Source organism: Enterobacter cloacae complex sp. OE43NF, from assembly GCF_023544405.1.
Lineage (GTDB): Bacteria > Pseudomonadota > Gammaproteobacteria > Enterobacterales > Enterobacteriaceae > Enterobacter > Enterobacter cloacae.
This window is the reverse complement of the sequence record NZ_JAMJFW010000036.1, coordinates 1-51,686: the sequence shown is the minus strand read 5'-3', so window position 1 is coordinate 51,686 and position 51,686 is coordinate 1. Positions and strand designations below refer to the sequence as shown.

The 51,686-nt window shown below is 55.3% G+C and carries 44 protein-coding genes, 2 pseudogenes and 1 riboswitch; of the genes and pseudogenes, 21 read left to right on the top strand and 25 right to left on the bottom strand.

What is annotated here, in order from left to right; translation table 11 throughout:
- Window positions 1-5: 5 nt before the first annotated feature.
- Window positions 6-1,117: pseudogene (locus tag M8370_RS16625) on the bottom strand (IS3 family transposase).
- A gap of 275 nt (window positions 1,118-1,392) precedes the next feature.
- Between M8370_RS16625 and ssp4 the strand changes: the two are divergent.
- The 3 genes from ssp4 (at window position 1,393) to yegS (ending at window position 4,032) form a co-directional block, all read left to right on the top strand.
- Window positions 1,393-2,358 (top strand): Ssp4 family T6SS effector, encoded by a 966-nt coding sequence (gene ssp4 / locus M8370_RS16620; protein ID WP_164987582.1) that lies wholly within the window; start codon window positions 1,393-1,395, stop codon window positions 2,356-2,358.
- A gap of 7 nt (window positions 2,359-2,365) precedes the next feature.
- The gene (locus M8370_RS16615; protein WP_250021415.1) at window positions 2,366-2,968 is read left to right on the top strand and encodes a hypothetical protein; all 603 of its coding nucleotides are present in this window, start codon (window positions 2,366-2,368) and stop codon (window positions 2,966-2,968) included.
- Window positions 2,969-3,132: 164 nt separating this feature from the next.
- Complete coding sequence (yegS, locus tag M8370_RS16610; protein ID WP_250021414.1) at window positions 3,133-4,032, top strand: lipid kinase YegS; 900 nt, start codon at window positions 3,133-3,135, stop codon at window positions 4,030-4,032.
- Window positions 4,033-4,493: 461 nt separating this feature from the next.
- Here yegS and fbaB read toward each other — a convergent pair whose 3' ends face one another.
- Window positions 4,494-5,546: a class I fructose-bisphosphate aldolase gene (fbaB, locus tag M8370_RS16605; protein ID WP_008500869.1), complete on the bottom strand. Its 1,053-nt coding sequence runs from the start codon at window positions 5,544-5,546 to the stop codon at window positions 4,494-4,496.
- A 252-nt stretch (window positions 5,547-5,798) separates the two neighbouring features.
- Here fbaB and M8370_RS16600 point away from each other — a divergent pair, with 252 nt between their 5' ends.
- From M8370_RS16600 to M8370_RS16590, 3 genes are read left to right on the top strand one after another with little or no spacing between them, the layout of a single operon-like run.
- Window positions 5,799-7,076 (top strand): nucleoside permease, encoded by a 1,278-nt coding sequence (locus M8370_RS16600; RefSeq protein ID WP_250021412.1) that lies wholly within the window; start codon window positions 5,799-5,801, stop codon window positions 7,074-7,076.
- Window positions 7,073-8,077, top strand: a complete 1,005-nt coding sequence (locus M8370_RS16595; protein ID WP_029881785.1) for an ADP-ribosylglycohydrolase family protein — start codon at window positions 7,073-7,075, stop codon at window positions 8,075-8,077. Before M8370_RS16600 ends, M8370_RS16595 begins: the two co-directional genes overlap by 4 nt.
- On the top strand, window positions 8,074-9,027 hold the full coding sequence (locus M8370_RS16590; RefSeq protein ID WP_038979523.1) for a PfkB family carbohydrate kinase: 954 nt from the start codon (window positions 8,074-8,076) through the stop codon (window positions 9,025-9,027). Before M8370_RS16595 ends, M8370_RS16590 begins: the two co-directional genes overlap by 4 nt.
- Here the strand turns inward: M8370_RS16590 and M8370_RS16585 are convergent.
- Genes M8370_RS16585 through thiM form a run of 3 tightly spaced genes read right to left on the bottom strand, consistent with a single transcriptional unit; the run spans window position 9,001 to window position 11,357 of the window.
- Entirely contained in the window at window positions 9,001-9,747 is a 747-nt protein-coding gene (locus M8370_RS16585; protein WP_250021411.1) for a GntR family transcriptional regulator, read from the bottom strand. The two genes, M8370_RS16590 and M8370_RS16585, sit on opposite strands and share 27 nt — an antisense overlap.
- A gap of 42 nt (window positions 9,748-9,789) precedes the next feature.
- Window positions 9,790-10,590, bottom strand: a complete 801-nt coding sequence (thiD, locus tag M8370_RS16580) for a bifunctional hydroxymethylpyrimidine kinase/phosphomethylpyrimidine kinase (protein ID WP_038420163.1) — start codon at window positions 10,588-10,590, stop codon at window positions 9,790-9,792.
- A complete protein-coding gene (gene thiM / locus M8370_RS16575) occupies window positions 10,587-11,357 on the bottom strand; it encodes a hydroxyethylthiazole kinase (RefSeq protein WP_250021407.1) in 771 nt (256 codons plus the stop codon). Before thiM ends, thiD begins: the two co-directional genes overlap by 4 nt.
- A gap of 35 nt (window positions 11,358-11,392) precedes the next feature.
- Window positions 11,393-11,489, bottom strand: a riboswitch (TPP riboswitch).
- Window positions 11,490-12,434: 945 nt separating this feature from the next.
- Between thiM and M8370_RS23510 the strand changes: the two genes are divergently transcribed.
- Complete coding sequence (locus M8370_RS23510) at window positions 12,435-12,989, top strand: YadA C-terminal domain-containing protein (protein ID WP_250021406.1); 555 nt, start codon at window positions 12,435-12,437, stop codon at window positions 12,987-12,989.
- A 233-nt stretch (window positions 12,990-13,222) separates the two neighbouring features.
- The gene (locus tag M8370_RS16565; RefSeq protein ID WP_250021404.1) at window positions 13,223-13,717 is read left to right on the top strand and encodes a hypothetical protein; all 495 of its coding nucleotides are present in this window, start codon (window positions 13,223-13,225) and stop codon (window positions 13,715-13,717) included.
- Window positions 13,718-13,792: 75 nt separating this feature from the next.
- On the opposite strand, the gene M8370_RS16560 is transcribed toward M8370_RS16565, so the two are convergent.
- A complete protein-coding gene (locus M8370_RS16560; protein WP_250021403.1) occupies window positions 13,793-15,226 on the bottom strand; it encodes a glycoside hydrolase family 32 protein in 1,434 nt (477 codons plus the stop codon).
- Window positions 15,227-15,242: 16 nt separating this feature from the next.
- Complete coding sequence (locus M8370_RS16555) at window positions 15,243-16,484, bottom strand: MFS transporter (protein ID WP_020690161.1); 1,242 nt, start codon at window positions 16,482-16,484, stop codon at window positions 15,243-15,245.
- Between the two features lie 238 nt (window positions 16,485-16,722).
- On the opposite strand from M8370_RS16555, the gene M8370_RS16550 reads away from it, so the two are divergent.
- The 3 genes from M8370_RS16550 to M8370_RS16540 all read left to right on the top strand — a co-directional run bounded on the left by M8370_RS16550 (window position 16,723) and on the right by M8370_RS16540 (window position 20,935).
- On the top strand, window positions 16,723-17,727 hold the full coding sequence (locus M8370_RS16550) for a LacI family DNA-binding transcriptional regulator (RefSeq protein ID WP_095439595.1): 1,005 nt from the start codon (window positions 16,723-16,725) through the stop codon (window positions 17,725-17,727).
- A 346-nt stretch (window positions 17,728-18,073) separates the two neighbouring features.
- Entirely contained in the window at window positions 18,074-19,450 is a 1,377-nt protein-coding gene (locus M8370_RS16545; RefSeq protein ID WP_095439594.1) for a diaminobutyrate--2-oxoglutarate transaminase, read from the top strand.
- 18 nt (window positions 19,451-19,468) lie between these two features.
- Entirely contained in the window at window positions 19,469-20,935 is a 1,467-nt protein-coding gene (locus M8370_RS16540) for a pyridoxal phosphate-dependent decarboxylase family protein (protein ID WP_013097917.1), read from the top strand.
- A 36-nt stretch (window positions 20,936-20,971) separates the two neighbouring features.
- Here the strand turns inward: M8370_RS16540 and M8370_RS16535 are convergent, their stop codons facing one another.
- Both M8370_RS16535 and M8370_RS16530 read right to left on the bottom strand, forming a co-directional pair.
- Window positions 20,972-21,487: a protein disulfide oxidoreductase gene (locus M8370_RS16535; RefSeq protein WP_095439593.1), complete on the bottom strand. Its 516-nt coding sequence runs from the start codon at window positions 21,485-21,487 to the stop codon at window positions 20,972-20,974.
- A 70-nt stretch (window positions 21,488-21,557) separates the two neighbouring features.
- Window positions 21,558-22,475, bottom strand: a complete 918-nt coding sequence (locus tag M8370_RS16530) for a LysR family transcriptional regulator (RefSeq protein WP_250021417.1) — start codon at window positions 22,473-22,475, stop codon at window positions 21,558-21,560.
- 125 nt (window positions 22,476-22,600) lie between these two features.
- Here M8370_RS16530 and M8370_RS16525 point away from each other — a divergent pair, with 125 nt between their 5' ends.
- Window positions 22,601-24,379 carry an adenine deaminase gene (locus tag M8370_RS16525; protein WP_095439592.1) on the top strand — a complete coding sequence of 593 codons (1,779 nt, stop codon included), beginning with the start codon at window positions 22,601-22,603 and terminating at the stop codon, window positions 24,377-24,379.
- Between the two features lie 20 nt (window positions 24,380-24,399).
- A pseudogene (locus M8370_RS16520) lies at window positions 24,400-25,742 on the top strand (NCS2 family permease).
- Here the strand turns inward: M8370_RS16520 and etk are convergent.
- The 3 genes from etk to M8370_RS16505 are packed head-to-tail and all read right to left on the bottom strand — an operon-like array spanning window position 25,739 to window position 29,525.
- Window positions 25,739-27,937 (bottom strand): tyrosine-protein kinase, encoded by a 2,199-nt coding sequence (gene etk, locus M8370_RS16515; protein WP_250021401.1) that lies wholly within the window; start codon window positions 27,935-27,937, stop codon window positions 25,739-25,741. The pseudogene M8370_RS16520 and the gene etk sit on opposite strands and share 4 nt — an antisense overlap.
- On the bottom strand, window positions 27,937-28,386 hold the full coding sequence (locus M8370_RS16510; RefSeq protein ID WP_013097923.1) for an arsenate reductase/protein-tyrosine-phosphatase family protein: 450 nt from the start codon (window positions 28,384-28,386) through the stop codon (window positions 27,937-27,939). The genes etk and M8370_RS16510 overlap by 1 nt, the downstream gene beginning before the upstream one ends.
- Window positions 28,386-29,525: a polysaccharide export protein gene (locus tag M8370_RS16505; protein ID WP_095439589.1), complete on the bottom strand. Its 1,140-nt coding sequence runs from the start codon at window positions 29,523-29,525 to the stop codon at window positions 28,386-28,388. Before M8370_RS16505 ends, M8370_RS16510 begins: the two co-directional genes overlap by 1 nt.
- A gap of 469 nt (window positions 29,526-29,994) precedes the next feature.
- On the opposite strand from M8370_RS16505, the gene M8370_RS16500 reads away from it, so the two are divergent.
- Both M8370_RS16500 and M8370_RS16495 read left to right on the top strand, forming a co-directional pair.
- Window positions 29,995-30,327, top strand: coding sequence for an RcnB family protein (locus M8370_RS16500; protein WP_250021400.1), 333 nt, complete (start codon window positions 29,995-29,997; stop codon window positions 30,325-30,327).
- Window positions 30,272-30,757, top strand: coding sequence for a GNAT family N-acetyltransferase (locus tag M8370_RS16495; protein WP_028028119.1), 486 nt, complete (start codon window positions 30,272-30,274; stop codon window positions 30,755-30,757). The genes M8370_RS16500 and M8370_RS16495 overlap by 56 nt, the downstream gene beginning before the upstream one ends.
- 94 nt (window positions 30,758-30,851) lie before the next feature.
- On the opposite strand, the gene apbC is transcribed toward M8370_RS16495, so the two are convergent.
- Complete coding sequence (gene apbC / locus M8370_RS16490; RefSeq protein WP_013097927.1) at window positions 30,852-31,961, bottom strand: iron-sulfur cluster carrier protein ApbC; 1,110 nt, start codon at window positions 31,959-31,961, stop codon at window positions 30,852-30,854.
- Window positions 31,962-32,098: 137 nt separating this feature from the next.
- On the opposite strand from apbC, the gene metG reads away from it, so the two are divergent.
- Window positions 32,099-34,132, top strand: a complete 2,034-nt coding sequence (metG, locus tag M8370_RS16485; protein WP_023619774.1) for a methionine--tRNA ligase — start codon at window positions 32,099-32,101, stop codon at window positions 34,130-34,132.
- 96 nt (window positions 34,133-34,228) lie between these two features.
- Here metG and M8370_RS16480 read toward each other — a convergent pair whose 3' ends face one another.
- The 3 genes from M8370_RS16480 to M8370_RS16470 are packed head-to-tail and all read right to left on the bottom strand — an operon-like array spanning window position 34,229 to window position 37,145.
- Window positions 34,229-34,699 carry a YehS family protein gene (locus tag M8370_RS16480; protein ID WP_020690148.1) on the bottom strand — a complete coding sequence of 157 codons (471 nt, stop codon included), beginning with the start codon at window positions 34,697-34,699 and terminating at the stop codon, window positions 34,229-34,231.
- A 47-nt stretch (window positions 34,700-34,746) separates the two neighbouring features.
- Window positions 34,747-35,466 carry a two-component system response regulator BtsR gene (btsR, locus tag M8370_RS16475; protein ID WP_013097930.1) on the bottom strand — a complete coding sequence of 240 codons (720 nt, stop codon included), beginning with the start codon at window positions 35,464-35,466 and terminating at the stop codon, window positions 34,747-34,749.
- Window positions 35,460-37,145 carry a sensor histidine kinase gene (locus tag M8370_RS16470; RefSeq protein WP_013097931.1) on the bottom strand — a complete coding sequence of 562 codons (1,686 nt, stop codon included), beginning with the start codon at window positions 37,143-37,145 and terminating at the stop codon, window positions 35,460-35,462. The genes btsR and M8370_RS16470 overlap by 7 nt, the downstream gene beginning before the upstream one ends.
- A 218-nt stretch (window positions 37,146-37,363) precedes the next feature.
- Here M8370_RS16470 and mlrA point away from each other — a divergent pair, with 218 nt between their 5' ends.
- Window positions 37,364-38,104, top strand: a complete 741-nt coding sequence (gene mlrA / locus M8370_RS16465; RefSeq protein ID WP_029881769.1) for an HTH-type transcriptional regulator MlrA — start codon at window positions 37,364-37,366, stop codon at window positions 38,102-38,104.
- A 69-nt stretch (window positions 38,105-38,173) separates the two neighbouring features.
- On the top strand, window positions 38,174-38,287 hold the full coding sequence (locus M8370_RS16460; protein WP_010433613.1) for a protein YohO: 114 nt from the start codon (window positions 38,174-38,176) through the stop codon (window positions 38,285-38,287).
- On the opposite strand, the gene M8370_RS16455 is transcribed toward M8370_RS16460, so the two are convergent.
- From M8370_RS16455 to bglX, 5 genes are all read right to left on the bottom strand, one after another.
- Window positions 38,262-38,999: an ABC transporter permease gene (locus tag M8370_RS16455; protein ID WP_250021399.1), complete on the bottom strand. Its 738-nt coding sequence runs from the start codon at window positions 38,997-38,999 to the stop codon at window positions 38,262-38,264. The genes M8370_RS16460 and M8370_RS16455 overlap by 26 nt on opposite strands.
- Entirely contained in the window at window positions 38,983-39,933 is a 951-nt protein-coding gene (locus M8370_RS16450; protein WP_020690144.1) for an ABC transporter ATP-binding protein, read from the bottom strand. Before M8370_RS16450 ends, M8370_RS16455 begins: the two co-directional genes overlap by 17 nt.
- Complete coding sequence (locus M8370_RS16445) at window positions 39,926-41,083, bottom strand: ABC transporter permease (RefSeq protein ID WP_020690143.1); 1,158 nt, start codon at window positions 41,081-41,083, stop codon at window positions 39,926-39,928. The genes M8370_RS16450 and M8370_RS16445 overlap by 8 nt, the downstream gene beginning before the upstream one ends.
- Before the next feature lie 12 nt (window positions 41,084-41,095).
- Window positions 41,096-42,013, bottom strand: a complete 918-nt coding sequence (gene osmF, locus M8370_RS16440; RefSeq protein ID WP_013097936.1) for a glycine betaine ABC transporter substrate-binding protein OsmF — start codon at window positions 42,011-42,013, stop codon at window positions 41,096-41,098.
- Between the two features lie 146 nt (window positions 42,014-42,159).
- Window positions 42,160-44,457 carry a beta-glucosidase BglX gene (bglX, locus tag M8370_RS16435; RefSeq protein ID WP_020690142.1) on the bottom strand — a complete coding sequence of 766 codons (2,298 nt, stop codon included), beginning with the start codon at window positions 44,455-44,457 and terminating at the stop codon, window positions 42,160-42,162.
- Window positions 44,458-44,646: 189 nt separating this feature from the next.
- Here bglX and dld point away from each other — a divergent pair, with 189 nt between their 5' ends.
- Together dld and M8370_RS16425 are read left to right on the top strand one after the other, a co-directional pair.
- Complete coding sequence (dld, locus tag M8370_RS16430; RefSeq protein ID WP_250021397.1) at window positions 44,647-46,395, top strand: D-lactate dehydrogenase; 1,749 nt, start codon at window positions 44,647-44,649, stop codon at window positions 46,393-46,395.
- A gap of 111 nt (window positions 46,396-46,506) precedes the next feature.
- Window positions 46,507-47,061 (top strand): GNAT family N-acetyltransferase, encoded by a 555-nt coding sequence (locus M8370_RS16425; protein WP_250021395.1) that lies wholly within the window; start codon window positions 46,507-46,509, stop codon window positions 47,059-47,061.
- A gap of 95 nt (window positions 47,062-47,156) precedes the next feature.
- Here the strand turns inward: M8370_RS16425 and pbpG are convergent, their stop codons facing one another.
- Window positions 47,157-48,080, bottom strand: a complete 924-nt coding sequence (pbpG, locus tag M8370_RS16420; RefSeq protein ID WP_250021394.1) for a D-alanyl-D-alanine endopeptidase — start codon at window positions 48,078-48,080, stop codon at window positions 47,157-47,159.
- A 167-nt stretch (window positions 48,081-48,247) separates the two neighbouring features.
- Window positions 48,248-48,835, bottom strand: coding sequence for a Yip1 family protein (locus M8370_RS16415; protein WP_013097942.1), 588 nt, complete (start codon window positions 48,833-48,835; stop codon window positions 48,248-48,250).
- A 157-nt stretch (window positions 48,836-48,992) separates the two neighbouring features.
- On the opposite strand from M8370_RS16415, the gene M8370_RS16410 reads away from it, so the two are divergent.
- Entirely contained in the window at window positions 48,993-49,565 is a 573-nt protein-coding gene (locus M8370_RS16410; protein ID WP_013097943.1) for a DedA family protein, read from the top strand.
- An 82-nt stretch (window positions 49,566-49,647) separates the two neighbouring features.
- Here M8370_RS16410 and M8370_RS16405 read toward each other — a convergent pair whose 3' ends face one another.
- Both M8370_RS16405 and mdtQ read right to left on the bottom strand, forming a co-directional pair.
- Window positions 49,648-50,412, bottom strand: coding sequence for an SDR family oxidoreductase (locus tag M8370_RS16405; RefSeq protein ID WP_080453126.1), 765 nt, complete (start codon window positions 50,410-50,412; stop codon window positions 49,648-49,650).
- A gap of 50 nt (window positions 50,413-50,462) precedes the next feature.
- On the bottom strand, window positions 50,463-51,686 hold a 1,224-nt coding region (gene mdtQ, locus M8370_RS16400), incomplete at its 5' end, for a multidrug resistance outer membrane protein MdtQ (RefSeq protein ID WP_250021393.1).

Here is a 51,686-nt window from a genome sequence, read left to right as displayed (position 1 = left end):
CCGTTTTAGTTCCAGGCATTTTTTGAGATCCCGGCCAAATAATTGTGCTGTCGATATTCCTCCGGTTTCATATTATTCAGTGATTCATGCGGGCGTTCATAGTTATATTATGATAACCATTTCTCCGTGATTTCCCGCCCTTCATTCAGCGTTCTGAACAGATAAAAATCGAGTATTTCTGTACGGTGTGTCCTGTTAAAACGCTCGATGAAAGCATTCTGCGTCGGCTTACCTGGCTGGATAAACTCCAGTTTTACTGCGTGCCTCTCAGCCCATTCAGCCAGCGCCAGAGAGATAAATTCCGAACCATTATCCATGCGCAGCATGACCGGATAGCCACGGTTTGCCGCGATCCTGTCGAGAACACGAACCACTCGCAAAGCAGGCAGATTCAGATCGATTTCAATCGACAACGCCTCACGGTTAAAGTCATCAACGACATTGAATGTGCGAAAACGACGGCCACAGGCCAGCTCATCATGCATAAAATCGACAGACCAGCTCTGGTTCAGCGCTTCCGACGTGGCCATTGGTGAGGGATTGCGTACCGGCAGCCGTTGTTTGCCCTTACGGCGAAAATTCAGCTTCAGCAGACAGTAAATACGGTGGAGCTTTTTGTGATTCCACGGATATCCCTGCCGTCGCAAAACCTGGTAAAGCTTCGGAAAACCATATCGTGGATATCGTTCAGCCACCGCCTGCAATGCGGCAATAACGGTCTCATCATGTGTGGTATCCGGGCGGTAATGGTAAACCGTTCTGCTCAGATTAAGACTCCGGCAGGCCTGACGAATACTGAGTCCGAACGTCGTTATCAGATGAGTGACCAGCTCACGCTTAAAGGCTGGTTTTAAAGATTTTTTTCGATAACGTCTTTCAGCGCCCGGTTCTCCAGGCTAAGGTCGACAAACATCTGTTTTAGACGGCGGTTCTCGTCCTCAAGATCCTTGATTTTTTTAATATCAGAAGCTTCCATGCCACCGTATCTGGACTTCCAGTTTTAGTAGGTGGCTTCAGAGATACCGGCCTCCCGGCAGACATCTTTAACGGTTCGTCCGGCTTCAACCAACTCAATCACAGCGATGATCTGATGCTCAGTAAAACGGGCTTTACGCATAGCGATCTCCTTCGTTGGCAGAGTGATTATGCCGGATGATCTCTAAATATGAATGGCACGATTATGCGGGATACCTACATATTATGGGTGGAGATTCGTGACGGCATTGTGGCATATCATTAAGAGAATCGAGCGAAGATAGGATCCTTGTCACATATTTTAATGGTTCAGGTAGGGGGGAGCACTATTCGGAACATTCCTAATTGCCAGTCATAACAGGACCTTTACTCTTGATTTATTAACACTATACATTTACACACGGATGGAGAGATGAAATGACATTCCTTGGTCAGTCTTTAAAGGATATTCCTAATTACGAACTCGCGCGCAGTCTTGGTCTTGCCTCTGGCGGTGATATAAATTTCACAGCACTTGCAAGTCAACTGGACTGTAATAGAAATTTTAACCACGCCGGGATTATTTACTCAGACGGTTCACGTCAGTGGTTAGTACGACCATCAAGACGGATTGCGACACCAAACGAAAGCCTGGTAAGTCATGTAGTCATAACCAAAGTAAATACCTCATCAAATAACCCCGTTCAGGCAACAACGACGACGATTCAATCCCCTTCCTTAGCGACTGAAATTGGTTCAACGGCTATTTCGTGCGGAGCCGCAATTCTTACTGTTGTACTTGCTGCAGGTGCCGGTATGGCAATTCCTCTGACCGCTGGCTCTTCCGGTGCGGTAGCCGCTGTGATTCTGGCCGGCGGTGTAGCGACAGGGATTCAATGTGCAAATGGGCTTGGCCGACTATCGTTGATTGCTATGAATCATAATGACTATGTCGCGTGGATGGACTCTCAAGAGTGGTACACTGCGACGAACACGGCTCTTGATGCGATTTCTCTTGCCGGAGCAGCTGCGGGCCTAAAAAGCGCTGCATTAACCTATCGCCTTCTCAACCGCTCATCGTCTGAAAGTTTACTCTCTTTATTGCAAAAAATGAGCCGGGCTGACCGTACGCGATTAACAGAGGAGATTATTCGTATCCGTAATCCCGGCATCTCGAATTCAGGTGTAAAAGCAGCTATGAAAGCAGGCGTTTATCCTAAACGTTACCCGTCAGAAGCATTGCAGCTGCTCTTACAGCGTGAGTTGTTAAACACCATTTCAAATTCCTCAGCCTTTGTTGGAAGCGCTATCTCAGGTAATATCAGGAATCCGCAGAATGTTGCACAAACGGGTAAATATGTTTTCGGTTTAATTCAGTCTTTTTCATTTACAGGAAGTTATTAACCCAGCCATGATGAAATACATTAAAAATAGCCTTGCATTAAGTGCTGTGGTTACAAGTAAAATGGCGACCGATGATCTTCAGCAGCTTGAGTCATTAAAAGAAGAGTTAAAAGCGCAGTTTGGCGTTCCTGTGGGTGTACATATGACAGGAATTCCTTTGGCATTGAGTACCTTACTTGCTATTTTTTGCTACGCCATGCTGCAGGTTTCCCTCTGGTTGATGCTGTTTCGCTGGCTTGAATTGCCAGAGTTTAAAGTCATGATGGGAGTATTCAGTGCAGCAAGTGTGTATTGTCTGGCAGTGATGAGCACGATGTTTATGACGACAAGGGGTTCTTTGTCTGGATATAAACTGCATATTTTTGTCATTACGCTGACAGGCTTGATGAGCATCGTTTATTTCCTCTCGACATGGATTTCGCTTTTATTCGGCCCCGTTGACAATTACACGCCGCAAATAACCTCTTTATTGGGTCTGGGATTTTTCTGTCTGAACATCATGTGGATGAATACATCGATTTTTTACCGTTCCATTGCACTAACGCTACATAACCGTGTCTGGCGTAAGCAGTTGAAAATTGAGACAAAGCAAATGTCAGGGCTCAAATGATAACCGCAATTGACAGGAGCATGCTATGTAAGCGCTACGGGCTTCGTTTGGCGGTATAACGGCCCCGCTTACGCGGCCTTATTTTTCCCTTTCATCCTGTTCTTACCCGCTTTTTTCCGCACTGCTATACACTCTTACTAACGCTAAAAAAGGGAGCAGCGAGGATGGCAACCTATCCAGACAGTTTATTGATTCTCAATGGTAAAAGTGCAGGCAACGATCTGCTGCGTCAGGCAATCACTGATTTGCGGGAAGACGGGGCGCGGATCCATGTACGGGTCACGTGGGAAAAAGGCGACGCGGCACGGTATATCCATGAAGGCCTGACGTTGGGTGTCGAAACCATTATCTCCGGCGGCGGCGACGGCACCATCAATGAGATCGCCTCTGCGCTTGTCGACCTGCCCAGCGAAGACCGTCCGGTGATGGGCATTTTACCGCTCGGTACCGCCAATGATTTTGCCACCAGCGCTGGCATTCCGGAGGAGTTGAGTAAAGCCCTGCAACTGGCGATCCTCGGCAAAGCTACCGCCGTGGACATTGCGCAGGTGAATGACAAAACCTGCTTTATCAACATGGCGACGGGCGGGTTCGGCACGCGGATCACCAGCGAAACGCCGGAAAAACTCAAAGCGGCGCTGGGCGGTGTCTCTTATCTGATCCACGGTCTGATGCGCATGGACACCCTCAAGCCGGACCGCTGTGAAATTCGCGGCGAGGATTTCCAGTGGCAGGGAGATGCGCTGGTGATTGGTATTGGCAACGGTCGTCAGGCAGGCGGCGGGCAGCAGCTTTGCCCGGAGGCGCTGATTAATGACGGTCAGCTTCAGCTGCGTATTTTCACCGGCGACGGCCTGCTGCCCGCGCTATTTACCACGCTGACGCAGCCCGAAGAGAGCCCGAACATTATTGCCGGAAAATCCGCGTGGTTCGAAGTGAATGCCCCGCACGGGATGACGTTTAATCTGGATGGGGAACCGTTGAACGGGGAGCATTTCCGCATAGAGGTGTTGCCCAGTGCACTGCTGTGCCGGTTGCCGCCGGATTGTGTGCTTCTGCGCTAATCCCTCAGCCCAGTACTCTCCCACTGGGCTGAGGGTTCCCCAGTAATTTTTTACCGAAAGCGATGAATGTTGCTTCAGGAAAATGAATGACTTACAGCGACGCCCTGGTCCGGCTGTAAATCGCTGAGGCGTTTCCTGCAGGCCGGGGCGAGGCGCAGGGATGCGCCGAGAGGGCGGCTTTACAGGGACGTTACATCCGCCCGTCCCCGATAAGCCGGAAGGAATAAGCCGAAGGCACCGCGAAGCGGCGATTTACCGCCGGGAGCCCGGGTCGCCAGGGCGGCGGCGATTGAGCCGCCCTGGCACGTTCACGGGTCATGTTGTTACAGAGTAGCAAGGAACATGAAGTGAACGGAATGACCTCCATAGCCGTATGTTCCCCCTCACCCCAGCCCTCTCCCAAAGGGAGAGGGAGCCGTCTGTGCTATGGGGATCCCTCAGCCCACCGGGAGAGGGAGTACTCAGGCGATCGTCACTTTGCTGTCCAGATAAACATCCTGAACTGCATTGATCAGCTTCACGCCGTCAGCCATCGATTTCTTAAACGCTTTACGGCCAAGTATCAGCCCCATACCGCCTGCGCGTTTGTTGATAACCGCCGTGCGTACCGCGTCAGACAGGTCAGTATCTCCACCCGCCGCACCGCCGGAGTTAATCAGCCCGGCGCGTCCCATGTAGCAGTTCGCCAGCTGGTAGCGCACCAGGTCGATCGGGTTATCGCTGGTCAGCTTGCTGTAGACACGGTCATCGGTATAACCGAAGTTCACCGCCTTATAGCCGCCGTTATTTTCGGCCATTTTCTGCTTCACGATGTCAGCGCCAATGGTTGCGGCCAGGTGGTTCGCCTGACCGGTCAGGTCAGCTGAGACGTGGTAATCCACCCCGTCTTTTTTAAATGCGGAGTTACGCAGATACGCCCACAGCACGGTCACCATCCCGAGTTCATGGGCGCGTTCAAAGGCAGCGGAAATCTCTTCAATCTGACGACGGGACTGCTCAGAGCCGAAGTAGATCGTTGCCCCAACCGCTACTGCGCCCATATTGAACGCCTGCTCCACGCTGGCGTAGAGGGTCTGGTCATATTCGGTTGGGTAGCTGAGCGTCTCGTTGTGGTTCAGTTTGACGAGGAAAGGAATGCGGTGGGCATAACGCCGTGAAACAGACGCCAGCACGCCATAGGTAGAGGCCACACAGTTACAGCCCGCTTCAATCGCCAGCTCAACAATGTTCTTCGGATCAAAGTAGAGCGGATTGGCTGCAAAGGAGGCGCCTGCCGAGTGCTCAACGCCCTGGTCAACCGGCAGAATCGAGAGATACCCGGTACCGCCCAGCCGCCCGGTATTATAGAGCGTCTGCATATTTCGCAGCACGGCCGGTGGACGGTTGTTATCCACCATCACGCGGTCAACGTAGTCGTGGCCGGGCAGATAAAGCTGGTCGGCTGGAATGGTCATACAACGATGCTGTAAAAGGCTGTCGGCGTCTTTGCCAAGCAACTGCGCAATATCAGTCATAGCGATGCTCCCGTAATTCCGACGTCATGTCGGTGAGTGTTTATCCAGACCCACATTTTTATGGGCAGACTAAGCCTGGTACCGACTTAACAGATTTTCCAGCATTTGCATTTTTTTTCAGCACAATCTGCTGGCTCGATTCGTGTACAACAAAACTGTTACATTGATCAAACAATCACCACAAAGGTATTTTAAAGGTATTATTGAATGGTATGTTAAAGGCGTACTCTCACTGACATGCAGGATTAAACAATGAAAACGAAAGTCCAACTGTCATTCATGATGTTTGTTGAATGGTTTATCTGGGGAGCGTGGTTTGTGCCGCTGTGGCTATGGCTGAGCAAAAGTGGCTTTACCGCCGGGGAGATTGGCTGGTCCTACGCCTGTACGGCCATTGCGGCGATCCTGTCGCCTATTCTCGTCGGCTCGCTGACCGACCGTTTCTTTGCCGCCCAGAAAGTGCTGGCGGTTCTGATGTTTGCCGGTGCCGTTCTGATGTACTTCGCCGCACAGCAAACCCAGTTCAGCACCTTCTTCCCGCTGCTGCTGGCCTACTCTCTTACCTATATGCCCACCATTGCGCTGACCAACAGTATTGCCTTCGCCAACGTCGATGACGTGGAAGCCGATTTCCCGCGTATTCGCGTGATGGGCACTATCGGCTGGATCGCCTCCGGTCTGGCATGCGGGTTCCTGCCGCAGATGCTGGGCTATAGCGATATCTCTGATACCAATATTCCGCTGCTGATGACCGCAGCCAGCTCTGCCCTGCTGGGTGTGTTTGCCCTTTTCCTGCCGAATACGCCGCCGAAAAGTACCGGCAAGCTGGATTTCAAAGTGATGCTCGGTCTGGACGCGCTGATCCTGCTGCGCGACAAAAACTTCCTGGTATTCTTCTTCTGCTCTTTCCTGTTCGCGATGCCGCTGGCCTTCTATTACATCTTCGCCAACGGCTATCTCACCGAAGTGGGGATGAAAAACGCCACCGGCTGGATGACGCTCGGCCAGTTCTCTGAAATCTTCTTTATGCTGGCGCTGCCGTTCTTCACTAAACGCTTTGGTATTAAGAAGGTCTTACTGCTGGGCCTGCTCACGGCCGCCATCCGCTACGGTTTCTTTGTTTACGGCGGCGCGGAACAATACTTCACCTATGCGTTGCTGTTCCTCGGCATTCTGCTGCACGGGGTGAGCTACGACTTCTACTATGTAACCGCATATATCTACGTGGATAAAAAAGCGCCGGCGCATATGCGTACGGCTGCGCAAGGCCTGATTACGCTGTGCTATCAGGGATTTGGTAGCCTGCTGGGTTACCGCCTGGGCGGCGTGATGATGGAAAAAATGTTCGCTTACAAAGAGCCGGTGAATGGGCTGACCTTCAACTGGGCCGGAATGTGGACATTCGGTGCGATCATGATTGCCGTGATCGCCGTGCTGTTTATGCTGTTTTTCCGCGAATCGGACAAAGAGATCACCGCAATTGAGGTGGTTGATGGCGATGCTGCGCTGACACAAGGGGAAGTTAAATGAAACAAGAACGTATTCTCGGTGCTCTTTACGGGCAGGCGTTAGGGGATGCGATGGGTATGCCCTCCGAGCTGTGGCCAAGAAAGCGCGTCAAAGCGCACTTCGGCTGGATCGACCGCTTCTTACCCGGCCCGGCAGAGAATAACGCGGCCTGCTATTTTAAGCGCGCGGAGTTTACCGATGATACTTCGATGGCACTGTGCCTGGCCGATGCGATTATCGAATGCGACGGGGAGATTGACGCGGATATCATCGGCAAACACATCCTGAACTGGGCGCTGGACTTCGATGCCTTTAATAAAAACGTGCTGGGTCCCACCTCAAAAATCGCGCTTAACGCCATCCGCGACGGCAAACCCGTCAGTGAACTGGACAACAACGGTGTGACCAACGGGGCGGCGATGCGGGCTTCCCCGCTGGGCTGCCTGCTACCGGCGACGCGGCTGGAACATTTTGTCGGGCAGGTCGCGCTGGCCTCCAGCCCGACGCATAAATCGGACCTCGCCATCGCCGGGGCCGTGGTGATTGCCTGGGCGGTTTCGCGCGCCATCGACGGCGAGCGCTGGCAGAACATCGTCGATGCCCTGCCCGGCATTGCCCGCTACGCACAGGAGGCGAATACCACCACCTTCAGCGCCTCGCTGGCGGCTCGTATTGAACTGGCGCTTAAGACCGTGCGGGAAGCACACGGCATCGACTCCGCCAGCGAGCAGGTTTATCAGCTTATTGGTGCGGGCACCAGCACCATTGAGTCCGTTCCGGCGGCGATTGCGATGGTGGAGCTGGCCGGCACGGACCCTAACCGCTGCGCGATTTTGTGCGCCAACCTCGGTGGTGATACAGACACCATCGGGGCGATGGCAACGGCCATCTGCGGGGCACTGCACGGCGTGCAGGCAATTGACCCGGCGCTGAAGGATGAACTCGATACCGAAAACCGGCTCGATTTTGACTACTATTGCGAAAAACTGCTGCACTACCGGGAGCAAAGGGAGGGCGTATGAGTACGTTAGCCCAGCGTCTTGAAACATTACAGGCCACACGCCCGGTCACGGTGCTGGGCGCGGCGGTCATCGACGTGATCGCCGACGCGTACGCCCTGCCCTGGCGCGGATGCGATATCGAGCTGAAACAACAAGGGGTGAATATCGGCGGCTGTGCGCTGAATATTGCCATCGCCCTGAAGCGGCTCGGCATTGCGGCGCAAAACGCCCTGCCCGTCGGCCACGGCGTATGGGCGGAGATCATCCGTAACGCCATGGCAAGACAGGATCTGCACAGCGCCGTGGAGGCCGAAGCGGGCGATAACGGCTGGTGTCTGGCGCTGGTAGAGCCTGATGGCGAACGCACCTTTATGTCGTTTAGTGGCGTGGAGAACCAGTGGCAGCCGCACTGGCTGGATGGGCTGAACGTCCCACCGGGTAGCCTGGTGTATCTGTCCGGCTATCAGCTGGCATCGCCATCGGGCGAACTGCTCACACGCTGGCTGGAGTCGCTGGAAAACGTCACCGCGTTTATCGATTTTGGCCCCCGCATTGCTGATATTCCCGACGCGCTGATGGCGCGGATCATGGCCCTGAAACCTATCGTGTCGCTCAATCGTCAGGAGGCGCAGATTGCCGCAGAGCGCGCTGGCATGGACGTTGATACCTTAGGCGTGCAGTGGCAGCACCGTTATGGCGCCGCGCTGATTATTCGTCACGACAAAGATGGCGCAGCCTGGTATGAAGGCGACGCATCGGGTTATGTTCCTGCGTTTCCCGCCACCGTCGTCGATACCATTGGCGCAGGCGACAGCCATGCGGGCGGTACGCTTGCCGGTCTGGCGGCAGGATGGCGTCTGGCGGATGCCGTGACGCTGGGGAATGCCGTGGCGGCCTGGGTGGTCAGCCACCGCGGCGGGGATTGCGCGCCGACGCGCGAGGCATTACTCCTCGCACACAAAGACGTATAGGTCGCTGCGACAGTAGCTGATGCTGTACTCAATCGGCCGGTGCTGCTGGTCCAGCGCAACCTGCTTGATCACCAGTACCGGTATTTTGTCATCCATACTGATATACGCCTGAAACTCGCTGTCCGGCATCCGGGCGCTGACCCGGGAGCGGGTGCGTTGCGGAAAGATATTCTGGCTACGGAAGTAGTCGTACAGCGAGATGCCAATTGCGTCCGGGTCATGAATTAACTCAACCGGAACCCAGGACTCCTCAATCGACACCGCGTCATCGTCAACGTAACGAATGCGCTTAAGCAAGAATACCTCGCTGTCCGGGGGTACCGACAGCTGGCTGGCCACCTCTTCCGGACACTTCACCACCCGTTTATTCACCCATAGCGTGTTAGGTTTTTTACCACGCAGCACCACCTGCTGGGAAAACCCGCGCGCTTCCTTGAGCGAATATTCGAAGATGTTGTTGATCTGTGTCCCGTACCCCCGGGCGCGCGTTACTACGCCCTCTTCTTCCAGCGCCTGCATCGCTTTGCGCACGGTAATGCGCGACACCCCGGTTAACTGGCTCAGATCGCGCTCGCCGGGCAGAATATTCCCGTGCTCCAGCACTCCGCTGCGTACCGCGTTTTTTACCGTTTCGGCAAATTTCAGATACAGCGGCATGTTGTCGGGCGCGGCGATCCGTTCATTCAGTTGAGCGATTAACCGGGTATGCGCTTGTTCCATCTCTGTTTTCTCAGGCGTGGTGTTTCCTGCCAGTATACTGGCTTACCACCATGCATGAAAATGATGAACCGGCCCAATACCGTGACCCACTTCCAGAGTATCGGCTTTTGCCAGCGCGGCCGAGAGCCATGTTTTGGCCTCGCGTACCGTATCGTCCCAGCTGTTGTGCCGTGGACGCAGCGCCGCCAGCGCGGCAGAGAGCGTGCACCCCGTACCGTGGGTATTTTTGGTATGCACGCGCGGGGCCGTGAAACGCAGTTCACCGTCGCGGGTAAAGAGCCAGTCCGGGCTTTCATCGTCATCGAGATGGCCGCCTTTCATTAGCACCGCGCCGCACCCCATCGCCAGCAGGGCGTTCCCCTGCTCTTTCATCTCACGTTCGTTCTGCGCGTGTGGCGCGTCTAACAGTGCGGCCGCTTCCGGCAGATTTGGCGTAATCAGCGCCACCTGCGGCAGCAGTTTCTTGCGCAATGTCTCAACAGCAGAGGCAGAGAGCAGCGGGTCACCGCTTTTAGCCAGCATCACCGTATCCAGCACCACATTTTGCACCTGATAACGTTGCAGCCGCTCGGCCACCGCTTCGACGATATCCGTTTCTGCCAGCATTCCAATTTTGGTGGTGTCGATGCGCACATCGCTGAATACCGAGTCCAGCTGGGCACCGACAAAATCCGGCTCGATACGGTAGACCGACTGCACGCCACGGGTGTTTTGCGCCACCAGGGCGGTGATCACCGAGCAGCCGTAAGCGCCAAGAGCCGAGAACGTTTTCAGGTCGGCCTGGATACCGGCACCGCCGCTTGGATCGGTACCGGCAATCGTCAGAGCATTAATTCGTTTCATACCTGTGCCTCCAGGTTGTGCAGCGCATCAAGGAACGCGCTGGCAAAGCTGCCCGGCCCGTGAGACTGCGCAACGGCGATCGTTCCGGCACGCTTCATCCATCCGCAGGCAGCGGCAACATTATCCAGCCGCTCCCCCGGCAGAGAACAACTCGCCGCCACCACCGCCGAGAGCGCACACCCGGTGCCCACCACGCGGGTCATTAACGGATCGCCGCCCACAACCGTTCGGGTGCGCAGGCCGTCGGTAACGTAATCCACCTCCCCCGTAACTGCCACAATGGCATTGGTCTGGCGAGCCAGCGCCTGTGCGGCGGGCAGCGCGGCAGCGGCGGTGTCGGTGGTATCGACACCGCGTCCCCCTGCGCTCATCCCCGCAAGGGCGAGAATTTCCGACGCATTGCCGCGAATGGCGGTTGGTTTCAGGGCAAGGATCTGATGACAAAAGCGGGTACGGAACGCCAGAGCGCCCACCGCAACCGGGTCAAGCGTCCAGGGCTTGCCTGCCGCCACCGCGCTCTCGATGGCCCGACGCATCGACTGGGCGCGGGGGGGGGTGAGGGTACCGACGTTAATCAGCAGCGCATCGGCCATCCCGGCAAACTGCTCGGCCTCTTCGGCTTCAATCACCATTGCCGGAGAAGCGCCAAGCGCCAGCAGAACGTTGGCCGTAAAGGTTTGCACGACATCATTGGTCATACAGTGCGTGAGCGGGGAACGGGTTCGGAAGTGGTGTAAAACGTCTAAATCGAGCAGGTCAGGCTGCATGGGTTCGCTCCTGCCTTGCGTGAAGAAGCGATGACCGGGAAGGCATCTGACTTCCCTACGCTGGCATTATCCAGATCAGGTAATACGGGTATTTCTCAGCCTTCACAAAGAAGGGCACCCCGAGTCAAAATACTTTTAAAACAAAAACTTAAATACAAACATTTGCTTGAATTTAGTGTAACCGTAGCGAAGGCCACGGTGCAAGGGGTTTCTACAAGTCCAGTCGCATGCAGCATGTGGCCGCAGCTTATCGTAGGGAGATCATTCCTGTATTTTTTAGCTATACGTTTCGCGATAATTAAATCATTGTTACCTAAACACGATAAATTCGTTGTTTTTAAACCGTTACAACATGATATTTTTTCATGTAGAAAATATTTTACAGAGGCAATCATAAAAGTTTCATTCAAAACAAATAACGAAATCAATAGAAAGGAAAAACAAAAGATGCTTTAAATAAATTAATTAAACAGGCGTAATAATGTAATTTTTTGACGAAAACAGATAAGCAAGATTAATGTATTCTTAGTTTTACCCAAGAACGCCCGTCAATCCCCATAAAAATTAACTCCTTGTTTTATAATGAGTAGTTCAATCCGCTCTCAAACTCCCCTTTTTAGCCATGCGTGCCAGTATTGATGAAGATCAATAAATAAAACGTGAATATCCGGGATAGTTGCTGCGCGTTACAAAAAAAGTGATTTAGAAAAAATCACCGTAACCTCCTTTTTTAAATTAAATATAACAAGACGTTATATCCTCCCGCCAGGATAGCGAAATAATTTTATTGATGAGAGTTTGGAAATGAAATGTATTAAAACCGCCATATCTGTTTTTATTTTAACTTCTGTTCCTGGCACAGCAGTTCTTGCCGCTACCTCGCCGGTTACATCCAGTTGGGGGGACGCATAAATTTCCGCAAAGAATGAGCAGTTTACTGCCACGCCTGTTATTACCCTGCCGACGCAACAAACACCGGTTGCACCACAGCCAGTATTATTAGCCCCTCACCTGGACGGGCAGCATATTGAGCCTGGTCAGGCGCCCACGCCTGTTCTGCCGCCGCAGAAAACTCCCGTGAAACAAATTGCAGTTGACCCAATACAAACCTCTGTTGATGGTTCTGCAACGGCGTTGAAAACCGCGCAGGCAACACATTTAGACGGTCAACATAACCAGGTCATTAATGGTCGTGATGGCCGTCCGGGCAAAGACGGCGTGACGACGATTATCACCCGTAATGTCACTGATACAGCCGCCGTTAAACAGATCAATACGCTGACTACGCAAACAACCGGGCAAGCACAGGAGCTCAACGCGGCCCGACAAATGCTTATTCAGCAGCAAAAAAGTTCTAACGCACAGTTTAAAAGCCTTAAAGACGACGTGGACGATAATAAAAAAGAGTCCCGTAGTGGAATCGCCGGTGCCGTTGCTATCGCTTCAATGCCGCAAGTCGAGCGGGATCAAACGTTTATGGTGAGTGCGGGTGCCGGGACTTTTCATGACGAAAGCGCCGTTGCGGTAGGCGCGTCCTTCCATGCGGGTGAACATGCCATTGTGAAAGCGGGTGTCACCACCACAACGAATAACGATTATGCTGTAGGGGCGGGTATAGGGCTTGGCTGGTAATTAAAAACAACCACATAGAGTAAAACCATTAATCGCAAGTTGCGTTTAAATTCCTGAAATAATTTAGATATCTGCTCTTGCAATGACATGCTTTGTTTATATCAAAGCAAGATCGCAATTAAATGATCTACTGGTGTTTAAAATTAAAATCATTTACTTGTCATTAGCGGTGATAGTTATTTTGATGACAATTATTATCATCACGACATATATTAAACTTGAGAGTTAGCGCAATGAAAAAACCGATATTTACTGTAGTCATACTCGGCATAACGTATTTTCTCGGCGGATGTTCAACAAAGGCGTCAAGGATGCAGGAGTGTCTTAATGAAGGCATTTCTAAAGACACCTGTTATCTCGCAGAATCACAACGCCAGGCAGCGATCAGCAACGCGTCGATGAATGCGGCTTTTGCGAATGCGGCTCATGCGGTGCAGCATGCACAAATGACACATAAGCACAGAAAAGAGCTTGCTCATTCAGGATGTACGCAGGTTGAGGAAGCTAACGGCGAATGCACTGCAAATTCAGATAAAAGTCAATCGCGTGATTTAAAACAGCTCTCCCGCGAGGCCGAAGCGGTAATGAACGGTACCATCGATGACGGTGCGGCATTCCTGCTGGGGCAAGGATGGAAACCAAACAACGGTAAATGGCATAAACAGGGATATACCTTAACGCTGGTGGTTGAAAAGGGAATTGTTGTGAACAGCCAGCTGTCAAAATGATGATCTAAACCGGCAACAATAAAGGGGTGGCTGCCCCTTTATTGCAAACTCACCATGCGAATGAACGGGAAGTCGTCACTCCAGCTGCCAGGCTCCGGCTTCGAATAATAACGCTGAGCCACCCCAGGCAAATACGTTTATTTCCCTTCGCCCTGCCTCAGGATAAATTCGGCTGCTTAAACACGCGTCGCCTTCATTGACAAAAACTTCCACGGAAGAACTGTCGAAGAACAGACGCAGACTAAGCGTATTATCCAGGTTCAGCGCGACGCTTCGTGTCCCGCACAGGCCATATTGCGGATAGTTTCGCTCAAGAACCAGACGCTGCATTTGAGCATCCACGTAGACGCGCAGCCCCTCTCCCAGACTCATGCCGTACTGCTCGGCACTGCTATTGGCACAATCCCACTGCAGAATAACCTCCATCGCGTCGCAGCGTTCCAGCAGAGTCATCTGCTGATTGTTAAGCGTGCTAACCGGCCAGGGGAACCACGCTCCCCGCAGGCCTTCGACCTCTCTGGCTGGCCGCATTTGCAGACGGTGATCCGCGCCAAGCGTCAGTTCGCGCGGTAAAGAGAGCATGCCAGCCCAGCCGTCCTCCTGTTCCGGCTGGGAGGATTCCCACATGTCCAGCCAGCCGATAACGATGCGGCGACCATCAGGCGTGAGGAAACTTTGTGGCGCATAGAAATCATGCCCGCGATCCATCTCCACAAACTCACCTTCCCGCACAAAAGGCTGCCCGGGCTGCCACTCGCCCAACAGATAGCCGCTCTGGAAAAGATTACGGTTTTTGAATCCTTCAGCGGCCATCCCCTGAGGCGAAAACATCAGCACGCGTTTGCCATTGAGCATGAAAAAGTCCGGGCATTCCCACATGTAGCCCAGCTCTTTTTCAGCCACCGCCAGCACGCCCATATCCTGCCACTGGCGCAGATCGGCAGAACGATAAACGCGCACCTGGCCCGTCTCACCGTCCCGCGCACCGACAACCATGTACCAGCTCTCCCCTTCACGCCACACTTTCGGGTCGCGGAAGTGATGCAGACCTGGCGGGGTATCAACGATCATTCCCTGCCGGACAAAATGAATGCCGTCACGGCTGGTCGCCAGACATTGCACCTGGTAGAGATTCGCCTCGTCATCAGGATCGCCGTGGAATTTATGTCCGGTGTAAATCAGCGCCAGCGTATCGCCATCCACCACCGCCGATCCGGAAAAACAGCCATCCTTGTCTTCAGGCCCTTCTGGCGCCAGCGCAACGGGGAGATGTTCCCAGTGAACTAAATCCTTGCTACGCGCATGGCCCCAGTGCATAGGCCCCCACTGGGTGGAGTACGGATGATGCTGGTAAAAAGCGTGATACCAACCGTCAAACCAGACCAGGCCATTTGGGTCGTTCATCCAGCCAGCGCGCGCAGCGAGGTGGTAACGCGGATACCAGCGCAGATTGAGCCCTTCGCGTCTGGACTGAAGTTCCTGCTCTGCTTTAGTAATTGAATACGTCATTTCTCTACTCTTTCGATCAGATGGTGGAAGGTTGCGGCATGAGCGGGTCAGAAGAGGATTTACCCGAGCGCAACAGGAAGATGGAGATAAACGTGGTGCTGAAAACTAACAGCCCCATAATGAGATAGGACTGGGCAAAGCCGTATTTCTCATAGCTGTAACCCGCCAGCGGCGACAGGACCGAGGCGATCACCGAGCTGGTACAGGCAAAGCCCACCAGATAGAGGGTGGAAGAGAGCCGTTTATCAAAATGTAAGCTGTTGTATTTAAAAATTGAGACCAGCAAAACGGGCAGTTCGACCGCGTGCAATAACTTGGTAATGGAGATCAGTACCGGCCCCTCAACCAGCCCCGAAGCCACCATACGCATCGCCATCACCATTCCCGCAAAAATCAGGCCATTCTTTGCGCCAAGGCGATTCACCAGCCATGGCGCGCAGAACATGCCCGCCGCCTCAAGGAAAACCTGGAAGGAGTTGAGATAGCCATACATGGCGTTTCCTTCCTGTAACGTCGGGAACTGGGAGGAGAAATAGACCGGGAACTGCTGGTCGTAAACGCCATAAATACAGGTGCCGATAACAAAAAATACCAGCGCCCAGAACCGCGGCAGCGTCAGCAGACGCAATGCATCTTCCAGCGTGACTTTACCGCCTGACACCGCTTCCTGCATGGCATGCGGGGCGGAAGAGACCCTGAGACGCGCCAGCAAAACAAAAAACAGCAGTCCTGCAGAGCTCGCGACAGCGAAGTTCAGCTTCGGATTAATATTAAACAGAAGTCCCGCGAAAAAGGTTGCCACCGCCCAGCCAAGCGATCCCCACATCCTCGCCTTGCCGAACTCAAACTGGCTCTGGCGGGCGACACGCTCGGTATAGGACTCCAGTACCCCTATCCCACCGTTAAACGTCAGGCCGATATAAATCCCGCCGAAAATACTGCCGAGTAAGACGTTAATCTGCAGCAGATAACCAAACAGCAAAAAGGCCGGACCAGAAAGAATGAGCAGGCTGGTCAGAAACCAGAGCAGGTTCTTGCGCAGACCAAGTTTGTCCTGAATGAATCCATAGCAGATTTGAGCGAAAAGCGCGGAGACAGAAAGCACGGCATAGATAATGCCGGTGTCGCCCGCTTTTAAGCCCACCTCCTGGTGGAGCCAGATGGAAAGCAAAGAGCCGGAAGAAGACCAGGTGACAAAAAAGAAAAACAGTAATGCGCTCAATAAGGGATAGCTGTGAGAGTGATGCGTTTTCATCATGACATTCTCATGTTGGAGTAATGACAAAATGGTAACGTTAACATTGAGCGCTACTCATGCGGTTTGGATCAGATTCATGATGTTAATCACGAAAGTTAACGTTAACATTACAGAAGTGAGATCGCGATCAACTATTCATCATTGATGTTTGTCTGGCTCCACTCTCATATCCCCTTTCCTTTTACATCAGTAACTTAGTTGTATATTCTTTAACACGTGACATTAACGGAGTAAGAAAATGGCTTCCCTGAAGGACGTCGCAAAGCTGGCTAACGTATCGCTGATGACCGTTTCACGCGCGCTTAACAACCCGGAGCGCCTTAAACCGGAAACGTTGGCACGCGTACAGCAGGCTATTGAGCAGACCAGCTACGTACCCGATCTTTCCGCCAAGAAAGTACGCGGCGCGCATGCCTCGCCAAAAACCATAGGCGTGCTGGCACTCGATACGGTGACGACACCTTTTTCGGTGGAGATCACGCTGTCCATTGAAGAGACGGCCCGGATGCACGGATGGAACAGCTTCGTCATGAATATGTTTACCGATGACAACCCGGATGCAATCGTCGATCTGCTGCTCTCTCACCGCCCGGACGGCATTATTTACACCACCATGGGATTACGTCAGGTTCCTCTCCCGGCCAAGCTCCTTACCCTTCCCTGCGTGCTGGCCAACTGCGAAAGTATCGATGAAAAGGTCGCCAGCTATATTCCTGATGATGAACAGGGGCAGTACGCCGCCGTACAGGCGTTACTCGCCGCAGGCTATCGACAGCCCCTGTGCCTGCATTTACCCGCAGATCATCTGGCCACAACCCGACGCCGTCACGGGCTGGAACGTGCATGCCGTGAAGCGGGGCTCGACCCGGACCGTCTGGATCATAGTTATATGGCGTTTGGGGACGAGCACTATCGCGACATTCCGTCAGTTCTGCAGGCGCGCATTCAGAATGGCCTTCCCCAATTCGACTCGGTTATCTGCGGCAACGATCGTATCGCATTGATGGTTTACCAGACCCTGCTGGCGCAAGGGATTCGCATCCCTGAAGATATCGCGGTGATCGGCTATGACAATATGGTGGGCATTGGAGAACTCTTTCTTCCGCCTCTTTCAACGGTTCAACTGCCGCATTATGAAATTGGTCGCCTCAGTGCCCTGCATATTATTCACGGTGAAACCCATCGGGAAACCAGGCGCGTTGAAAGTCCATTTTTAATGCGGAATTCCATTACGCATCTATGATGACCACCGCTTTTTAGCCCTGTCGCAGTAATAAGCAGGCTAAGGAGGCGGTCAACCTCCCTTTCAGGGAAAAATGGCACGATTTGTCACACTCTTTTTTATGATTTTACCCTCCGGGCAGTTAGCACGTAACCGGCTGTTTTTATTTGCCATAACGCATAATTTTCTTTCTCAAAACGGGGATATTCCGTCCCCTGTGCCCCATGTCACAAAACAGTAAACAAATTAACCATTGAGCCCCGTGGCAAAAGGCTCTATATTGGCGGCGTTTTTTTCAGGCCCCCATCTGTTTTTTAACTTTTTATTCAATCGTGGCTCATAACGAAGCGGCGGTTGTAGGAGTGATATGATGACGGATAAAGTCCGTATTGACACCGTAGATGCCCACAAAAGCAACGAAACCTATCTGGCCCGTCAGGCCGAGTTTGAATCTAACGTCAGGAGTTATCCGCGCAAACTGCCTTTAGCCATCACTAAAGCAGAAGGCGTGTGGATCACCGATGCAGATAATAAAGAATACCTTGACTGTTTAGCAGGCGCAGGCACCCTCGCGCTTGGCCATAACCACCCTGATGTGCTGAAAAGCATCCAAAATGTCATTACCAGCGGCTTGCCGTTACATACTCTGGATCTGACTACGCCTCTGAAAGACGCGTTTTCCGAATACCTGCTCTCTCTGCTGCCTCGTCAGGGCAAAGAGTACTGCCTGCAGTTCACCGGTCCATCCGGTGCTGACGCCGTGGAAGCGGCGCTGAAGCTGGCGAAAAAAGTCACCGGCCGTAGCGGTATCATCAGCTTCTCGGGTGGTTACCACGGTATGACTCACGGTGCACTGTCCGTGACCGGTAACCTGTCTCCGAAAGAAGCGGTAGACGGTATGATGCCAGAAGTGCAGTTCATGCCTTACCCACACCAGTACCGTTGCCCACTGGGTATCGGCGGTGAAGCGGGCGTGAAAGCGCTGACCTACTACTTCGAAAACCTGATCAACGACGTTGAAAGCGGCGTGCGTAAACCTGCTGCGGTCATTCTTGAAGCCGTTCAGGGTGAAGGCGGCGTGAACCCTGCTCCTGTTGAGTGGCTGCAGCGCATCCGTAAAGTGACTCAGGAACACGGCATTCTGCTGATCCTGGACGAAGTTCAGGCAGGCTTTGCCCGTACCGGTAAATTCTTCGCGTTCGAACACGCGGGCATCGAGCCAGACATCATCGTGATGTCCAAAGCCGTTGGCGGCGGTCTGCCACTGGCTGTGCTGGGTATCAAAAAGCAGTTCGATGCATGGGCACCAGGTCACCACACCGGCACCTTCCGCGGCAACCAGCTGGCGATGGCAACCGGTCTGACGACGCTGAAGATCCTGAAAGACCAAAACATCGCTGGCAAAGTGGCTGCACAGGGCGAATGGCTGAAAGGCCAGCTGAACGAGATGGCGAAACGCTATCCGGTTATCGGCCACGTTCGCGGTCTGGGCATGATGATCGGTATTGAGATCGTTAAGCCACACGAAGCCGCTGACCACATGGGTTGCTTCCCGGGTGATGGCGAGCTGTCTGCACTGATTCAGAAGAAGTGCTTCGAAGCCGGTCTGATTCTGGAGCGCGGTGGTCGTAATGGTATCGTTCTGCGCCTGCTGCCTTCTCTGCTGATCAGCGATGATGAGCTGAAAGTCTTCCTGGATAAATTCGAGCAGGCACTGCTTGCTGCGGGCGTTCGCCCGGCGTAACCGGAGTTGTTGATTACGATGTCTGATTCAAACCCAATTTTGTTCTCCTCTGCGCAGAGCATTGAAGCTTACCAGCAGGCGATTGAACAAAGCACTCAGGCTGTGATGCAGTGGCTGAAACAGCCTGAGATGTATCAGGGCAAAACGGTCGCGGAACTGCGCGACCGCATTAAGCTGGATTTCAACCCGAAAGGGCTGGGCAACGAAGCGGCGATTGAACGCGCCGTGGAGTTTTTCCTGAAAGACAGTTTGTCCGTTCATCACCCGCAGTGTGTGGCGCACCTGCACTGCCCAAGCCTGGTCGTTAGCCAGGCGGCGGAAGTGCTGATTAACGCCACTAACCAGAGCATGGACTCCTGGGATCAAAGCCCGTCCGCAACCATTATTGAGATCAAACTGATCGAATGGCTGCGTACCCGCGTGGGTTATCAGGCTGGCGACGCGGGTGTCTTCACCAGCGGCGGCACCCAGAGCAACCTGATGGGTCTGATGCTGGCACGTGATGCGTTCTTCGCACGTCAGGGCCACTCTGTCCAGCAGGATGGTCTGACGGGCGATCTGCGTAAGATCCGCGTACTGTGCTCCGAAAACGCGCACTTCTCCGTGCAGAAAAACATGGCGCTGATGGGGCTGGGTTATCAGTCCGTCGTGCAGGTGAAAACTGACGAATTCTCTCGCATGGATCTGACCGATCTGGCGGCGAAAATCGAGCAGTGCAACGCCAACGGCGAACAGATTCTGGCGATTGTCGCGACAGCCGGGACCACCGATGCCGGTGCTATTGACCCGCTGCGTGCCATTGCTGAACTGGCGGCGAAACAGAACATCTGGGTACACGTTGATGCGGCCTGGGGCGGCGCACTGCTGATGTCTGAGCAGTATCGCCACTACCTGGACGGCATTGAACTGGTGGATTCCGTTACTCTGGACTTCCACAAACAGTTCTTCCAGACCATCAGCTGCGGTGCATTCCTGCTGAAGGAAGCGCGCCACTATGAGCTGATGCGCTATCAGGCGGCTTACCTGAACTCTGAGTTCGACGAAGAAGCCGGCGTGCCGAACCTGGTTTCCAAATCGCTGCAGACCACACGCCGTTTCGACGCGCTGAAGCTGTGGATGAGCCTGGAAGCGCTGGGTCAGGAGCAATACGCGGCGATTATCGATCACGGCGTGACGCTGGCACAGCAGGTTGCAGCTTATGTGAAAGAGCAGCCCGCACTGGAACTGGTTATGCAGCCACAGCTGGCAAGCGTGCTGTTCCGCTTCCGTGGCGAGGTGCAGGCAGATGATGCAGGTATCGCCCTGCTGAACCAGAAAATTGGTGATGCGCTGCTGGAGTCCGGCCGTGCAAACGTCGGCGTGACCGAGCATAACGGCGTGACCTGTCTGAAGCTGACGCTGCTGAACCCAACCGTGACGCTGGAGGATATCAAAACCCTGCTGTCTCTGGTTGAGCGTACTGCGCAGGAAGTTCTGGCGAAGTAATACACAGCCCCTCTTCCACCGGGAGAGGGGCTATTTTTATAACCCTGCCCACCACATCCTGACTTTCAATCCCCAGTAGCTTGTCCAGGCCGTTGTTGTACTGACGACATTGCCTTTAGAGACCAGCACCAGCGTCGGTGTTACGCTAACCTGCCATTGCTGTGACAGCGCACCGTTTTCGTCATTAATCACCGGCATTTTCAGCTGCTTCTTTTCGACCCAGCGCGCAAGCTTAGCGTCATCACCAGAGCGCATGGCAATACTCACCACGTTCCCGCCCTCTTCTGCCAGCCTATTGACCGCAGGCGTGGTATAACGGCAGATGCTGCACCAGGTCGCCCAGACGTAAATCAGCAGCGGCCGATCCTGACTGAGTGCGGCAATGTCATGTACTGAGCCATCAATGCCCTGCATTGGGGTAGCGCTAAACGTAGCGGGTAATGTCGGCTTGCGGTACTGATCCACACCCCACATCACGGCCAGCGCCAGCAGTACGAGTATGATCCCTTCCCGCGCCCAGCGGCGCAGTTGGCTGAATTTGCGGTTTTCCATTGTGACCTCGTGATTTAACGAAAGTCATCTTAGCGAGCTGCGCACCGTTTCGCTGTAAAGAAGTGTCGCCCTACCTGGTGCGTAAGGTATCAACCATCAGGGTAAAGCAGGATTCAATGAGCGCAGGCAGCGCCTGCGGGGCACGCATCAGCGCCACCGTGCGCGCCAGGGCCGGTTGCTGAAGGAGAACCACCTTAAGCTGCGGGTCCTGCAGGTGGGTGGTATAAAGCTGAGGCAATATCCCCACGGCAAGCTTCGAGCGCACCAGCCCGTATAATGTCTCGATATAGTCCACCTGATAACGGGTCTGCAGGGACAGACGGTGGCTTTCGGCAAGCGCATTGACCAGCCGCTGAATATTGCCTTTTGAGAAAACGGCAATATCCCGGCCCACCAGCTGTTTCCAGGGAACATGTGCCGACGCGGCGAGCGGATCGTCGCAATGCAGCACGGCCACAAACGGATCCTCCTGCAACGGGAACACGTCCAGCTGTTCGGGTACCGAGTTGTCCAGCGCCCCGATGCCAAAATCAATCTGCCCTTTCAGCAGTTGCGCCACCAGCGCATCGTTGGTCTGGTCGTGAAACTCCACCCGCAGGCGCGGAAAAGCCTGCGCCAGCGTCTGCGGCAGCAGCGGAAACAGCAGTGAACTGACTGAAGGCACCAGACCGATCCGCACCGTACCGTCGCCGCCGGCCTGCACAATCTGCTGCATATCATCAAACGCCAGCTGCGCCACGCTGAGCACCCGCTGGGCGTGTGGCAGAATGGCGTGACCCAGCTCGGTCAGCGTGACCGCCGACGCGGTACGGTTGACCAGTTTACCGCCGAGCACGGTTTCGATTTGCCGCAGGGCGCTGCTGAGTGCCGGCTGGCTGATGGCCAGTTTACTGGCGGTATCCGTAAAATGACGCAGCTGCGCCAGAGTGACAAAATACTGTAGCTGCCGAAGAGAGAGCGCAGGCAAGCGCTGCCAGGGTTCCGTCATCATTATCCATTACACGCGTCACAGAATAACCCGGGGTTATCGGGCGATAAATTTTATCAGCTGGGCAAACGTTTGCCGGGTGCATAGAGTAACGTCAATATTTCAATGCTGGAACTGTTAATTGCATGACTGCCGAAACCCGACGCCGCGCCGTGAAGGCTGCACGAGGCGAAACGCCGTTTGACCTGTTGCTTACGCATACCCGAGTTGTTGATATGGCAACCGGTGAGATCCGCGACGCGGATGTGGGCATCGTCGGCTCGCTTATCGCCAGCGTCCATCCACGCGGCAGCCGCAACGATGCGCTTGAGACGCATGACCTGAATAACCAGTTTCTCTCTCCGGGGCTAATGGACACGCATGTTCACCTTGAAAGCTCGCACCTGCTGCCCGCCCGCTACGCAGAGATCGTACTGGCGCAGGGCACCACCGCGGTGTTCTGGGATCCGCACGAACTGGCAAACGTGCTGGGCATTGAGGGCGTCCGCTTTGCCATTGAGGCGAGCCGCAACCTGCCACTGCAGGTAATGGTCGCGGCGCCATCGAGCGTCCCTTCCACACCGGGGCTGGAGATGTCCGGCGCAGACTTTGCGGGCGAAGAGATGAATACCCTGCTTGGCTGGCCCGAAGTGCGCGGCGTGGCGGAAGTGATGGACATGCACGGGGTGCTGAATGGCAGTCAGCGTATGCTGGAGATCCTGCAGGCCGGGCTGGAAAGTGGGAAGCTGATTGAAGGTCACGCGCGTGGTCTGAGCGGCGCGGATTTACAGGCGTATCTGGCGGCGGGCGTCACCTCCGATCATGAACTCACCTCCGCCGACGATGCGCTGGAAAAATTACGCGCCGGGCTGACGCTAGAGATCCGCGGCTCGCATCCTTATCTGCTGCCTGATATCGTCAGCGCGCTGAAAACGCTGCCGCATCTGTCGTCACAAATCACGGTCTGCACTGATGATGTCCCACCGGACATCCTGATGGAAAAAGGCGGCATCATCGCCCTGCTCAACCTGCTGATTGAACATGGCCTTCCGGCGACGGACGCGCTGCGGTTTGCCACCCTGAATGCTTCCCTGCGCTTGCAGCGTAACGATCTCGGGCTGATTGCCGCGGGTCGTCGTGCGGATCTCGTGGTGTTCGATTCACTGGATAAACTGACGGCTCGCCGGGTGTACGTCGCCGGAAAATGCATTGCCCGTGACGGAGCGATGATCGAGCCGATTGTTGATACGCCCCTGACGCTGCCCCGGGATACCGTGCGCCTGTCGTCGCTGACCGCCAGCGATTTTTACATGCGCATCGACAACGCAAACCACGGTGTGGCGCGCCTGCGTCATATCAGCGGCGCACGTTTTACCCGCTGGGGAGAAACCGACGCCCGGGTACGTGACGGACGCGTTGAGATACCGGCTGGTTTTAGCCTGATTTGGGTTCAGCACCGCCACGCGCGCCATGCGGCAAAACCGCAAATCGCCCTGCTGGAAGGCTGGGGAGAGCTGCGGGGGGCCATTGCCACCAGCTACTCCCACGATTCACACAACCTGGTGGTACTGGGAGGCAATCCTGATGACATGGCACTGGCCGCTAATACGCTGATCCAAAGCGGTGGCGGGATGGCGCTGGTGCAGAACGGGGATGTGATCGCCCATGTGGCGATGCCCATTGCGGGGATGTTGTCAGAACTCACCCCTGCGGAACTGGCGCGCCAGTTCCGTGAGCTGCGCGAACGCAGCAGCCAGATTGCCGACTGGGAGCCGCCATACAGAGTATTTAAAGCCATTGAAGGGACATGCCTTGCCTGCAACGCCGGGCCGCATTTAACCGATCTTGGACTGACCGATGGCAGCACGCGCCAGATTGTCGATCCGCTGATCTCTTACCGGGAAACCCCGGACACCACACAATAATACCGAAGGAGAGCCGGATAATGGCCGACAATACCGTTAATTCGCCAGCACCAGGGAACTGGCTTGAACGTCGTTTTTCACTGCATACGCGCGGCAGTACCGTGCGCACAGAGTGTCTGGCCGGTCTCACCGGTTTTCTCGCCGCCGCCTATTTGCTGGTGGTCATCCCGGGGCTGTTGGCCGTGGGCGGGATGGACAAAGGCGCGGCGACCACCGGCACCATTTTGGTGTTTGTGGCCGGTACGCTGCTGATGGCGTTTTACGCCAACCTGCCGTTTATTGTCGGGCCCGGCATTGGTGGCTCGGTGCTGGTTGGGGTAACGCTGGCGGGCAGTGAAGGCATCGGCTGGCAAATTGGTCTGGGCATTGCCTGCTGGTCGGGAATTTTGTTCTTCCTGCTCACCCGTTTTGGCCTGCGAGAGGTTGTGACCCGCTCCGTACCGCAGTCCATCAAACTGGGACTGACGGCCTCTATCGGTCGTTTGTCGCCGTACTGGGTTTTCGCAATGCCGGGCTGGTGCTGGCTAACGCAAAAACGAACGCGCTGATGCTGGGTGATTTTCTCTCCCCAGGCGCGCTGGTGGCGCTCAGCGGCCTGTTCCTCGCCATTGCCCTGCAGGCGCGTCGCATTCCGGGCGCCATTTTGTGGGCCATTTTGTTTGCCACCCTCGTGGGCATTCCGATGGGGGTGACCCACCTTCCTGCCAGCTTTATTGATATGCCTCACTCACTGACGCCGGTGCTGGGTCATATCGACATGCTGGGCGCGCTGAATATTGCCTTCCTGCCGTTCCTGTTTGTCTTTTTCGCATCGGAGTTTTTCTCCACCATGGGCACCACGCTGGCGGTGGGAGGTGAAGCCGGGCTGCTGGATGAAGAGGGCAATATGGCAAACATCAATCGCCCGTTTATGGTGGACTCGATTGCCGCCGCGATTGGCCCCTGGGTGGGTATTCCTGCCGCCACGGCGCTGATTGAATCCTCCGCGGCCGCAGAAGCGGGGGGGAAAACCGGCATGACGGCGCTGGCCGCTGCGGTCATGTTCTTGCTGATGCTGCTGTTTACGCCCGTTGCGCTCATGATCCCAAAAGAAGCCACCGCCCCTGCCCTGATCCTGATCGGCCTGAATATGTTCAGCGGCCTGCGTAAGGTGGATCTGGCAAACTTCACCGATGGGCTGCCGGTGCTGATGATGGTAATGATTACTCTGATTGCCAACAGCTTCGGGACAGGGATTGCGGGAGGGCTGCTGTTTTACATCGTCATTAAAGCGATTGCAGGAAAATGGCGAGAAATCCCCGTTGGTCTTTGGATCCTCGCCATTCCGCTGGTGTATTACTTTGCCACGCTGGTGAAGCACTAATCCTTGTGCGGTTGCCGTGCCGGGCGTTGGCCATACTCGTAATGGCCATAGCCTGCACGGTAATACAGCGCTGCCGATTTCACCACATCGTTCAGCACGGTGCCGTTGATATGCGCCCCCGTTTGCTGCAAACGCTTAATGCTGTTCTCCATCTCTTTGAGGCTGGTTTTACCATAGCGGGCCACCAGCAGCGAGGTGGCGGCCACCGGGGCAGCCACTGAGGCGTCGGTTACGGCCAGCACCGGCGGGGTATCGAGGATCACAAGATCATAATGCTCGTCTGCCCAGGTCATTAACGCCCTGAAGCGTTCGCTCATCAGCAGTTCAGAGGGGCGTAACGGAACCGTCCCGCAGGTCAGCACATCAATGTTGCCTTTCTCATAGCGCTGAATCGCCGCCTGGAAATGACATTTTCCGTCAAGCACGTCGGAAAGCCCGGAATGGTTTTTCAGATCGAAGATGTTGTGTACATAGCCTTCGCGCATATCCGCATCAATGAATAACACCCTGAGCCCGGCCTGCGCCTCAATCGCGGCCAGCGAGGTGCTGACAAGGGTTTTACCGCAGTCCTGCGTTGGGCCTGAAATCATCACGATCCGGTTAGCGGCATCCTGCAAGGTGAAATGCAGGCTGGTGCGAAGCCCCCGCACGGCCTCGACAAAAACATCCGCAGGCCGATCAACCGGCAGGAAAGGGACATCGACAATCTTATGTCTCCAGCGTGAGCCAAATACGCGTTTTTTACGCAGGTTGGTTTTTTTCCACAGCCACAGGGAACGGGGCAAGGTGGCCATCACCTGTACGCCAAGCCCTTCCAGTTGCTCGGAGGTGTTGATGCCGCGTCTGAGCGCCATACGGACCAGGACCAGCCCCATTGAGCATATCAGCCCCAACAGGATGCCTAAGACGATGACCACCAGCTTTCGCGGTTTGATGGGATCGGGTTGCGTCACCGCACTGTCGATAATTCGCACGTTGCCAATGGCGCTGGAGCGCGAAATGTTCAGCTCCTGCTGACGGGTGAGGAGCTGCAAATAAATGGTGCGGCCTGACTCCACATCCCGGCTAAGGCGCAAAATGTCCTGCTGAGTTGATGGCATGGCGGCGACACGCTGATTAAGGCGAACCTTCTCCTGCTCAAGCGTCTGACGCTTTTCACGCAAGGCGCGGTAGTTCGGGTGCTCTTTCTTGAACAGCTGAGAAATCTCCGCCTCACGAAACGTCAGCTCGTTGAGCTGGTTTTCGATATTCACAATCTGCTCGAGAACCGATTTCGCTTCCAGGGAGAGATCCACCGAATCACGCTGTTTGCGATACTGATTCAGCCGCTCTTCAGCCAGATCCAGTTCGCTTCTGATTTTAGGCAATTGCTTCTGCAAAAATGCAAGACTGCGGGCATCCTGTGCTTCCTGGCGCGCAATGTTTTGCTGCAGATAGTTGTTGGCAATCCGGTCAAGCACATGCGCAATGCGCTCAGGATCGTTTCCGGTCAGCGTGAGCGTCAGCACCCCACTCTGCTTTGCCGATTCAACGACGCTAAATTGGGTGCTGAGCGTATTGATCGCCTCCAGGCGGGTGCTGTTTTGCACCGTGAATTGCGTGCCCGTTGGCGCATTCATTTTCACCACCAACAGTGAAACGCCGGCTTTTTCCAGCGGTTTCCCTTCCCTGCCCTCGGCATAAAAGTTATCCCCCTCCAGCCGGTATGCCCCTTTTTCCAGCACAGTGAGCACAAGGGTGCGAGGTTTGCCTTCGACAGGGGGAAGTTGCAGCCAGCCAAGGGCAACCGTCGCCGGTTTACGGCCCTGCAATCGTGCCCACAGACGTCCCACTACCGGGAACGTACGCTGCGTCACGTGCTGCGTTAGGCCTAATTCATCGACGGTTGCGCCCAGGATCATCCGCGATTTAAGCAGAAGAATTTCAGGTTCGACATCGGGAGACATCTCACTCCCAAACTGCCTTAAATTTTTGAGCAGGCTGTTATCCTGCTTTCCTTCTACCTGGATTAAGGCATCAGCGCGATAAACGGGCGTGGCCAGAAAGGCATACAGCCCCGCCAGCAGGGTGAACAGGAAAGTTATCGATAAAATGACTGCACGGTGATCGATCACCTCGCCGAGCAGGCTAATGAGATCGATTTCATGATTCTCCGGTGCTGCCGCACCGTAACTGTCTGTTGTGTAAGACGACATTAACGCTTCATTCCTTGTTGACTCAAACGATGAGCCCATTCCTGACTGGCTTTGCCCAGCAGACCGAAAACATAATCGAACGCTTCACGACTTTTACAATAGGGATCGGGGATGTCCTGCGGCCCCAGCCATTGCCCAAAAAGCAGCGATTTGCCGCGAATTTCCGGGGCCATGTCAGAGATAAAGCGAAGATGGGCAGGTTCCATCACCAGAATCAGATCCGATTCCCGCATGATCTGCGGGGTCAGTTTGCGCGCGCGATGTCCCTCAAGTGAGATCCCATGCCGCCTGGCCACGTCCTGAGCGCTGACATCCGCCGGGCTGCCCTCCAGCCCATAGATACCTGCCGAGGTTATCCGTTTTCCCGGTAGCAACTGACGCAACAGCCGCTCGCCAATCGGCGAGCGACAAATATTGCCGGTGCAGACCACTAAGATGGAATCAAACATTATTGCGGCCACGATCTGATGTAACGGACCGTTTCGGTCAGGTCATGAACGCCACTGATGGTCGGCACGAGCTGCGTAATGACGCGATTCCAGCGTGACAGCGGTGCCGTGGTGACGTAAACAATGTCGTACGGCTCAAGCTGGAATTCAGTGCCCAACACCATCGCGGAGGCATCCTGCGCGTTAAGCTGATAAATGTTGGCAATTTTTCCCGCGTCGTTGCCTTTGGCAATGGAGCGAATGACAAAAATGCCCGTCGCATCGGCCATACCCTGATTCAGGCCGCCCGCATTGCTCAGCGCTTCAGCAAGGGTCATTCCGCTCCTGTCCATCTTGAGCGTGCTCTGCTTGATCACCTCCCCCATTACGAAGACTTTCAGGGCGTCATTACGAGGCACAAAAAGGATATCGCCCGGATAGAGCAGCTTATTTTGCGTCAGGTCGCCGTGCTGCATCAGCGCATACAGAGAGAGGCGCGAATCTTTCCCCTCATGAGTGAGAACCACATTGCGCCAGTCCGCATCGGCAGAAAGCCCGCCTGCCGCGTTGACGGCATCCATGACCGTCAGGGGAATATTGGTGATTGCCTGCTGACCAGATTTGACGACTTCGCCCGTGACATAGGCTTTTTGCGAGCGGAAGGCAGCCACGCTGACGTCAACCTGCGGGCTTTCGATCACGCTATCCAGCCGTTTGGCGATCTCTTCCCTGACTTCAGAGACCGTTTTTCCCGCCACCGGGAGTTTGCCGACATAGGGATAAAAGAGCGTACCGTCGGCGTTGACCCAGTTGCCGGTGTCACTGGCACTGCGATACTGTCCGGCCGGTGTTGTCAGTTCAGGGTGATCCCAGACGGTTACGGTCAAAATATCACCGGTTCCAATGCGGTACTCCCAGTTTCTGACCTGCTCATCGAGCTTAGGATTAGACTGAGATTTGGTGACGGCAGGGCGCAATTTCTCAATCAATGAAGGGGTAACAGGATAGAGATCCACGCGCTTATCTAAATTATTATTTTCATCACCCGACGTAATGACGTTTTTTCCCGCTGAGCTTAATGTTTGCCCGGGAGAAAATACGCAGCCCGTCAACTGACTTATCGCTAAGAATATTACAGATAATGTGGTTGTGTTTTTCATTAGAATTAATATTTCATTCATGAGCGCAAAAAACGCATAACAGGCCATTCCGGAAGAATCGCCTACTTTTTCAACATGCTGTTTTTTCAAGCAATTACGTAAAATTACACATCACTGAATGATGTGTAGAATGAACTGAAGGACCGGAACCACGTAGAATTGAGAATTAAACCGCTCCGCTTTTAGAAGTTTAAATCGTCTTCAAATGAAATGCATGCATTTCAGGTCACAAATTTAGAGTAAACTTATATTTTCAGAATTAATTAAAAAAAATATTTCCGTTCTGAATAAGTCCTAGGAAATAATATTCATAAACAAAATAGTATTAACCGTTTGATCTACACAAAACCGTCCACTTTTGTTACATTTTTTTTCTAACAGGCTCTGCTGGGATACTTAAAATAGGCTGTCTGCCATATCGTCAACACAGCAGGCTGAGCGTATCAGTAACGGTATAACTGGAGAAAAAATGGCTAAGCGTACATGGCTGCTTCTGGGTGTAGTAATGTCTCTTGCGAGCGCGGCTTCGGCAGCCCCGCAAACGGCGTCAGCAACTGGCGGCATCAAAGCTTATGAAGAACAAGAGTTCATTGCTGATTTCACGAAGTTCAAAATTGGCGACACGGCTCCGGCGCTGTATCAAACCCCTGAATACACCATCAAACAGTATCAACTGCGTAACCTCCCGGCGCCGGATGCGGGTACGCACTGGACCTATATGGGCGAGAACTATGTCCTGATCGGCGATGCCGACGGTAAGATCTATAAAGCCTATAACGGAGATATCTTCTATCATCGCTGATACCGTCCATATTCGGCCGTGGCAGGAGAGCGATCGTCCTTTCCTGCGCACCCTTTACCTGCATGCCCGCCGCGAGGCGTGGCCGTGGCTGAACGGTGCAGAATGGCAACTCGAAGATTTTGACGAGGCAACCCGAGACGAAGTGATTTGGGTTGCCGTACAGAACGGCCATCGTGTGGGCTTTGCGTCAGTCTGGACGAATGATAACTTTCTGCACAATCTGTTCGTTGATCCGCAGTATCAGAGCCTGGGCGTAGGCCGTTTGCTGCTGGAACAGGTACAAAAAACGTTTACCAGTACGGGGGCGTTAAAGTGCCTGGTGAGAAACGAACGGGCTATCGCGTTTTATCAGCGTCATGGCTGGCACATCGAGGCAACGGGGGATTCTCCGGAGGGAGAGTACTATCTGATGCATTACCGATTGCGTTAATGTCGGGTGGCGGCTTCGCCTACCCGACCTACATGATGGTGCCATTTGTAGGCCGGGTAAGCGAAGCGCCACCCGGCACTCAAGCGCAGAAGAATTACACCGCGCGGAAGGCGATTTCGCCAGGAATGACCTCACCCTGCCAGTAAAGCTGCGCCGCAACGCGCCCCGCCAGCTGACGGTACAACTCCGCAAACTCACTGTCCGGGCGGTTGATGACCGTCGGTTTCCCGCTATCCAGATCTTCACGCAGCGTGATGTGCAGCGGCATCTGTCCCAACAGCTGGGTGTGATACTGCGCCGCCAGTTTTTCTGCACCGCCGGTGCCGAAGATAGGCTCGTGATGACCACAGTTGCTGCAGATGTGCATGCTCATGTTCTCGACGATACCGAGCACAGGCACCTCGACTTTCTCAAACATCACGATGCCTTTTTTGGCGTCGATCAGCGCGATATCCTGCGGCGTAGTGACGACAACTGCCCCGGTGACGGGGATGTTCTGCGCCAGCGTCAGCTGGATATCACCGGTACCCGGCGGCATATCCAGCACCAGATAATCCAGATCCGGCCACAGGGTCTCCTGCAGCATCTGCATCAGCGCTTTGCTGGCCATTGGACCACGCCAGACCATCGCATTGTCATCAGTCACCAGATAACCGATGGAATTCGTTGCCAGACCGTGCGCCATGATTGGCGCCATGTGGGTTCCATCCGGCGAGGTTGGACGCTGGTTTTCTGCGCCCAGCATGTTGGGAATTGACGGCCCGTAGATATCCGCATCCAGAATACCGACCTTCGCCCCTTCGGCCGCCAGCGCGAGCGCCAGGTTGACGGCGGTAGACGATTTCCCCACCCCGCCCTTGCCGGAGCTGACGGCGATGATGTTTTTCACACCGTTAACGCCGGGCTGGTTTTTCACCCGCTTGAGGGTGGCGATACTGTGGCTCAGCTTCCAGTCAATCGCTTTTGCACCGGTAATGCGCAGCAGCTCCGAGCTGGTTTGCTCTTTCAGCGCGTCGAAGGCGCTGGTCCAGACGAACGGCATCTGCAGCTCAATGTGCAGCGTATCGTCCAGCCATGCGACATGGTGCAACGCTTTCAGCGTAGTGAGATTGTGCTTCAGGGTTGGATGCTGAAAGTTAGCCAGCGTCCCGGCGACCATTGCTCGTAAGGCTTCCGGTGATTTGGCCTGGGATTGCGAACTCATCCCGACTCCTTTGTTCTTGTGAATAAGACCTTAGATGAACAAGTTTACCTGAAAGGCCGTGGTTTGTGCTTACTTAATAATGCCCCTTTTGGTAATATCAAAAACCCTTTTCACAGTTAAAAGAAGTAATGCCTACTATGACTCAAGTCGCGAAAAAAATTCTGGTAACGTGCGCACTGCCGTACGCCAACGGCTCAATCCACCTCGGCCACATGCTGGAGCATATCCAGGCTGATGTCTGGGTCCGTTACCAGCGAATGCGCGGCCACGAGGTTAACTTCATCTGCGCGGACGATGCCCACGGCACGCCGATCATGCTGAAAGCCCAGCAGCTGGGAGTTTCCCCGGAGCAGATGATTGCCGAAATGAGTCAGGAGCATCAGACCGATTTTGCTGGCTTTGACATCAGCTATGACAACTACCACTCCACGCACAGCGAGGAGAACCGCGAGCTGTCAACGCTTATCTACACCCGTCTGAAAGAGAACGGTTTTATTAAAAACCGCACTATTTCTCAGCTGTACGATCCGGAAAAAGGCATGTTCCTGCCGGACCGTTTCGTCAAAGGCACCTGCCCGAAATGTAAATCACCGGATCAGTACGGCGATAACTGCGAAGTGTGCGGCGCTACCTATAGCCCGACAGAGCTGATCGACCCGAAATCGGTGGTCTCCGGCGCCACGCCTGTGATGCGTGACTCCGAGCACTTCTTCTTCGACCTGCCATCCTTTAGCGAAATGCTGCAGGCGTGGACCCGCAGCGGCGCGCTGCAGGAGCAGGTAGCGAACAAAATGCAGGAGTGGTTCGAATCCGGCCTGCAGCAGTGGGATATCTCCCGCGATGCGCCCTACTTTGGTTTCGAAATTCCAAATGCACCGGGCAAATATTTCTACGTCTGGCTGGACGCGCCAATCGGCTACATGGGCTCCTTCAAGAACCTGTGCGACAAGCGTGGCGACACCGTCAGCTTCGACGAATACTGGAAGAAAGATTCCACCGCCGAGCTGTATCACTTCATCGGCAAAGACATCGTTTACTTCCACAGCCTGTTCTGGCCGGCAATGCTGGAAGGCAGCAACTTCCGCAAGCCAACCAACCTGTTTGTTCACGGCTACGTGACGGTGAACGGCGCGAAGATGTCCAAATCGCGTGGGACGTTCATCAAAGCCAGCACCTGGCTGAACCACTTTGATGCGGACAGCCTGCGTTATTATTACGCGGCGAAGCTCTCTTCCCGCATCGACGATATCGACCTGAACCTGGAAGATTTCGTGCAGCGCGTGAACGCGGACATCGTGAACAAGGTGGTGAACCTGGCGTCCCGAAACGCGGGCTTTATCGCCAAGCGTTTTGACGGCGTGCTTTCTGCCGAACTGGCCGATCCTGAGCTGTATAAAACCTTCACCGATGCCGCCGCTGCGGTTGGTGAAGCCTGGGAAAGCCGTGAATTCGGTAAAGCAATTCGTGAAATCATGGCGCTGGCCGATGTTGCCAACCGCTATGTGGACGAGCAGGCCCCATGGGTTGTCGCGAAACAGGAAGGCCGCGACGCTGACCTGCAGGCGATCTGCACCATGGGTCTGAACATGTTCCGCGTGCTGATGACCTGGCTGAAGCCTGTACTGCCGCAGCTGGCAGCGCGTGCAGAAGCGTTCCTGAACACCGAACTGAGCTGGGATGCAATCCAGCAACCGCTGCTTGGCCACAAGGTGAATACCTTCAAGGCGCTCTACAATCGCATCGAAATGAAGCAGGTTGAAGCCCTGGTGGAAGCCTCGAAAGAAGAGGTGAAAGCAGCTGCCGCACCGGTGACCGGCCCGCTGGCTGACGATCCGATTCAGGAGACCATCACCTTTGACGATTTCGCTAAAGTTGACCTGCGCGTGGCGCTGATTGAAAACGCGGAATTCGTGGAAGGCTCTGACAAGCTGCTGCGCCTGACGCTGGATCTGGGCGGTGAGAAGCGTAACGTCTTCTCCGGCATCCGTTCTGCCTATCCTGATCCGCAGGTACTGATTGGCCGTCAGACCGTCATGGTCGCGAACCTGGCACCGCGTAAAATGCGCTTCGGCATTTCTGAGGGGATGGTGATGGCCGCAGGCCCTGGCGGGAAAGATATCTTCCTGTTAAGCCCTGACGAAGGCGCGAAGCCGGGTCAGCAGGTGAAATAACAAAAAAAGCCGGAGATTATCTCCGGCTTTTTTTGTTCTCCCTCCCGCACAGGGAGAGGGCCGGGATGAGGGCATCAGGCCGCACCCATTTCGCAATCACGCCTTCGTATTATGCACCCGGTGGGTCAGCCCGCGCAGGAAATTACGCAGAAACTGGTCGCCGCACTCGCGGTAATTTTTGTGGCCCGGCGCACGCATCATGGCGGTCACTTCTGGCACGGATACGCGGTATTTTTGCTCCGTCATGATCGCCACAATATCATCCGTTTTCAGCGAGAACGCGATACGCAGCTTTTTCAGCACCGTGTTGTTGTCCACCCGACGCTCCAGCGCCAGTTCAGGTGCAGAATCATCTTTGCCACGCTTATCGTAGATCAGGCCGTTCAGGAAGCCTGACAGGATAATGTCAGGGCAGCGAACAAACCCCTCTTCGTCCTCTTTGGTCATCCAGGTGTCAAAACCAGCAGAGGTGGATTCCATGGCAGACAGCGCAAGAATGCGCACCATGTCGTTGTTGTTTGCTTTCAGTGTGTAGCGCAGGCTACGAAGAATATCATTACTAAGCATGAGTGCCTTTAACTGTCGATGATGCAATGGCGCGCAGTGTACCAGTTTTACAGCCCAATCGCCTCTTTCAAACTTTTCAGGTAGCGACGACTGACGGGTACCGTTTGACCGGCCCGCAGTATCAGCTCTGCCTGACCGTTATCTTCCAGACGGATCTCTTTCAGGTGCGCCATGTTAACCAGATACTGCCGATGGCAGCGGACAAGCGGCGTGCGGCTCTCCAGCGTGCGCAGCGTCAGCTCGGTGAAGCCTTCATTGCCCTCGGCGCTGGTGACAAACACCCCGCTCAGGCGACTGCTGACAAATGCCACATCATCCATTTGCAGCAGGTAAATCCGGCTATGCCCGGTACACGGGATAAACTTCAGCGGCTGCTGGTTTTCCGGCAGCAGCGTGACGTCCTGTACCGTACGCTCCTGGCGTAAACGCGTCAGGGTCTTTTCGAGCCGCTTCTCTTCAATCGGCTTCAGCAGGTAATCGAACGCGTGTTCTTCAAAGGCCTTCACGGCATATTCGTCAAACGCCGTCAGAAACACGATATACGGGCGATGCTCCGGGTCAAGCATGCCGACCATCTCCAGCCCGCTGATACGGGGCATCTGGATGTCGAGGAACAGCACATCCGGACGCAGTTTATGCACAGCACCAATGGCTTCAATGGCATTGGCGCACTCTCCCACAATCTCAATGTCACTCTGCTCCTGCAACAGCACGCGCAGGTTTTCCCGTGCCAACGGTTCATCATCGACTATCAGCACTCTTAACATGCGGTCTCCTCCAGCGGCAATCGTAACGTAATACGGGTAAATCGGTCCGGCTCACAGGCCACGGTAATGCCACATCCATCCCCAAAGTGAGCGCGCAGGCGTTTATCCACCAGGCTCATCCCCAGCCCGCCGGAAGCGGACGGGACGTAAAGTCCGGCATTGTCTTCAATATTCAGCACCAGATGATGATTAAAACGGCTGGCAGAAATAGTGATCTCCCCGGTGCCCAGAAGCTGCGATGTCCCGTGTTTAATGGCATTTTCCACAATAGGCTGCAGCGTAAAGGCCGGGAGATGCTGATACGCCAGCTCATCCGGCACGGATAACGATACCTGCAGACGAGACTGGAAGCGCGCCTGCTCAATCTGCAGGTAGGCGTTAACATGTTCAATCTCATCGGCCAGGGTCACAATCTCAGACGGCCGTTTCAGGTTCTTGCGGAAAAACGTCGACAGAAATTGCACCAGTTGCGCGGCCTGATCGCTGTCGCGACGGATCACCGCTTTCAGGGTGTTGAGGGCATTAAACAGGAAATGCGGGTTCACCTGAGCGTGCAGGAGCTTTATCTCCGACTGCGTTAACAGGGCTTTTTGCCGCTCATATTGCCCCGCCAGGATCTGCGCGGAAAGCAGCTGCGCAATCCCCTCCCCTAACGTCCGGTTGATCGAGCTGAACAAGCGGTTCTTCGCTTCGTAGAGCTTAATGGTTCCCATCACCCGCTGGTTTTCCCCCCGCAGCGGGATAACCAGCGTAGAGCCGAGCTTACACTGCGGATGCAGCGAACAGCGGTAAGGCACTTCGTTACCGTCGGCATAGACTACCTCACCGGTCTCTATCGCACGAAGCGTATACGCGGACGAAATCGGTCTGCCGGGAAGGTGGTGATCGTCGCCGGTACCGGTAAAGGCCAGCAGCTTTTCACGATCGGTAATCGCAACGGCACCGATATCCAGCTCCTGATAGAGTACCTGCGCCACCTTCATGCTGTTTTCTTCGTTAAAGCCCTGACGCAGGATCCCCTCGGTTGAAGCGGCGACTTTCAGTGCCGTGGCAGAGAACGCCGAGGTGTATTTCTCAAACATGGCGCGCTTGTCGAGCAGAATGCGCATAAACAGCGCCGCGCCCACGGTGTTGGTGACCATCATCGGGGCGGCAATACTGTTCACCAGATGCAGTGCGTCCTCAAAAGGTCGGGCGATAAGCAGAATGATCGCCATTTGCGCCATTTCGGCCACAAAGGTGATCGCGCCAGCGGTAAGCGGGCTGAAGACTTTATCCGGGCGGCCACGTTTGATCATGTAGCTGTGCACCAGGCCACCAAGCAGCCCTTCCACGATGGTCGAGATCATGCAGCTCAGCGCCGTCATCCCGCCCATGGAATAGCGGTGCAGCCCACCGGTTAAACCGACAAGGCCACCCACAACCGGGCCGCCCAGCAGCCCGCCCATCACCGCGCCGATGGCGCGCGTATTGGCAATGGAGTCTTCGATATGGAGGCCAAAATAGGTCCCCATGATGCAGAAAATGGAGAAGGTCACATAACAGAGGAGCTTGTGCGGCAAGCGGACGGTGACTTGCATCAGCGGGATAAACAGACGCGTCTTACTCATCAACCAGGCGATGACAAGAAACACGCACATCTGCTGAAGCAACAGCAGCACCAGATTAAACTCGTACATACTCAGGAACCGCACCTTCTGAAAACGCGTAACATACACTGAAGGCGCCGAAGTTTCTTTGAAGCAGTCCAAAAAAGCGGTAAATCGTGTCCGTCATCACATCTTTTGCCGAACATAACGGCTGCTTCGCATTATTTGTACAAAAAAAAGGCAATTCTTCCTGGTTCGACAAACTGGGTCTACAGTTAAGCTGGGGACGCGTTAGCCAGGGGGCGAATATGGCGCTTTACACGATCGGTGAAGTGGCACTCCTTTGTGATATCAATCCCGTCACGCTACGGGCTTGGCAGCGACGGTATGGTTTACTCAAACCGCAGCGCACGGACGGCGGTCACCGCCTTTTCAATGATGCCGACATCGATCGGATCCGCGAGATCAAAAGCTGGATAGATAACGGTGTGCAGGTGAGCAAGGTAAAGTCGCTGCTCTGCCATGACGATCCCGATACCCAACACCGCTGGCGCGAACAGCAGGAAACCCTGCTCCGGCTTCTGCAGGCGGGCAATGTTCAACGTCTGCGCGCGTGGATCAAAGAGCAAGGCCGCGATTATCCGGCGCAAACCTTAATCAACCATCTTTTCATCCCGCTTCGTCGACGGCTGCAATGCCAGCACTCTACCCTGCAGGCGCTGCTGAGTATGCTCGACGGGGTGCTGATCAATTATATCGCCGTCTGTCTCGCCTCGGCGCGAAACAAGGGCGGAAAAGACGCGCTGGTTGTTGGCTGGAACGTGCACGATACCACGCGGCTGTGGCTCGAAGCCTGGATCGCCACCCAGCAGGGCTGGCGCGTGGAGGTGCTGGCGCATTCGCTGGCTCAGCTACGGCCCGAATTCTTCGACGGCCAGACTCTGCTGGTCTGGTGCGGGGAAGTGCCCACCGCCTCGCAGCAACAGCGGCTGACGGAATGGCGGGAGCACGGTTATCCGGTTTACGCCCTGGGCCCCGACGAAACGTAACGGCATTTAATGGTTCATTAACAGCTGCGCTTCACCGTATAATTGTTCCGTTAACAACAGGAGCAGATGATGAAGGCAACCAAACTGGCCGTAATTACCCTTTTTGTACTGATGGCCGTAAGCGGCATCGGCGGCGTGATGCTGGCCGGGTACTCATTTATTGTTCGTGGCGGTGTCGGCTGAGAAGCCGGGCCAGTCGTTCAAACAGGCGATCGATAACGATGGCCGCCAGCGCCACCAGTACCGCACCCTGAACGATATAGGCCGTATTGAACCCGCTTAAGCCGATGATGATCGGCGTTCCCAGCGTATTGGCCCCCACCGTAGACGCGATGGTCGCCGTGCCGATGTTAATAATCACCGACGTACGGATCCCCGCGATAATCACCGGTGCCGCAAGCGGCAGCTCAACCTTGCACAGCCGCTGACCGCTGCTCATGCCCATCCCTTCGGCCACGCTCAGTACCGATGCCGGTACCGACGCAATGCCCGCCAGCGTCCCCTGAAGAACAGGCAACACGCCGTAAAGGATCAGCGCAATGATAGCCGGTTGCTGACCAAACCCGATCACCGGCACCGCAATCGCCAGTACCGCCACCGGCGGAAATGTCTGTCCGATAGCCGCAATCGTCTCAACCAGCGGGCGAAACTCTCTCCCCCAGGGCCGGGTGACCGCAATCCCCGCTCCCACGCCCAGCACCACGGCAATCGCGCTGGAGAGAGCCACCAGCCACAGGTGCGCCAGGGCAAGATTGATAAAACTCTCCTGCTGATAGACGGGGCGCGGCAGGCCGGGAAAAAGCGAGCTGAACAGCGCCCCACTGTGTGGCATCAGAAACAGCAGGGCAACAAAAAGCCCCGTCAGCCAGAGGACCGGATCACGCATGACCTTCACGCGTCACCTCCCCGGCCAGCAGATCGCGAAAATGCAGGGTGCCACACGGTGCCCCAGCGGCATCCGTAACCGGCAGTACCTCGCACTGGCGCGCCACAAACGCGGAGAGCGCGTCCCGCAGGCTCATCTGTTCTTGTAACGGTTCACCGCCCATCGCCACATCCTGTCGACGCATATAATCGCTGACGGTTCGCAGGGAGAGCAGTCTGACGCCCAGTTCGCTGCGTCCAAAAAACTCGCGCACAAAATCGTTCTGCGGATGGGTCAGCAGTTCAAGCGGCGTGCCCTGCTGGATCACTTCCCCGTGGTCCATCAACACCAGATGATCGGCCAGCCGCAGCGCCTCATCAATATCATGGGTCACGAGGACGATCGTCCGGCCAAGGATGCGGTGAATGCGGGTCATCTCGGTCTGCAGTGCACCGCGCGTAACGGGATCGAGCGCGCCAAAAGGCTCATCCATCAGCAATACCTGCGGGTTCGCCGCCAGCGCGCGCGCCACTCCCACACGCTGCTGTTGTCCACCTGAAAGCTGATGCGGATAGCGGCCACGCAGCCCAGGCTCTAACCCCAGCAGCGACATAAGCTCGTCCACCCTCTCGTCACTCTTTGCACGCGACCATTTTTCCAGCTGCAACACGGTGGCAATATTCTGCGCGACCGTCCAGTGGGGAAACAGGCCGATGGACTGGATGGCGTAGCCCATGCGACGACGCAGCTCCAGCACCGGCAGACTGCGGATCTCTTCCCCGGCAAAACGTATTACACCGCTGTCGTGCTCCACCAGGCGGTTGATCATCTTCAGCGTGGTGGACTTCCCCGACCCCGAGGTGCCAATCAGTACCGAAAACGCCCCCTCGGCAAAATTCAGGTTCAGGTGACTTGCTGCCGGACGACCGGCAAATGTTTTACTGACATCGTGAAATTCAATCATTGGCTCTTCTCCCGAGCAACGCGAGCCATAAGGCAAACAGCGCATCGATGACGACCGCCAGTGCAATCGTGGGCACCACGCCCAGTAACACCAGATCCAGCGCACTGCTCAGCAGCCCCTGGAACACCAGCGCGCCAAAACCGCCTGCGCCAATCAGCGCGGCGATAACCGCCATCCCGACGGTCTGGACCGCCACCACCCGCAGGCTGCGCAGCAGCAGGGGCAAGGCGAGCGGCAACTGGATCTGCCAGAAGCACTGTCGCCGGCTCATCCCCATCGCGTGGGCGCTCTCCAGTACATCCGGCGCGACCTGGCTTAAGCCCGCCACCACGCCGCGGACCAGCGGCAGCAGCGCGTACAGCACCAGGGCAATAAGCGCGGGGGTTAATCCGGTTCCGGCGATACCGACCGAGGCTAACGCCGGAAATGACTTCACCAGCCCCGCCAGCGGCGCAATCAGCAGGCCAAACAGGGCCACGGAAGGGATAGTCTGGATCACGTTGAGCACGGCAAAAACCCCGCCCTGGCGGGAGGGATGACGATAACACCACATGCCAAGCGGTACCCCCAGCAGTAACGCCGGGAACAGCGTGCCGAAGAGGATCGTCAGGTGTTGCGCCAGCGCATCATCAAACACCTCCTGACGGTTGGCGTACTCTTTTAACAGCGAGAGATTATTCAGCTCACCGCTGAACAGCAGCAGCAATGGAATACACCAGATCTGGGCATTGAGCACCCAGCGCCAGGCAGATGACGGGATCAGGCGGCGGATCGCATCGCTGCAGGCCAGCAGACACAGCGCCAGCCACAGCCACAGCCCACTGCCCACGGTGGTTCGCGCCAGTGGACTTTCCGCCGAAGTCATGTGCGTGGCGGCAAGCCCGGCACTCCAGAACAAGGTGATGAAGAGGCCTTCACTGAGGAGTAGCGTCAGCCACTGTGCAACCCGCCCACGGCTGAGCGAGAGCACAACCAGTGCACCCAGCGCCACAACCAGCAGCAGCGGCGTAAACGGCCAGACCTGCCAGAGCGCGCGCCCTTCCCCCGACATCAGGCGGTTTGGCGCCACATTGACAAACGGTAGCGCGACCGCCGCAATGGCCACACAGGCCAACAGCAGCAGTACGCGGTTATGACATTTTATTGGCACATCCCTGTCCTGTTACTTCACAAGCCCTTGTTGTTTCAGGAAATCGGCGGCCACTTTTTTGGCATCCAGTCCCTCTACGGCAATGCTCGCATTGAGCTGTTGCAGTGTTTTTGCATCCAGTTTTTCAAAGACCGGTTTGAGCCAGTCGGCGATATCCGGGTAGGCTTTCAGCACCGCCTCACGCACCACCGGCGTGGGGGCATAAATAGGCTGAACGCCTTTTGGATCGGTTAAGGTCTGCAGACCAAGCGCCGCGACCGGGCCGTCCGTACCGTAGGCCATCGCCGCATTGACGCCAGAGGTCTGCTGCGCCGCCGCCTTGATGGTCACCGCGGTGTCACCGCCCGCGAGCGAGAGCAGCTGTGCCTGGTCAAGCTTGAAGTCGTAGGCTTTTTCGAAAGCAGGCAGCGCGTCCGGACGCTCGATAAACTCCGCCGAGGCCGCAAGCTTGAAGTCGCCCTTCTCTTTCAGATAGCGGCTGAGATCCGCAAGTGACGTCAGTTTGCCTTTCTCCGCCACGTCTTTACGCACCGCGATGGTCCAGGTGTTGTTGGCCGGAGCCGGAGTCAGCCAGACCAGCTTGTTCTGTTCTGCATCGAGTTTTTTGACTTTTTCATACCCGGCTTTGGCGTTTTTCCATGCCGGATCGTTTTCATCTTTGAAGAAAAATGCCCCGTTGCCGGTGTATTCCGGGTAGATATCCAGCTCGCCGGAGGTAATGGCCCCGCGTACCACGGGCGTGGTACCCAGCTGAACTTTATTCACGGTTTTCACGCCGTGGCTTTCCAGCACCTGCAAAATAATATTCCCGAGCAGCGCGCCTTCAGTGTCGATCTTTGAGCCCACTTTTACCGGTTCTGCCGCCTGTAACGGCAGGCTTAGCGCCGCGAATAACGCCGCAGAAACTACCATCCCCGTTTTAATCGTCATTCCACTATCCTCATTTTTTTGCTGCCTTTTTCAGAGGCTTGAGAGAAAAGCGTAGCTTAAAACGGCGGATTTACCCGGCAAAATGCCTTTTTAGCATAAGGTAAGACGCATCCCCCGGTGGACGGGGGATGCAAAGGAAGGAAAGGTTACAGCAGCTCGAACTCGCCTTTATTGACGCGGGCGGAATCCACCCCAATGTAGACATTGAACTTGCCCGGTTCCGCATCGTATTTCATCTGCTGGTTCCAGAACTTCAGGGCATCCACGTCAATCGGGAAGCTGATGGTTTTGGTTTCACCAGGTTTCAGGTTGACCTTCTCAAAGCCGCGCAGCTGTTTCACCGGACGGCTCATGGAGGCGGTCACATCCTGAACATACATCTGGATCACCGTCGCACCTTCACGTTTACCGGTGTTCGTCACGTCAACGCTGGCAGTCACTTTACCGTCACGCTTCAGGCTCGGGGCCGACATTTTCACGTCAGAGACCTTAAAGGTGGTGTAGCTCAAACCGTAACCAAACGGATACAGCGGACCGTTCGCTTCATCGAAGTAACGGGAGGTGTACTTGTTTGGCTTATCGGCGTTATACGGACGGCCGGTATTCAGGTGGCTGTAGTACACCGGGATCTGCCCGACAGAGCGCGGGAAGGACATCGGCAGTTTGCCCGACGGGTTGTAATCACCAAACAGCACGTCGGCGATGGCGTTGCCCCCTTCCGTACCGGCGAACCAGGTTTCCAGAATAGCATCAGCCTGCTGATCTTCTTTCACCAGCGCCAGTGGACGACCGTTCATCAGCACCAGCACCAGCGGCTTGCCGGTGGCTTTCAGGGCGGCGATCAGATCGCGCTGGCTTTGCGGGATCGTGATGTCCGTTCGGCTGGAGGCTTCGTGTGCCATCCCCTGTGCTTCACCCACCACGGCAACCACCACGTCAGACTGTTTCGCGGCGTTTACCGCTTCGTCAATCATCTCTTTCGGCGAGCGCGGATCCACCTTCACCGCCTCTTCATACTGATTGAGGAAGGTCACGATATCTTTATCATCAGTGACGTTCGCCCCTTTGGCGTACACCACCTTAGCGTTTTCACCGACCGCATTTTTAATGCCAGTGAGCACGGTCACTGACTGATCGGCCACGCCCGCAGCAGACCAGCTACCCATCACGTCGCGCTTGCTGTCGGCCAGCGGGCCGACCACCGCAATGGTGCCGGATTTTTTCAGCGGCAGCGTGTCGAGGCGGTTTTTCAGCAGCACCAGGCTTTCACGCGCCACTTCACGGGCCTCTTTACGGTGCAGACGGCTTTCGGCATTGGTGTCCGCCGGGTCTGACTCTTTCGGACCCAGGTGGCTGTATGGATCGTTAAACAGCCCCATGTCATATTTCACGTTCAGCACGTGACGCGTGGCATCGTCCAGCTCCGCCATCGTCACCTTACCGCTCTTCACCAGCCCCGGCAGGTATTTGCTGTAATATTCGTCGCTCATGCTCATGTTGATGCCGGATTTGAGCGCCACGCGCACCGCATCTTCCGGGTCGGAGGCCGTACCGTGTTTGATGAGCTCTTTAATGGCGCCATGGTCAGAGACGGTGATGCCCTTGAAGCCCCACTGGTCGCGCAGCACGTCTTTCAGCAGCCAGGAGTCAGAGGTGGCAGGCGTGCCGTTGAGCGAGTTCAGGGCGACCATCACCGCGCCGCTACCGGCATCCAGGCCTGCTTTGTACGGCGGCATGTAATCGTTAAACAGGCGCTGCGGGCTCATGTCGACGGTGTTGTACTCTTTACCGCCTTCCACGGCACCATAGGCGGCGAAGTGCTTGACGCTGGTCATGACCGAATAGCGATCCGCCGGGCTTTTACCCTGCATCGCTTCCACCATGGTTTTCCCCATCGTGGCGGTCAAATAAGTATCTTCACCAAAGCCCTCTGACGCGCGGCCCCAGCGCGGATCGCGGGAGACGTCAACCATCGGGGCCCAGGTCATGTTCAGGCCGTCGTCTGCGGCTTCATATGCCGAGACGCGCCCAACGGTTTTCACCGCGTCGAGGTTAAAGGAGGAGGCCAGACCGAGGCTGATAGGGAAAACGGTACGCTGTCCGTGTACTACGTCATAGGCGAAGAACAGCGGAATTTTCAGGCGGCTAAGTTCCATCACCTGATCCTGCATTTTGCGGATATCCTGACGGGTCACGGTGTTAAAAATCGCCCCTACCTGGCTCTCTTTAATCATTTCGCGGATCGCCTCTTTCGGGTTATCCGGGCCGACGCTGATAAGACGCAGCTGGCCGATCTTCTCATCGACCGTCATTTTCTTGAGCAATTCCGTGACAAACGCGTCCCGTGCTTCAGGCGTAAGCGGGTGATTGCCAAACAGTTCATCTGCCAGCGCAGGTTGCAGTGCCAGGCTGACGGCGACACCTACAGAACATAGCCATTTCATGTCGTTTTACTCTCTCATCAATTTCCGCCGGAAGATCTCGGCCAGGGCGTGCGAAAAGCGCAGTGTGCCACAAACCCTCAGAACGTTGCAGGGTTATTCTCTGATTTTTCTCGCAAATACGCGCCCTCTAAACAGCTAATCGCGCTATGCTTTACAGCGAGAAATTTGCCCCACCACAAGGAGTGGAAGATGTCTTCTGTTCGAACTGCCGATAACACGACTTTTATTAACGAACTGTCGCGCCTGGTTGGTCACTCTCACCTGCTTACCGACCCGGCCAAAACTGCCCGCTACCGTAAGGGCTTTCGTTCCGGACAGGGCGATGCGCTGGCGGTGGTTTTTCCCGGCACGCTGCTGGAGCTGTGGCGCGTCCTGAGCGCCTGCGTTGCCGCGGACAAGATTATTTTAATGCAGGCGGCTAACACCGGCCTGACCGAAGGCTCGACGCCGAACGGCAACGATTACGATCGCGACATCGTGATTATCAGCACCCTGCGCCTCGACAAACTTCACCTGCTCGATAAAGGCGAGCAGGTACTGGCCTTCCCCGGCACCACCCTCTACTCGCTGGAAAAAGCGCTTAAGCCGCTTGGGCGCGAACCACATTCAGTGATTGGTTCATCCTGCATCGGCGCCTCCGTCATTGGTGGGATCTGTAATAATTCCGGCGGTTCGCTGGTGCAGCGCGGCCCGGCTTATACCGAAATGTCGCTCTATGCCCGTATTGATGAAAACGGTAAGCTGACGCTGGTGAACCATCTGGGAATCGATCTGGGCGTCACGCCGGAGCAGATCCTGAGTAAGCTCGACGACGATCGCGTGAAAGATGAAGATGTACAGCACGATGGCCGTCATGCCCACGATCACGATTACATCACCCGCGTACGTGATATAAACGCGGATACACCAGCGCGTTACAACGCCGACCCGGATCGCCTGTTCGAATCCTCCGGCTGCGCGGGCAAACTGGCCGTTTTCGCGGTCCGTCTCGACACCTTCCCGGCCGAGAAAAAACAGCAGGTGTTTTACATCGGCACCAATCAGCCTGACGTGCTGACCGAAATCCGTCGTCATATTCTGGGCGAATTCACGCATCTGCCGGTGGCGGGCGAGTATATGCATCGGGATATTTACGACATCGCCGAACGCTACGGCAAAGATACGTTCCTGATGATCGACAAGCTCGGCACCGACAAGATGCCGTTCTTCTTCACCATGAAGGGCCGCACTGATGCAATGCTGGAGAAAGTGCCGCTGTTTAAACCCCACTTCACCGACCGCTTTATGCAGAAGCTGGGTAACGTTTTCCCGGCCCACCTGCCGGAGCGAATGAAAACCTGGCGCGACAAGTATGAACATCACCTGCTGCTGAAAATGGCCGGGGACGGGATCGCCGAAGCACAAAACTGGCTGAGCGAATTCTTTAAAACCGCCGAGGGAGATTTCTTCGCCTGTACACCTGAAGAGGGGAGCAAAGCGTTCCTGCACCGTTTTGCTGCTGCGGGGGCCGCCATCCGTTATCAGGCCGTACACTCAGAAGAAGTAGAGGATATTCTGGCGCTGGATATTGCCCTGCGACGCAACGATACCGAGTGGTTTGAACACCTGCCGCCTGAAATCGACAGCAAGCTGGTGCATAAGCTCTACTACGGCCACTTTATGTGCTACGTCTTCCACCAGGATTACATCGTTAAAAAAGGGATCGACGCGCACGCGTTGAAAGAGGAGATGCTCGCCCTTCTGCGCGAACGTGGCGCACAATATCCTGCGGAACACAACGTTGGGCATCTTTACAAAGCCCCTGAGACACTAAAGCAGTTTTATCGCGAGAATGACCCTACAAACAGTATGAATCCCGGCATTGGTAAAACAACGCGGAATAAATACTGGAAAGAGAGCGATAACGCAGAGCAGGCCATTACGCAAGCATCTGATTAATTCATACAGCCATATTTAAGAGATTGTTAAGCACAGCTCAATCGTACTAGAGTACCTGCACTCGCCGGAGAAACGTTTCTCCGGCATTCTTTGACGAGGAGCAGGCACATCATGTCGGCTGTTGATATTTTATCCGTAACCGAAGTGGAAGTGCGCGATGCCCTTCCCGACGATGTGCATGCCATTTCGGCTATTTATGCATGGCATGTACTTCACGGACGTGCGTCGTTTGAGGAAATCCCCCCCACCGTTGATGAAATGCGTAAGCGGTTGAAAAACGTGACCGATAACGGTTTGCCCTGGCTGGTGGCGCTGTATCGCGGCATTGTGGTGGGTTATTGCTACGCCACGCCATACCGTCCACGACACGCGTATCGCTTCACGCTGGAAGAGTCAATCTACGTGGATGCCAGCACCACCGGACGCGGTTTTGGCAGTGCACTAATGGACGCGCTGATTGAACGCTGCGAAAAAGGTCCCTGGCGTCAGATGATTGCGGTTGTGGGGGATGGCCATAATAACGCCGGGTCATTGCGGCTGCATAAAAAGCACGGTTTTGAAGTGGTCGGTCAGCTGCGCAGCGTGGGCTACAAAAAAGGCGACTGGCGGGATACGGTGATTATGCAGCGCCCGCTTAACGACGGAGACTGGACCCTGCCGGAATAGGCCCAGTGCGGTCTGGTGCCCTCACCCCCGCCCTCTTCCACCGGGAGAGGGAGAAAACATAAAAAACGGTAACACTGTTACCGTTTTGCTTTTACCTAATCGTTCTGCGCCGTCGCCATCTGCTCGGCTTTCTGCTTTTTATACGTCAATGCCGCAGCCGGAACAGGCTGCACTTTCCCGGTTTCAATCCAGGTGCGCAGTCGGCTGGCATCGGCGAAGTGAGTATATTTGCCGAAGGCATCCATCACCACCAGCGCCACCGGTTTACCGTTGAACACAGTACGCATCACCAGACAGTGACCCGCCGCGTTAGTAAAGCCGGTTTTCGTTAACTGAATGTTCCAGTTCTCGCGATACACCAGGTGGTTCGTATTGCGAAACGGCAGCGTATAGGCCGGGTTCGCAAAGGTCGCCATCTCTTCACGGGTGGTACTGAGCTGCCCAATCAGCGGGTACTGTTTGCTGGCAATCAGCAGTTTGGTCAGATCGCGCGCCGTAGAGACGTTGTGAATCGACAGACCTGTCGGCTCAACAAAACGGGTATTATTCATTCCCAGCGCTTTGGCTTTGGCATTCATCGCTCGAATGAAGGCGTCGTAGCCGCCTGGATAATGGTGGGCGAGGCTCGCCGCGGCGCGGTTTTCAGACGACATCAGCGCCAGCAACAGCATGGTTTTACGGCTGATTTCACTGTTCAGGCGCACGCGGGAGTAAACCCCTTTCATCTCCGGCGTGTGGCTGATATCCACTTTCAGTTTTTCATCCAGCGGCAGATGTGCATCCAGCACTACCATCGCGGTCATTAATTTGGTTATCGAGGCGATCGGGCGCACCAGATCCGGGTGGCTGGCATAGATCACCTTATTAGTGTTGAGATCAACAATCATCGCGCTGCCGGAAGCGATTTGCGGTTGAGCAGCAGCGGTGGTCACCGCGGGCGTTTTGGCGAGAGCTGGCACGCCAGCGGACGCCCCCAGCAACAGTGCCAGGCTAAGTAAAGAAACTCGGAATTTCAGCATGGTGAGACTTCTGATAATTATTCACGCACGTTATGACGTACACCGCCTGCGTCGACGGAGAAACACAGGCTGGCTTCGGCATCATAGCGGTCACCGTGCATTGTCGCCAGCGGATAATCGTGAACAGATGCTGCATTGCTGGCATTTACGCCAGCAATGCAATTAACTCAGAAGAGACGGTAACCATAACCCCAAAGAATCACCGTCAGCGCCAGTAACGCCTCCAGTACCAGCACGCCGATGGCGAGCGTAGAGCTGGAAAAGCTCAGGCCTTCTTCTTTATTGATATTCAGGAAGGTAGGTACGCCCAGATACAGCAGATAGCCGGTGTAAAAGAGCGCAATGGTCCCGATCAGCGCGCACAGCCAGACCAGGGGATAGAGCGCAACAATACCGCTTAAGAACAGCGGGGTCGCGACATATCCGGCAAAGACCATACAGTGTGCCAGGGAAGGACGCTGCGGATAGTTACGTGCCATCCAGTGAATGACGCGTCCCATAACCGCCACCCCTGCCAGCATCAGGCCATAAAAGAGAATGGCAAGATAAAGCCCGGTAAACCAGGAAAGCTGTACTACGGTGCCATCACCAAAGTTCCAGCCGATTTGTGTTGTACCAATAAACGCGCATATCACCGGCACCGCCGCCATCAGCAGCACGTGGTGCGTGTAATGATGCGAGACCGTTTCGTTCTCACTTTTGATGACATGCATTTCACGATCGGGATGGGAAAAAAGTCCCCAGACATGGTTCATAGCGCCCCCTTGTTGTCGGCCCGTCATCGATACCTTAAGTATAATGCAGGGTTTAGATTATTTTATGTACAGTGGGAAATTTCCGTTGATTGCCCCGCGGTTGTCACAAGGGGTATATGATTAACCGAGGCACGCTGAGGGAGATGATATTTACGTAATGGATATCAACGGAGTTATTGAACAATACGGATACGCTGCGCTGGTTGTCGGAAGCGTGGCAGAAGGTGAAACCATCACCCTGTTAGGCGGCGTCGCCGCGCATCAGGGATTACTTAAATTCCCGCTGGTTGTCGCCGCGGTTGCGCTGGGTGGGATGATTGGCGATCAGCTGCTCTACTTTCTGGGGCTGCGTTTTGGGCCAACGCTGCTTAAGCGTTTCGCTAAGCACAAGAAGAAAATTAACCGCGCGCAGCGGCTGATCCAGCGCCACCCTTACCTGTTTGTGATTGGCACCCGCTTTATGTACGGCTTTCGGATTATCGGGCCGATATTGATTGGCGCCAGCCGCCTGCCGCCGAAAATTTTCCTGCCGCTGAACGTGATTGGCGCGTGCGCCTGGGCGCTGATCTTTACCACGCTCGGTTACGTGGGTGGAGAAGTGATTGGCCCGTGGCTGCATAACCTTGACCAGCATCTGAAGCACTGGGCGTGGCTGATTCTGGTGGTTGTAGCGGTGATTGGGGTCAGGCTGTGGATGCGGCACAGAGAGAAGAAGCAGGATGAGGAGTGAGTGTGGTCTGTTGCCCTCACCCTAACCCTCTCCCACAGGGAGAGGGAACTTAACACACCCTCTCCCACGGGGTGAGGGGAAGCTAACCTTCCGGCTTAAACTGCGGATTCGCCAGCATAAACCCGCCATCGACGATAAACGACTGCCCGGTGGTATAGCTGGCGTCGCTGTCGCATAACCACGCCACCAGACTGGCGATCTCTTTGGTATATCCCGGTCTTGCGAGCGGGATCGCTGGCATCGACCCTTCCTTCACTTCACTCTCGTCCATATCATTCATCGGTGTGGCAATCGCCCCCGGCGCAACGGCATTCACCAGAATGTTGTGCTGCACCAGTTCCAGCGCCATCGATTTGGTTAATCCTCCCAGCGCATGTTTTGCGGCGGTATAGGCGCTGGCTTCCGGCAGCGGCGTATGTTCATGCACCGAGGTGATATTGACGATTCGCCCTCCTTCCCCCTGCTCCACCATTTTACGTGCGGCAATCTGCGAACAGAGAAACGCACCGTCCACGTCGACGGTGAAAATGTTTCGCCACTCGTCAAACGGCATATCCAGGAAGGGCGCTTTGGTCATCGCACCCGCATTGTTAACCAGCACGTCCAGGCGACCAAAACGGGCAATTAACGTTTCTATCGCCTGCGCGCCCTGTGGCAGGGTGCTTAGATCAAGGTGGATAGCTTCAGCCCGCCGCCCCTGCGCCTCCACTTCGCGGCAGGTATCCCGGGCCCCTTGTTCATCAGAGTGCCAGGTGACGCCAATATCAAACCCACGTTCAGCCAGCATCAGGGCTGTGGTTTTACCAATCCCGGAATCCGATGCGGTAACAATCGCTACTTTGGTCATACTCACCTCCTGAAGAACGGCAAAGAGGTAAGTATAGATAATGACCCTGATTAGCCATGATGATAACCACCACCCAGCGCGGAGGTGAGCTGTAGCGTGGCGTCGATATACTCGCCCTGCAGCATCAATCCGGCGAGATGTTCCTTCAGCGCTGGAATTCTGGCTTCACTGACGCGCGAACCGGCAATAATTCCGGCGCTAAAACGTGCCTGCGCCAGCGCCACCACGCGCGCCGCATCTTTTTCTACCTGCTGCTGATGCTGATTTTTCGCCGTCAGCATTTCCACTTCGCTGGCCGTGCGCGCCACCTGGTTTACGGCATCCACCACCGCCTTGTTATAATTCGCCACCGACAGATTGTTCTGCGCCTGGGCAATATCCAGCTGCGCGTTCAGCCTGCCGCTGTCAAAAATGGGCAGAGTCAGCCCGGCGGTCACCCCCATTTGCTGGGCTGAAGAACGGAACAGATCGCTCAGGTGCAGGGCATCCTGTTGTAAAAACGCCATCAGATTCACATCAGGATAAAACGCCGCTCTGGCGGCTTCGACCTCGCTCATTGACGCTTCGATATACCAGTGCGCCGCCTGCAGATCCGGCCGTCGGGCCAGCAGTTCATACCCCAGCGTCGACGGTAACGACGCTTCAACCGTCGGTAAGGCATGCCGTGTGAGCGCCAGGGCGGGGGTATTAGTCAACGCGTTCAGACGCGCCTCGATGGCTTTCATTTTGCCGTGAACCTCTGCGATCTGCTCTTCGGTTTTGCTGGCACTGATGTCGGTTTCGACACCTTCCACAGAGGAGGTGATCCCGTGCTGATACAGCTCGCGATCTGCACCGATGATATTGTCCTGTTGGGATTTGATCTGCGTGAGGACCTCCTCCACGGCGGCCTGAGTTTGCCAGTCCCAGTAGAGCCGCGCCACGCTGCTGGCAAGCAGTTGACGGGTCTGCTCAAGCTCCGCTTTTTGCGCATTCACCTTGCCTATCCGGGCCTCCAACCGGGCGCGATTTTTGCCCCACAAATCCAGATCCCAGCCCGCGGTCAAGCCAAAGGTACCGTTGGTATACCAGGGGCCGGTGGTGCCCGCAGCCGGGTCGGTTATGGCAAAGGGCCCCATCAGCCCTTCAGCGGACATTTTCTGACGTTCAGCATCGGCCGAAAAATCAATTTGCGGGCCGTCGGCCGCCAGGGCTGCTTTGGCCTGGGCTTCGGCAAGGGTAATACGCTGACGGGCAATCTGCATATCGGGCGCATCGCTTAATGCTTTGGCAAT

Excerpts from the sequence above, each read along its gene's own strand:
- ssp4 (WP_164987582.1), top strand. The coding sequence starts at position 1,393 with ATGACATTCCTTGGTCAGTCTTTAAAGGATATTCCTAATTACGAACTC.
- M8370_RS16615 (WP_250021415.1), top strand. The coding sequence starts at position 2,366 with ATGATGAAATACATTAAAAATAGCCTTGCATTAAGTGCTGTGGTTACA.
- yegS (WP_250021414.1), top strand. The coding sequence starts at position 3,133 with ATGGCAACCTATCCAGACAGTTTATTGATTCTCAATGGTAAAAGTGCA.
- fbaB (WP_008500869.1), bottom strand. The coding sequence starts at position 5,546 with ATGACTGATATTGCGCAGTTGCTTGGCAAAGACGCCGACAGCCTTTTA.
- M8370_RS16600 (WP_250021412.1), top strand. The coding sequence starts at position 5,799 with ATGAAAACGAAAGTCCAACTGTCATTCATGATGTTTGTTGAATGGTTT.
- M8370_RS16595 (WP_029881785.1), top strand. The coding sequence starts at position 7,073 with ATGAAACAAGAACGTATTCTCGGTGCTCTTTACGGGCAGGCGTTAGGG.
- M8370_RS16590 (WP_038979523.1), top strand. The coding sequence starts at position 8,074 with ATGAGTACGTTAGCCCAGCGTCTTGAAACATTACAGGCCACACGCCCG.
- M8370_RS16585 (WP_250021411.1), bottom strand. The coding sequence starts at position 9,747 with ATGGAACAAGCGCATACCCGGTTAATCGCTCAACTGAATGAACGGATC.
- thiD (WP_038420163.1), bottom strand. The coding sequence starts at position 10,590 with ATGAAACGAATTAATGCTCTGACGATTGCCGGTACCGATCCAAGCGGC.
- thiM (WP_250021407.1), bottom strand. The coding sequence starts at position 11,357 with ATGCAGCCTGACCTGCTCGATTTAGACGTTTTACACCACTTCCGAACC.
- M8370_RS16565 (WP_250021404.1), top strand. The coding sequence starts at position 13,223 with ATGAAAAAACCGATATTTACTGTAGTCATACTCGGCATAACGTATTTT.
- M8370_RS16560 (WP_250021403.1), bottom strand. The coding sequence starts at position 15,226 with ATGACGTATTCAATTACTAAAGCAGAGCAGGAACTTCAGTCCAGACGC.
- M8370_RS16555 (WP_020690161.1), bottom strand. The coding sequence starts at position 16,484 with ATGATGAAAACGCATCACTCTCACAGCTATCCCTTATTGAGCGCATTA.
- M8370_RS16550 (WP_095439595.1), top strand. The coding sequence starts at position 16,723 with ATGGCTTCCCTGAAGGACGTCGCAAAGCTGGCTAACGTATCGCTGATG.
- M8370_RS16545 (WP_095439594.1), top strand. The coding sequence starts at position 18,074 with ATGATGACGGATAAAGTCCGTATTGACACCGTAGATGCCCACAAAAGC.
- M8370_RS16540 (WP_013097917.1), top strand. The coding sequence starts at position 19,469 with ATGTCTGATTCAAACCCAATTTTGTTCTCCTCTGCGCAGAGCATTGAA.
- M8370_RS16535 (WP_095439593.1), bottom strand. The coding sequence starts at position 21,487 with ATGGAAAACCGCAAATTCAGCCAACTGCGCCGCTGGGCGCGGGAAGGG.
- M8370_RS16530 (WP_250021417.1), bottom strand. The coding sequence starts at position 22,475 with ATGACGGAACCCTGGCAGCGCTTGCCTGCGCTCTCTCTTCGGCAGCTA.
- M8370_RS16525 (WP_095439592.1), top strand. The coding sequence starts at position 22,601 with ATGACTGCCGAAACCCGACGCCGCGCCGTGAAGGCTGCACGAGGCGAA.
- etk (WP_250021401.1), bottom strand. The coding sequence starts at position 27,937 with ATGTCGTCTTACACAACAGACAGTTACGGTGCGGCAGCACCGGAGAAT.
- M8370_RS16510 (WP_013097923.1), bottom strand. The coding sequence starts at position 28,386 with ATGTTTGATTCCATCTTAGTGGTCTGCACCGGCAATATTTGTCGCTCG.
- M8370_RS16505 (WP_095439589.1), bottom strand. The coding sequence starts at position 29,525 with ATGAAAAACACAACCACATTATCTGTAATATTCTTAGCGATAAGTCAG.
- M8370_RS16500 (WP_250021400.1), top strand. The coding sequence starts at position 29,995 with ATGGCTAAGCGTACATGGCTGCTTCTGGGTGTAGTAATGTCTCTTGCG.
- M8370_RS16495 (WP_028028119.1), top strand. The coding sequence starts at position 30,272 with ATGCCGACGGTAAGATCTATAAAGCCTATAACGGAGATATCTTCTATC.
- apbC (WP_013097927.1), bottom strand. The coding sequence starts at position 31,961 with ATGAGTTCGCAATCCCAGGCCAAATCACCGGAAGCCTTACGAGCAATG.
- metG (WP_023619774.1), top strand. The coding sequence starts at position 32,099 with ATGACTCAAGTCGCGAAAAAAATTCTGGTAACGTGCGCACTGCCGTAC.
- M8370_RS16480 (WP_020690148.1), bottom strand. The coding sequence starts at position 34,699 with ATGCTTAGTAATGATATTCTTCGTAGCCTGCGCTACACACTGAAAGCA.
- btsR (WP_013097930.1), bottom strand. The coding sequence starts at position 35,466 with ATGTTAAGAGTGCTGATAGTCGATGATGAACCGTTGGCACGGGAAAAC.
- M8370_RS16470 (WP_013097931.1), bottom strand. The coding sequence starts at position 37,145 with ATGTACGAGTTTAATCTGGTGCTGCTGTTGCTTCAGCAGATGTGCGTG.
- mlrA (WP_029881769.1), top strand. The coding sequence starts at position 37,364 with ATGGCGCTTTACACGATCGGTGAAGTGGCACTCCTTTGTGATATCAAT.
- M8370_RS16460 (WP_010433613.1), top strand. The coding sequence starts at position 38,174 with ATGAAGGCAACCAAACTGGCCGTAATTACCCTTTTTGTACTGATGGCC.
- M8370_RS16450 (WP_020690144.1), bottom strand. The coding sequence starts at position 39,933 with ATGATTGAATTTCACGATGTCAGTAAAACATTTGCCGGTCGTCCGGCA.
- osmF (WP_013097936.1), bottom strand. The coding sequence starts at position 42,013 with ATGACGATTAAAACGGGGATGGTAGTTTCTGCGGCGTTATTCGCGGCG.
- bglX (WP_020690142.1), bottom strand. The coding sequence starts at position 44,457 with ATGAAATGGCTATGTTCTGTAGGTGTCGCCGTCAGCCTGGCACTGCAA.
- dld (WP_250021397.1), top strand. The coding sequence starts at position 44,647 with ATGTCTTCTGTTCGAACTGCCGATAACACGACTTTTATTAACGAACTG.
- M8370_RS16425 (WP_250021395.1), top strand. The coding sequence starts at position 46,507 with ATGTCGGCTGTTGATATTTTATCCGTAACCGAAGTGGAAGTGCGCGAT.
- pbpG (WP_250021394.1), bottom strand. The coding sequence starts at position 48,080 with ATGCTGAAATTCCGAGTTTCTTTACTTAGCCTGGCACTGTTGCTGGGG.
- M8370_RS16415 (WP_013097942.1), bottom strand. The coding sequence starts at position 48,835 with ATGAACCATGTCTGGGGACTTTTTTCCCATCCCGATCGTGAAATGCAT.
- M8370_RS16410 (WP_013097943.1), top strand. The coding sequence starts at position 48,993 with ATGGATATCAACGGAGTTATTGAACAATACGGATACGCTGCGCTGGTT.
- M8370_RS16405 (WP_080453126.1), bottom strand. The coding sequence starts at position 50,412 with ATGACCAAAGTAGCGATTGTTACCGCATCGGATTCCGGGATTGGTAAA.